The 57139-nt window shown below is 73.3% G+C and carries 46 protein-coding genes and 2 pseudogenes (2 of these 48 running past the window's edge); 23 read left to right on the top strand and 25 right to left on the bottom strand.

Annotation, left to right across the window (positions count from 1 at the left end):
* A protein-coding gene (locus tag ACGF8A_RS12540) for a glycoside hydrolase family 2 TIM barrel-domain containing protein (RefSeq protein WP_393107095.1) crosses the window boundary here: on the bottom strand, nucleotides 1–1281 show its 5' end (the start). Its footprint begins 1581 nt before the window's first position; 1281 of the gene's 2862 nt are visible here — the first part of the coding sequence; its start codon is at nucleotides 1279–1281; its stop codon lies off the left edge, out of view.
* Nucleotides 1282–1923: 642 nt separating this feature from the next.
* On the opposite strand from ACGF8A_RS12540, the gene ACGF8A_RS12545 reads away from it, so the two are divergent.
* The 6 genes from ACGF8A_RS12545 to ACGF8A_RS12570 all read left to right on the top strand — a co-directional run bounded on the left by ACGF8A_RS12545 (nucleotide 1924) and on the right by ACGF8A_RS12570 (nucleotide 9103).
* The gene (locus tag ACGF8A_RS12545; protein WP_393107097.1) at nucleotides 1924–3282 is read left to right on the top strand and encodes a radical SAM protein; all 1359 of its coding nucleotides are present in this window, start codon (nucleotides 1924–1926) and stop codon (nucleotides 3280–3282) included.
* Between the two features lie 189 nt (nucleotides 3283–3471).
* Nucleotides 3472–4968: a cellulose binding domain-containing protein gene (locus tag ACGF8A_RS12550; protein ID WP_393107099.1), complete on the top strand. Its 1497-nt coding sequence runs from the start codon at nucleotides 3472–3474 to the stop codon at nucleotides 4966–4968.
* A gap of 271 nt (nucleotides 4969–5239) precedes the next feature.
* Complete coding sequence (gene rsgA, locus ACGF8A_RS12555; RefSeq protein WP_393107101.1) at nucleotides 5240–6331, top strand: ribosome small subunit-dependent GTPase A; 1092 nt, start codon at nucleotides 5240–5242, stop codon at nucleotides 6329–6331.
* Nucleotides 6332–6501: 170 nt separating this feature from the next.
* A complete protein-coding gene (locus tag ACGF8A_RS12560) occupies nucleotides 6502–7896 on the top strand; it encodes a DNA-3-methyladenine glycosylase 2 family protein (RefSeq protein ID WP_393107224.1) in 1395 nt (464 codons plus the stop codon).
* Nucleotides 7893–8423 carry a methylated-DNA--[protein]-cysteine S-methyltransferase gene (locus tag ACGF8A_RS12565; RefSeq protein ID WP_393107103.1) on the top strand — a complete coding sequence of 177 codons (531 nt, stop codon included), beginning with the start codon at nucleotides 7893–7895 and terminating at the stop codon, nucleotides 8421–8423. The genes ACGF8A_RS12560 and ACGF8A_RS12565 overlap by 4 nt, the downstream gene beginning before the upstream one ends.
* 41 nt (nucleotides 8424–8464) lie before the next feature.
* Complete coding sequence (locus ACGF8A_RS12570) at nucleotides 8465–9103, top strand: LysE family translocator (protein ID WP_393107105.1); 639 nt, start codon at nucleotides 8465–8467, stop codon at nucleotides 9101–9103.
* 25 nt (nucleotides 9104–9128) lie between these two features.
* On the opposite strand, the gene ACGF8A_RS12575 is transcribed toward ACGF8A_RS12570, so the two are convergent.
* A complete protein-coding gene (locus ACGF8A_RS12575) occupies nucleotides 9129–9611 on the bottom strand; it encodes a DUF456 domain-containing protein (RefSeq protein ID WP_393107107.1) in 483 nt (160 codons plus the stop codon).
* 95 nt (nucleotides 9612–9706) lie between these two features.
* Nucleotides 9707–9889: pseudogene (locus tag ACGF8A_RS12580) on the bottom strand (helix-turn-helix transcriptional regulator); the annotation flags it as partial.
* 355 nt (nucleotides 9890–10244) lie between these two features.
* Here ACGF8A_RS12580 and ACGF8A_RS12585 point away from each other — a divergent pair.
* Nucleotides 10245–11600 carry a protein phosphatase 2C domain-containing protein gene (locus tag ACGF8A_RS12585; protein WP_393107109.1) on the top strand — a complete coding sequence of 452 codons (1356 nt, stop codon included), beginning with the start codon at nucleotides 10245–10247 and terminating at the stop codon, nucleotides 11598–11600.
* 178 nt (nucleotides 11601–11778) lie between these two features.
* Here the strand turns inward: ACGF8A_RS12585 and ACGF8A_RS12590 are convergent, their stop codons facing one another.
* Nucleotides 11779–13050 (bottom strand): helix-turn-helix domain-containing protein, encoded by a 1272-nt coding sequence (locus ACGF8A_RS12590; RefSeq protein WP_393107111.1) that lies wholly within the window; start codon nucleotides 13048–13050, stop codon nucleotides 11779–11781.
* Between the two features lie 216 nt (nucleotides 13051–13266).
* On the opposite strand from ACGF8A_RS12590, the gene ACGF8A_RS12595 reads away from it, so the two are divergent.
* Both ACGF8A_RS12595 and ACGF8A_RS12600 read left to right on the top strand, forming a co-directional pair.
* Nucleotides 13267–13884 (top strand): hypothetical protein, encoded by a 618-nt coding sequence (locus tag ACGF8A_RS12595; protein ID WP_393107113.1) that lies wholly within the window; start codon nucleotides 13267–13269, stop codon nucleotides 13882–13884.
* A 400-nt stretch (nucleotides 13885–14284) separates the two neighbouring features.
* The gene (locus ACGF8A_RS12600) at nucleotides 14285–14773 is read left to right on the top strand and encodes an ATP-binding protein (RefSeq protein ID WP_393107115.1); all 489 of its coding nucleotides are present in this window, start codon (nucleotides 14285–14287) and stop codon (nucleotides 14771–14773) included.
* 55 nt (nucleotides 14774–14828) lie between these two features.
* Here ACGF8A_RS12600 and ACGF8A_RS12605 read toward each other — a convergent pair whose 3' ends face one another.
* Both ACGF8A_RS12605 and ACGF8A_RS12610 read right to left on the bottom strand, forming a co-directional pair.
* A complete protein-coding gene (locus ACGF8A_RS12605; RefSeq protein ID WP_393107118.1) occupies nucleotides 14829–15890 on the bottom strand; it encodes a DUF2637 domain-containing protein in 1062 nt (353 codons plus the stop codon).
* A gap of 319 nt (nucleotides 15891–16209) precedes the next feature.
* Nucleotides 16210–17058: a (2Fe-2S)-binding protein gene (locus ACGF8A_RS12610; protein WP_393107120.1), complete on the bottom strand. Its 849-nt coding sequence runs from the start codon at nucleotides 17056–17058 to the stop codon at nucleotides 16210–16212.
* A 152-nt stretch (nucleotides 17059–17210) separates the two neighbouring features.
* Between ACGF8A_RS12610 and ACGF8A_RS12615 the strand changes: the two genes are divergently transcribed.
* Nucleotides 17211–17981, top strand: a complete 771-nt coding sequence (locus ACGF8A_RS12615; protein ID WP_393107123.1) for a GntR family transcriptional regulator — start codon at nucleotides 17211–17213, stop codon at nucleotides 17979–17981.
* Nucleotides 17982–18188: 207 nt separating this feature from the next.
* Here ACGF8A_RS12615 and ACGF8A_RS12620 read toward each other — a convergent pair whose 3' ends face one another.
* Nucleotides 18189–18956 (bottom strand): hypothetical protein, encoded by a 768-nt coding sequence (locus ACGF8A_RS12620; RefSeq protein WP_393107125.1) that lies wholly within the window; start codon nucleotides 18954–18956, stop codon nucleotides 18189–18191.
* A gap of 143 nt (nucleotides 18957–19099) precedes the next feature.
* Entirely contained in the window at nucleotides 19100–20773 is a 1674-nt protein-coding gene (locus tag ACGF8A_RS12625; RefSeq protein ID WP_393107127.1) for a PucR family transcriptional regulator, read from the bottom strand.
* Between the two features lie 370 nt (nucleotides 20774–21143).
* On the opposite strand from ACGF8A_RS12625, the gene ACGF8A_RS12630 reads away from it, so the two are divergent.
* From ACGF8A_RS12630 to ACGF8A_RS12650, 5 genes are all read left to right on the top strand, one after another.
* A complete protein-coding gene (locus ACGF8A_RS12630) occupies nucleotides 21144–22034 on the top strand; it encodes an FAD binding domain-containing protein (RefSeq protein ID WP_393107129.1) in 891 nt (296 codons plus the stop codon).
* Nucleotides 22034–22642, top strand: coding sequence for a (2Fe-2S)-binding protein (locus ACGF8A_RS12635; RefSeq protein WP_393107131.1), 609 nt, complete (start codon nucleotides 22034–22036; stop codon nucleotides 22640–22642). Before ACGF8A_RS12630 ends, ACGF8A_RS12635 begins: the two co-directional genes overlap by 1 nt.
* A gap of 1 nt (nucleotide 22643) precedes the next feature.
* A complete protein-coding gene (locus tag ACGF8A_RS12640; protein WP_393107133.1) occupies nucleotides 22644–25028 on the top strand; it encodes a xanthine dehydrogenase family protein molybdopterin-binding subunit in 2385 nt (794 codons plus the stop codon).
* A 205-nt stretch (nucleotides 25029–25233) separates the two neighbouring features.
* Nucleotides 25234–26691 carry an NCS2 family permease gene (locus ACGF8A_RS12645; protein WP_393107136.1) on the top strand — a complete coding sequence of 486 codons (1458 nt, stop codon included), beginning with the start codon at nucleotides 25234–25236 and terminating at the stop codon, nucleotides 26689–26691.
* A 45-nt stretch (nucleotides 26692–26736) separates the two neighbouring features.
* Nucleotides 26737–27891: an XdhC family protein gene (locus ACGF8A_RS12650; protein WP_393107138.1), complete on the top strand. Its 1155-nt coding sequence runs from the start codon at nucleotides 26737–26739 to the stop codon at nucleotides 27889–27891.
* A 64-nt stretch (nucleotides 27892–27955) separates the two neighbouring features.
* On the opposite strand, the gene ACGF8A_RS12655 is transcribed toward ACGF8A_RS12650, so the two are convergent.
* Complete coding sequence (locus tag ACGF8A_RS12655; RefSeq protein ID WP_393107140.1) at nucleotides 27956–28396, bottom strand: SRPBCC family protein; 441 nt, start codon at nucleotides 28394–28396, stop codon at nucleotides 27956–27958.
* A gap of 126 nt (nucleotides 28397–28522) precedes the next feature.
* Entirely contained in the window at nucleotides 28523–29365 is an 843-nt protein-coding gene (locus tag ACGF8A_RS12660) for a polysaccharide deacetylase family protein (protein ID WP_393107142.1), read from the bottom strand.
* A gap of 108 nt (nucleotides 29366–29473) precedes the next feature.
* Here ACGF8A_RS12660 and ACGF8A_RS12665 point away from each other — a divergent pair, with 108 nt between their 5' ends.
* Nucleotides 29474–30475 carry a glycosyltransferase family 2 protein gene (locus tag ACGF8A_RS12665; protein ID WP_393107144.1) on the top strand — a complete coding sequence of 334 codons (1002 nt, stop codon included), beginning with the start codon at nucleotides 29474–29476 and terminating at the stop codon, nucleotides 30473–30475.
* Nucleotides 30476–30487: 12 nt separating this feature from the next.
* Nucleotides 30488–31210: an HAD-IIIA family hydrolase gene (locus ACGF8A_RS12670; protein WP_393107146.1), complete on the top strand. Its 723-nt coding sequence runs from the start codon at nucleotides 30488–30490 to the stop codon at nucleotides 31208–31210.
* On the opposite strand, the gene ACGF8A_RS12675 is transcribed toward ACGF8A_RS12670, so the two are convergent.
* Nucleotides 31092–33158, bottom strand: coding sequence for a SpoIIE family protein phosphatase (locus ACGF8A_RS12675; protein WP_393107148.1), 2067 nt, complete (start codon nucleotides 33156–33158; stop codon nucleotides 31092–31094). The two genes, ACGF8A_RS12670 and ACGF8A_RS12675, sit on opposite strands and share 119 nt — an antisense overlap.
* 157 nt (nucleotides 33159–33315) lie before the next feature.
* On the opposite strand from ACGF8A_RS12675, the gene ACGF8A_RS12680 reads away from it, so the two are divergent.
* From ACGF8A_RS12680 to ACGF8A_RS12700, 5 genes and pseudogenes are all read left to right on the top strand, one after another.
* A complete protein-coding gene (locus ACGF8A_RS12680; protein WP_393107150.1) occupies nucleotides 33316–35895 on the top strand; it encodes a SpoIIE family protein phosphatase in 2580 nt (859 codons plus the stop codon).
* A 154-nt stretch (nucleotides 35896–36049) separates the two neighbouring features.
* Nucleotides 36050–36691: a DNA alkylation repair protein gene (locus ACGF8A_RS12685; RefSeq protein ID WP_393107226.1), complete on the top strand. Its 642-nt coding sequence runs from the start codon at nucleotides 36050–36052 to the stop codon at nucleotides 36689–36691.
* A gap of 107 nt (nucleotides 36692–36798) precedes the next feature.
* Nucleotides 36799–37798: pseudogene (locus ACGF8A_RS12690) on the top strand (molybdopterin-dependent oxidoreductase); the annotation flags it as partial.
* Between the two features lie 9 nt (nucleotides 37799–37807).
* Nucleotides 37808–38062, top strand: coding sequence for a fasciclin domain-containing protein (locus tag ACGF8A_RS12695; RefSeq protein ID WP_393107228.1), 255 nt, complete (start codon nucleotides 37808–37810; stop codon nucleotides 38060–38062).
* Entirely contained in the window at nucleotides 37974–38768 is a 795-nt protein-coding gene (locus ACGF8A_RS12700) for a DNA glycosylase AlkZ-like family protein (RefSeq protein WP_393107152.1), read from the top strand. The genes ACGF8A_RS12695 and ACGF8A_RS12700 overlap by 89 nt, the downstream gene beginning before the upstream one ends.
* A 188-nt stretch (nucleotides 38769–38956) precedes the next feature.
* Here ACGF8A_RS12700 and ACGF8A_RS12705 read toward each other — a convergent pair whose 3' ends face one another.
* The 3 genes from ACGF8A_RS12705 to ACGF8A_RS12715 all read right to left on the bottom strand — a co-directional run bounded on the left by ACGF8A_RS12705 (nucleotide 38957) and on the right by ACGF8A_RS12715 (nucleotide 43852).
* Nucleotides 38957–39748: a S1 family peptidase gene (locus ACGF8A_RS12705; RefSeq protein WP_393107154.1), complete on the bottom strand. Its 792-nt coding sequence runs from the start codon at nucleotides 39746–39748 to the stop codon at nucleotides 38957–38959.
* A 213-nt stretch (nucleotides 39749–39961) separates the two neighbouring features.
* Nucleotides 39962–42778 carry an AAA family ATPase gene (locus tag ACGF8A_RS12710; RefSeq protein WP_393107156.1) on the bottom strand — a complete coding sequence of 939 codons (2817 nt, stop codon included), beginning with the start codon at nucleotides 42776–42778 and terminating at the stop codon, nucleotides 39962–39964.
* A gap of 438 nt (nucleotides 42779–43216) precedes the next feature.
* A complete protein-coding gene (locus tag ACGF8A_RS12715) occupies nucleotides 43217–43852 on the bottom strand; it encodes a hypothetical protein (RefSeq protein ID WP_393107158.1) in 636 nt (211 codons plus the stop codon).
* 167 nt (nucleotides 43853–44019) lie between these two features.
* Between ACGF8A_RS12715 and gcl the strand changes: the two genes are divergently transcribed.
* The gene (gene gcl, locus ACGF8A_RS12720) at nucleotides 44020–45804 is read left to right on the top strand and encodes a glyoxylate carboligase (RefSeq protein WP_393107160.1); all 1785 of its coding nucleotides are present in this window, start codon (nucleotides 44020–44022) and stop codon (nucleotides 45802–45804) included.
* Nucleotides 45805–46040: 236 nt separating this feature from the next.
* On the opposite strand, the gene ACGF8A_RS12725 is transcribed toward gcl, so the two are convergent.
* From ACGF8A_RS12725 to ACGF8A_RS12775, 11 genes are all read right to left on the bottom strand, one after another.
* The gene (locus tag ACGF8A_RS12725; protein WP_393107162.1) at nucleotides 46041–46289 is read right to left on the bottom strand and encodes a hypothetical protein; all 249 of its coding nucleotides are present in this window, start codon (nucleotides 46287–46289) and stop codon (nucleotides 46041–46043) included.
* A gap of 415 nt (nucleotides 46290–46704) precedes the next feature.
* Nucleotides 46705–48162, bottom strand: coding sequence for a catalase (locus tag ACGF8A_RS12730; RefSeq protein ID WP_393107164.1), 1458 nt, complete (start codon nucleotides 48160–48162; stop codon nucleotides 46705–46707).
* A 191-nt stretch (nucleotides 48163–48353) separates the two neighbouring features.
* Nucleotides 48354–49244 (bottom strand): 2-hydroxy-3-oxopropionate reductase, encoded by an 891-nt coding sequence (locus ACGF8A_RS12735; protein ID WP_393107167.1) that lies wholly within the window; start codon nucleotides 49242–49244, stop codon nucleotides 48354–48356.
* 28 nt (nucleotides 49245–49272) lie between these two features.
* Nucleotides 49273–50094: a TIM barrel protein gene (locus ACGF8A_RS12740; RefSeq protein ID WP_393107169.1), complete on the bottom strand. Its 822-nt coding sequence runs from the start codon at nucleotides 50092–50094 to the stop codon at nucleotides 49273–49275.
* A 162-nt stretch (nucleotides 50095–50256) separates the two neighbouring features.
* Complete coding sequence (locus ACGF8A_RS12745) at nucleotides 50257–50997, bottom strand: hypothetical protein (protein ID WP_393107171.1); 741 nt, start codon at nucleotides 50995–50997, stop codon at nucleotides 50257–50259.
* Between the two features lie 34 nt (nucleotides 50998–51031).
* Nucleotides 51032–51496, bottom strand: a complete 465-nt coding sequence (locus tag ACGF8A_RS12750) for a hypothetical protein (RefSeq protein WP_393107173.1) — start codon at nucleotides 51494–51496, stop codon at nucleotides 51032–51034.
* 59 nt (nucleotides 51497–51555) lie between these two features.
* On the bottom strand, nucleotides 51556–52836 hold the full coding sequence (locus ACGF8A_RS12755) for an MCE family protein (protein ID WP_393107175.1): 1281 nt from the start codon (nucleotides 52834–52836) through the stop codon (nucleotides 51556–51558).
* Nucleotides 52833–54164: an MCE family protein gene (locus ACGF8A_RS12760; RefSeq protein WP_393107177.1), complete on the bottom strand. Its 1332-nt coding sequence runs from the start codon at nucleotides 54162–54164 to the stop codon at nucleotides 52833–52835. Before ACGF8A_RS12760 ends, ACGF8A_RS12755 begins: the two co-directional genes overlap by 4 nt.
* Nucleotides 54161–55276 carry an MCE family protein gene (locus ACGF8A_RS12765; protein WP_393107179.1) on the bottom strand — a complete coding sequence of 372 codons (1116 nt, stop codon included), beginning with the start codon at nucleotides 55274–55276 and terminating at the stop codon, nucleotides 54161–54163. The genes ACGF8A_RS12760 and ACGF8A_RS12765 overlap by 4 nt, the downstream gene beginning before the upstream one ends.
* Nucleotides 55273–56280, bottom strand: a complete 1008-nt coding sequence (locus ACGF8A_RS12770) for an MCE family protein (protein ID WP_393107181.1) — start codon at nucleotides 56278–56280, stop codon at nucleotides 55273–55275. The genes ACGF8A_RS12765 and ACGF8A_RS12770 overlap by 4 nt, the downstream gene beginning before the upstream one ends.
* A protein-coding gene (locus ACGF8A_RS12775; RefSeq protein ID WP_393107182.1) for an MCE family protein crosses the window boundary here: on the bottom strand, nucleotides 56277–57139 show its 3' portion. The gene runs 172 nt beyond the window's last position; only the last 863 of its 1035 coding nucleotides appear in the window; the start codon falls outside the window, past its right edge; its stop codon occupies nucleotides 56277–56279. Before ACGF8A_RS12775 ends, ACGF8A_RS12770 begins: the two co-directional genes overlap by 4 nt.

Below are 57139 nucleotides of genomic sequence, written 5' to 3' on the forward strand. Positions count from 1 at the left end.
CTGCGCCATCGCGGTCAGCCCGCGCCCCGTGCCGGCCTCGTTGCCGAGCGACCAGACGACGACCGACGGGTGGTTCTTGTCCCGCTCGACCATACGGGCGGCGCGGTCCAGCAGGGCCGGGGTCCAGCGGTCGTCGTCGACGGGGTTGTCCCGCCAGGACTGCGCGGTGAAACCGTGCGTCTCCAGGTCGCACTCGTCCATCACCCACAGGCCGTACTCGTCGCACAGGTCCAGCAGGGCGGGGTGGGGCGGATAGTGGGCGGTGCGGACCGCGTTGACGTTGTGCCGCTTCATCAGCAGCACGTCCGCCCGCACGGTCCCGGCGTCGAGGGCGCGGCCGCGCTCGGGGTGCCAGTCGTGCCGGTTGACGCCCTTGAACAGGACCGGCCTTCCGTTGACCTTGATCAGGCCGTCCTCGACGGTCACGGTGCGGAACCCGATGCGCAGGGCGACCCGCTCGCCCTCGGTGGCAAGCTCGCCGTCGTAGAGGCGCGGGATCTCCGCGGTCCAGGGCTCCACGGCGACCGTGACCGGCTCGCCGGTGGCGATGTCGACGGACAGCTCCGGGACGGTGACCCGGCCGGGCACGTCGGAGTCGACACGCAGGGTGCCCTCGCCGGTGACGTGGTCGTAGGAGGCGTGGACGAAGAAGTCCCGGACGCCGTTCAGGGGGCGGTGCAGCAGGGTGACGTCACGGAAGATGCCCGGCAGCCACCACTGGTCCTGGTCCTCCAGATAGGAACCCGCCGACCACTGGTGCACCCGGACGGCGAGCACGTTGCCGGCCGGTTTCAGCAGTCTCCCGACCTCGAACTCGTGCGGCAGCCGGGAGCCCTTGAACTCGCCCAGCTCCGTGCCGTTCAGCCAGATCCGCGCACAGGACTCGACGCCGTCGAAGCGGAGGACGGCGGCACCGGTGTCCGGCCAGCCGGCCGGGAGGTCGAAGTGGCGGAGATGGTCGCCGGTCGGATTGTCGGTGGGGACGCGCGGGGGGTCCACCGGGAAGGGGTAGCGGTGGTTGGTGTAGACGGGCCTCCCGTGCCCTTGGAGGACCCAGTGGCCGGGGACGGTGATCCCGGCCCAGCCCGTGGCGTCGTACCCGGGTTCGGCGAAGGAGTCGTCCTCGGCGTCGGCGGTGGGCGACAGACGGAAGCGCCATTCGCCGTTCAGGGACACGCGGGGCGCGTCGGAGGAGAACCGGGCACGGGGCGGGAGGCTTCCGCGACCCGGTGCGACGTCCTCGACGTAGCCGACGGCAGGTGTGGTGGTGCGCAGGGACATCGGTCTCCTAGGTCAGCCCTTGATGCCGGACTTCGAGTGGGGCACCTCCAGTTCCTTCCCCGGCACGATCGCGTCCCCGTGGCCGTCCACCCGACCGGATGACGCGACAGCACGCCGGGAGACTGCCGACGGCCGCATCCGCTCCGTCGTCAGGAGGGTGGAGAGGCCCGGCTGCGCGCGGGCGCCGTCCCGCCTCGCGCCGCCTGCGCCGGCCCCCTCGGGGCGCGCACCGACCGCGGGGCGCCTCGGTGGCACAGCCGGCCGTCCCGGACGAGGGTGGTGTGGCGCCGTTCCCGGGCGCTGTTGCCGACGCCGCGGTGGCCCGGCCCTCGGCCGGCCGGGAGGGCCTCGGCACCGGCGGCGCACGGCCAGGGGCTGCCGGCACGTTCGACCACGTGTCAACGCCGGGGACCAGCACATCACCCGCTCCCGGCACCCGGGCCGTGGGCCGGACCACGCGCGACGGCGACGGCAAACCTCACCAGGGGCGACAGCTGTGCCACCGGGAGGCGGCCGCCGGGCGGTGTCCGTTTCGTCCTTCATCCAGGCTTCCCGCCGGACCCGGCTGCACGGTCCCGGAGGCGGGGGGCATACCGTGAGGAGTCGAACACCGCAGCAGGCCGCCGCAGGGAGGAGTCACGGATGAGCAGCCGCACCGCGCTCGTCGAGGATCTGATGGAGCGCTTCCCGCACGTGCCGCGGGAAGCCGTCTTCAAGGAGGACCTGCTCCGGGGCGGTGTCGCCTTCGATCCCTCCGCGCTCAGCGACAACGAGGGCGGCGAGGTGAAGCCGAAGTCGTACTTCATCTTCTCCTTCGACCACGGCACCCTGCCCGAGCTCGGCGAGGCGGCGCTGCGCCGGCCGCCGGAGGAGATCATCCTCACCGGCGGCCCGTACGACCTGCGGCGCACCGTGGTGTCGGTGCGCGTGAACCCGGCCTCGCCCTACCGCGTCGCCGCCGGCGAGGACGGGCTGCTCGGCCTCTACCTCGACGGCCGGCGCATCGCCGACGTCGGTGTGCCGCCGATGCCGGAGTACTACCGGCACACACTGTCCAACGGGAAGTCCGTCATGGAGGTGGCCCCCACCATCCAGTGGGGCTACCTGATCTACCTCACCGTCTTCCGGGTCTGCCAGTACTTCGGCGCCAAGGAGGAGTGCCAGTACTGCGACATCAATCACAACTGGCGCCAGCACAAGGCGGCCGGCCGGCCGTACACCGGGGTGAAGGACGTCGAGGAGGTCCTGGAGGCCCTGGAGATCATCGACCGGTACGACACCGCCAAGGCGTCCACCGCCTACACGCTCACCGGCGGCGCCATCACCAAGACCGTCGCCGGACGGGACGAGGCCGACTTCTACGGCCGGTACGCCAAGGCCATCGAGGAGCGCTTCCCGGGCCGCTGGATCGGCAAGGTGGTGGCCCAGGCCCTGCCGCGCGACGACGTCCAGCGCTTCAAGGACCACGGCGTGCAGATCTACCACCCGAACTACGAGGTGTGGGACGAGTACCTCTTCAAGATGTACTGCCCGGGCAAGGAGCGCTACGTCGGCCGCGACGAGTGGCACAGGCGGATCCTGGACTCGGCGGAGATCTTCGGCGCCCGCAACGTCATCCCCAACTTCGTGGCGGGCGTGGAGATGGCGGAGCCCTTCGGCTTCACGACGGTCGACGAGGCCATCGCCTCGACCACCGAGGGCCTGCGGTTCTTCATGTCGCACGGCATCACGCCCCGGTTCACCACCTGGTGCCCCGAGCCCACCACCCCGCTCGGCAAGGCCAACCCGCAGGGCGCGCCGCTGGAGTACCACATCCGGCTGCTTCAGGCCTACCGCGCCACCATGGACGAGTTCGGTCTCACCTCCCCGCCCGGCTACGGCCCGCCCGGCCCCGGCCACGCGGTCTTCTCCGTCAGCTCCTTCATGGACAGCCTCCCGGCCACGGACGAACCACAGGAGCGGCGGACGGCGCCGGAGGCGTCCCCGACGGCGGCGCAGTAGGAAGGCACACGGCCCGCAGAACCCCCGAGGGCCCGGTCGCGCATCGTCCGCGACCGGGCCCTCGCGGCGTTCTGAATACCCCGCTTGTCAGTTGTGTCGAAACCGTGAAAGGCTCTTGCCCTGCCCGAGGTTTCCCCACAACTCCCCAGGTTCTCAAAGGGAGTTGACCTCGCCCGACGCAGGAGACCCATGCCCGACCTGCCGACCCCTCAGGACGCCACCGAGGCGGCGCTGTTCTCCGAGTACTGGGACACGGTGCTGTCCTACGCCGACCTGTGCACGGCCGGATCCGCGGCCGCGACGGCACTCGCCCGGGAGGCGTTCGCCCGCGGGATACGCGAGGCCCGCACCGCCGAGTCCGGACCGCACCGCAACACCGGCCGGCGCCCGCCCCGGCAGCCCGTGCTGCCCCGGACAGCCCTGCTGCTGACCGCCGTGCGCGGTACGGCGGCCGACTGGGAGACGCGGGGCCACGGCCACCGGCTCGACCCCGACCTGCGCCTGTGGCTCCACTCCGACCAGGCCGCCCGCCACACCGGCCCCCCGCTGCGCCGCCCGCTGGCGCTGCGCGCCCTGCGCGACATGCAGGGCCCCGACGCCGAACTGCTGTGGCTGGCCGAGGTGGAGGCTTTGCCGCTGCCCCTGGTCGCCCGCCGCCTCGGCCTCGACCCGAGCGGCGTCGGCGGCGAACTCACGGAGATGCGGGGCCTGTTCCGGGACCGCTGCCTGCGCAACCACCTCGACACGCCGATGGACCCGCAGTGCCGCAGCTACGCCCGGCTCCTCGACGCCGTCACCCGCTCGCCGGTCGCCGACACCCCCGACGACCTCTCCCGGCACCTCGCCCACTGCGTGCTCTGCGCGGAGGCAGCGGCCTGTCTGCGCCTGCACGGCGGCGGTCTTCCCGGCGCCCTCGCCGGCGGCGTCATCGGCTGGGGAGGCCTCGCCTACCTGGAGCGCCGCCGCAGGGCCGCCGAGGTACGCCTCGGCGCGGGCCGCCCCGACACCCTCGACCCCGACGACGTGGCCCCCGCCGGCGCCGGCGGGGCGCGGCTGCTGCGCGGCGGCCTGCTCGTCGCCGCCGTCCTCGTCTCCCTGCTCGCTCTCGCCGTCACCCTGATGCCGCAGGGCGGCACCGGCGACGGCTCCATGCCCCCGGCAGGCCCCGCCGACCGCCGGCCGGTGGCCGCACCCCGCCCGTCCCTGCCGGACGTCACCCTCGCCCCCTCCGCGCCGGCGTCACCGGCTCCCCAGCCGAGGGGCGAGGAGACCTCCGCCTCGCCGTCCGGGCGCGCCGGCGCCGACCCGGAACCCCAGGGCTCGGCCACCACCGCGGCCCGGACCCGGCCGGTGCCCGGCGCGAGCGCACGGCCCTCCTGCCATGTCACCTACGACCTGGCCGGCCAGTGGCCCGACGGCTTCCAGGCACACGTCACCGTCACCACCGAGCGCCCCCTGGACGACTGGCGGGTCGCCTGGACCTTCCGGGACGGCCAGCGGGTCGGCCAGATGTGGGACGCGAGCGCCGGCCAGGACGGCTCGCGCGTCACCGCCACCGCCGCCGCCTACAACAGGACCGTCGCGGCCGGCGGCAGCCTCGCCTTCGGCTTCCTCGCCTCCTGGCGCGGCACCAACTCACCGGCGTACGACTTCACGCTGAACGGCCGGGAGTGCACACGGGCCTGACCGGACGGCGGTGCGGAAAACGCGTTGACGGACTACCGAGGGGCCCGGTTAGAGTGAGGGCGCAACCGGCCGTGGCCCCCGTGCCGCCGCCGTCCCGCCGCGTATGTGGAGAGGAGGTGCCGACCCGATGACTGTCGCCGTGCCGGGCGCTGCCCGCCTTCAGAAGCTCATCAAGTCCACCTCCGTGGCCACCGGCTGACACACACTCCACACTTCGCGCCCGTCGTCCGACGCGCGCCCGCCGGGGCCACCCTTGTGAAGGGTCTCCCTGTTGTCCTCCACCTCTGTTTTCGCCGCGCTCGCTCCCTACGGCTGGGACGACGCGTGGGCGGACGAGTTCGCCCCGTACGACTCCGAGGGGCTGCTGCCCGGGCGCGTGGTCCGGGTCGACCGCGGCCAGTGCGACGTGGTCACCGCCGCCGGCACGCTGCGGGCCGACACCGCCTTCGTCACACCGCACGACCCGCTGCGGGTCGTGTGCACCGGCGACTGGGTCGCCGTCGAACCCGCGGGCAGCCCCCGCTACGTACGGACGTATCTGCCGCGCCGTACCGCCTTCGTGCGCTCCACCTCCTCCAAGCGGTCCGAGGGGCAGATCCTCGCCGCGAACGTCGACCACGCGATCGTCGCCGTGTCGCTGGCCGTCGAACTCGACCTAGGCCGCGTCGAACGCTTCCTCGCCCTCGCCTGGGAGTCGGGCGCGCAGCCGGTGGTCGTGCTGACCAAGGCCGACCTGGTGCCGGACGCGGTGACGCTGTCGCATCTCGTCCAGGACGTGGAGACGACGGCGCCTGGCGTGCCGGTGCTGGCGGTCAGCGCCGTCGGCGGGGACGGGCTGGACGTCCTCGCCGCCGTCGTCGCCGGGGGGACGTCCGTCCTGCTCGGGCAGTCCGGCGCGGGCAAGTCGACGCTCGCCAACGCGCTGCTCGGACAGGACGTGCTGGAGGTGCGGGCCACCCGGGACGTCGACGGCAAGGGGCGGCACACGACCACCACGCGCAACCTGCTGCCGCTGCCCGGCGGCGGTGTCCTGATCGACACGCCGGGGCTGCGCGGCGTGGGGCTCTGGGACGCCGGTACCGGGGTCGGGCAGGTGTTCGCGGAGATCGAGGAACTGGCGGCGGACTGCCGGTTCCACGACTGCGCCCATGAGTCCGAGCCGGGCTGCGCGGTGCTGGCCGCGATCGACTCGGGTGAACTGCCGGTGCGGCGGCTGGAGAGCTATCGCAAGCTGCTCCGCGAGAACCAGTGGATCGTGGCCAAGACCGACGCCCGGCTCCGGGCGGAGATCCGCAAGGACTGGAAGCGCAAGGGTGCCGAGGGGCGGGCCGCGATGGAGGCCAAGCGGGGGCACCGGCGGTAGGACGTGCCCGGGGCGGGCACGGGTGGGGCACCGGCCGGTGCCCCACCCGTGCCGCCGCGCCCACCCGTGCCCGCACCGCCCGTCCACGCGGAACTCGTCCCACGTCACACAGCAGGGTGTCCGTTTTCCGCCAGCCGCACCCCTCTCCAGGGCGCAGACTGGACAGCGTGATGGACGAGGACACCAGGTACGAGGCCGTGCGCGGCAGGGACGCCCGGTTCGACGGCGAGTTCTTCTTCGCGGTCCGGACCACCGGCATCTACTGCCGTCCCAGCTGCCCCGCCGTCACCCCCAAGCGGTCCAACGTGCGGTTCTTCGCGACGGCCGCCGCCGCGCAGACAGCGGGCTTCCGGGCCTGCCGGCGGTGCCGTCCGGACGCCGTGCCGGGGTCTGCCGAGTGGAACGTACGGGCCGATGTCGTGGGCCGAGCCATGCGGCTGATCGGCGACGGCGTCGTGGACCGGGAGGGCGTCGCAGGGCTCGCCACGCGGCTCGGGTACAGCGCCCGGCAGGTGCAGCGGCAGCTCACCACGGAGCTGGGCGCCGGGCCCGTCGCCCTCGCCCGGGCCCAGCGGGCACACACCGCGCGCGTGCTGATCCAGACCACCGGTCTGCCCATCACGCAGATCGCGTTCGCGGCCGGGTTCGCCAGCGTGCGGCAGTTCAACGACACCATGCGCGAGGTGTACGCCTCCACCCCGAGCGAACTGCGGGCCGCCGCGCCCAGGGGACGTACCGCCCGGCGGGCGGACACACCGGCCGCCGGGATCCCGCTGCGGCTCGCGCACCGCGGGCCGTATCACGCGGGCGCCGTCTTCGACCTGCTGGCGCGCGAGGCGGTTCCCCGCGTCGAGGAGGTGAGCGGCACGCACGGCCGGCGCACCTACCGGCGCACCCTCCGGCTGCCGTACGGCACCGGCATCGTCGCCGTCGACGAGCGCACCGGCGGCTCCGGCTCCGCCACCCACCCCGGCGGCTGGCTCGACGCCCGGATGCACCTCACCGACCAGCGGGACCTCACCACCGCCGTGCAGCGGCTGCGGCGGCTGCTCGACCTCGACGCCGATCCGTACGCCGTCGACGGGCGGCTCGGCGCCGATCCGAGGCTCGCGCCCCTGGTCGCCGCGCGGCCCGGGCTGCGGTCACCCGGCGCCGCGGACCCGGAGGAGCTCGCGATGCGGGCACTGGTGGGGCGCCCGGCGGCGGAGCGGCTGGTACGGCGGTACGGCAAGGCACTCGACGCGCCCTGCGGCACCCTCACCCACCTCTTCCCCGAACCGGCCGTCCTCGCCGGCGCCGAACCCGAGGGCGCCCTGGGCACGCTCAGCACGGCCCTCGCCGACGGCGCCGTACGCCTCGATCCGGGTGCCGACCGGGACGACGCGCAGGCCGCCCTGCTCGCCCTGCCCGGCCTCCACGCCACCACCGTCGCCGTCATCCGCACCCGCGCCCTGGGCGACCCCGACGTCGCCCCGCCCGGCGTGGACGTTCCCGTCAGCTGGCGCCCCTGGCGCTCGTACGCCGTACAGCACCTGCGCACCGCAGGGGAGTTGGAGTTCCCATGAGCACCACCGCACGCGGTCCCGTGACCGAGACCCACTGGACCACCGTCGGCAGCCCGCTCGGTGAGCTCCTGCTCACCGCCGACCCCGGCGGCACCCTCACCTCCCTCTCCGTGCCCGGACAGAGGGGCGGGCGGACCGTCCAGGACTGCTGGCGGCACGATCCCGCGCTGTTCCGCGAGGCGCAGGAGCAGCTCGCCGCCTACTTCGCCGGGGAGCTGACGCGGTTCCGGCTGCCGTGGCGCAGCGAGGGGACGCCGTTCCGGCAGCGGGTGTGGGACGCGATCGAGTCCCTGCCGTACGGCGCGACCACCACCTACGGTGAGATCGCCGCACGGATCGGCGCGCCACGCGCCGCCGTACGGGCCGTCGGTGGGGCGATCGGCGCCAACCCGCTGCTCGTCCTGCGCCCCTGTCACCGGATCATCGGCGCGGGCGGCTCGCTGACCGGCTACGCGGGCGGCCTGGACCGCAAGGTGCGGCTGCTCACGCTGGAGGGCGCGCTGCCGCCCGCGGGTGCCGCCGGTTAACCGTTTGAACCGCCTGCCGCCCACGTGGTTGCGTGGGCGGCATGGTGCCGACCGATCGACTCGCGGCCTTCGCCGCCATGTCGTTCCTGCTGATCGTGGTCCCGGGTCCGAGTGTGCTCTTCGTGGTGGGGCGGGCACTGGCGCTGGGGCGCCGGGCCGCGCTGACCACCGTCGTGGGCAACACCGTGGGGGCATACGCCGCCGTGGGCGCCGTGGCGTTCGGCGTGGGCGCCGTGGTGGAGCGGTCGGCCCTGGTCTTCATGGCGCTGAAGCTCGCGGGCGCCGCCTACCTGATCCACCTGGGCGTCCGCGCGATACGCCGCCGGCACGCGCTGCGGGCGGCGTATCGCCGGCCGGACCCCGGCCACGGCGGCCTGCGCACGCTGTGGGAGGGGTTCGCGGTCGGGGTGACCAACCCGAAGACGATCGTGTTCTTCGCCGCCGTGCTGCCCCAGTTCGTCGACCGCGAGCAAGGGCACGTCGTCGCGCAGATGCTGCTGCTCGGCCTGGTCTTCAACCTCATCGCCGTGGCCTGCGACAGCGTCTGGGGGCTGGCCGCGGCCGGTGCGCGCGACTGGTTCGCCCGCTCCCCGGGACGGCTCGCGGCCGTCGGCGGCGCCGGCGGCCTCACCATGATCGGCCTGGGCGTGACGGTCGCGGTGACCGGCCGCAAGGACTGAACGCCCCAAGGCCCCGGCGGGCCGGTCAGCCCCAGATCACGACGCCCAGCCAGGCGCCCATGATCAGCTGGCAGGTGAACAGCTCCGCCAGCACGCTGGAGCCGCCCGAGCGCATCGCCGTGCGCAGCGCTGCCCAGGCCTCGCCGTGGCGGCCGAGCCGGAGGCGTTCGCAGAGGTAGATGCCGGCCATGAAGCCGGGGACGGCGCCGACGACCGGGACGAGGACGAAGCCGGCGACCGAGCCGAGTCCGGCGTACACCGCCATGCGGGGCGACGCGCCGCTCTCCCGGAGTCTGCGGGGCGGCAGGGCCCAGCGCACCACCTGCGCCAGTAACAGCGCGACAGTGGCGCCGACCAGCAGGAACCAGGCGGCCGGCCGCGGGTCCTGCAGCGCCCACCACATCACCGCCGCCCACACCAGCCACGACCCCGGAACGCCGGGCACCAGCACTCCGCACAGGCCGGCCGCCATCAGCAGGCCGGCCAGCAGGGGCTGCCACACTCCCATCTGCCCAGCGTGCCGGAGCCCGCGGAAGCTCGCAGGTCGCACCTGCCGCGTGCGCGGCCGGGACGCCGGGAGCGGGACGTCGGCGCTCCCGCGCCGCCCAGCCCCGCGGGCGACCGGGCGGCGAGGCCGTGCCGTTCCAGGCTGCGCAGCGCGCGCTCGGTGTCGTGCTCGCCGAGGGCCGGCCGCCGGGCCGGCTCGGGCAGGTCGGCGGCACCCACCGCCACCGGCGCGCGGTACGCCGACTCCTGCGTCCCGTCCAGCCCGGTCGCCGCCGGCACCAGCCGTCGCCCCCTCCCGGAATGCGGGCCCCGGACTGTCGGTGGCGCAAACAGGCCACGGCGCAAAACCGCCAGGGCACATCATCGCCGTACCGCGCGCAACTCTGCCAAGGTGGGGCTCCCGGTGCCGGCGGGCACCGGGACTTTCACGTCGCCGGGCGGTTCTCCCGTGGGGGGTGGAGCCGTCCGGCGGCTTCCTCGGACATCCGTACGGCATTTCCTGCTGCGGCCTGCGTATCCCGCACCCGACACCCGTACGACTCCTCACCCGGAAGCGCCGCGTGACGCGGCGAGTCGCACCGCATTTTCCCGACGCCCCGTTCTCATCCGGCCCCCGCGGTGGACAATCGGGGGCATGAGCCAGCAGGGGGGAAGGCCCGCCGGTCACTCCGACGACTGGTGGGGGCAGCTGTACGACGACACCACCGAGGACACGGGCCCCACGCGCACGCCCGAGTCGCTCGACGACCGCTTCGCCTCGGCGTCCGGGGCGGTGACCGGACCGCCGGGCGCTCCCGGCGGCCTGCCGGCGCCGCGCGGCGCACGCGCCGCCGGCCCGGAGGCCACGCCCCGCGCCGACGGCACCGACCCCGCGTCCCGCGACGCCGGGACGGTCCCCTCCGTACCCACGCCACCGCCTCCCACGGGCCCCACCACCTCGGCCACCGGCGCCCCCGCCCCCACCTTCACGGAGCCGCCCCCGCCGCCCCCACCCGCCCCGCCCCGCCTGAACCCCGTCACCCTCACCCCCCTCCACCACGTGGGCTCCGGCCCGCCCACCTACGAACCCGAACCCACCGCCCTTCCGCCCGCCGACCCCGACGACCTCGGCGGCCTCGTCGCCGACACCGTCCTGGACGGCGCCCACCACGGCGCCTGCACCCTGCGCGCGGCCTCGGTGCGCGGGGACTCCGCGCGGTACCGGGGCGAACCGCGCCGCGACGCCCTGCTCACCGCGCGGTTCGGCAGCGGCGACACCGCGCTCGTGCTGGTCGCCATGGCCACCGGCGCCCGGGCCACCGCCGGGGCGCACCGCGCCGCGGCCGAGGTGTGCCAGTGGATCGGGCGGGCGGTGGGACGCAGCCAGGCACGGCTCGCCGAGGACATACGGGCCGGCCGGCGCGGCGACCTGAAGTCCGGCCTGCACCGGCTCACCGACCGCAGCCTCGGCAGACTCCGCGCCAGCGCCGCCGAACAGGGCCTGCGGCCCGACGAGTACGCCGCCACCCTGCGCTGTCTGCTCCTGCCCGCCGACCCCGGTTGCCGTACCCGCGTGTTCTTCGGCGTCGGGGCCGGTGGCCTGTTCCGGCTGCGTGACGGCGCGTGGCAGGACATCGAACCGCAGGCGGGCGAGGTCACCGGCGAACCGGTCCTCAGCTTCGGGTCACCGCCCGCCGAGACCCGCGCCGGCGACCGGCTCACCATGGACCTCGGCCTACCGACCCCGCCGAGCCCCTACGAACCGGCCCCCGAACCACCCCGCGAACCCTTCCGCTTCCGCGCCTCCGTCGCACGGCCGGGCGACACGCTCCTGATGTGCACCGGCGGCCTCGCGGAGCCGCTGCGCGGCGAACCGGAACTGCCCGCGCATCTGCGCGAGCGGTGGTCGTCCCAGCAGCCGCCGGGCCTCGCCGCCTTTCTCGCCGACACCCAGGTCCGGGTGAAGGGCTACGCCGACGACCGTACTGCGGCGGCCGTGTGGGAGGTGTGAGGGCGAACCCTGTGGATCGACCGGCTGAAGGAAGGTCCGCCCTGTCCGCCTCGAGGATCGCGCCGGACGGCGGCGCAGGCCGCGTGCTCCGGCCGCCCGCTCCGACCCCGGCAAGGCGCCCCGGCCCAGGAGGTGCTCGCGGATCACCCCGGCGTCGCGGGGTCCAGCACGCGTCCGCCTACTCGGCGTACGGAGTCCAGCGGCGTGCCGAGGTGTCGTACGCGTACCGGGGCAGGTCCTCGACGGCGGTCGTGCGGAACGGACGGCCGCCGTCGTCGATGCGGACCGTGCCGGTACGGCCCCGGGAGGACCAGTCCAGCTCCAGGTACCACGAGCAGTCGCACTTCCCGGTGCGGGCGTTGACCAGGAGGACCTCCGGGTCCTCGGCGGAGACGCGGTAGGGCATGCCCACCGCCGGCAGCGGGTCGCCCGCGTCGTTGCCGGGCATCGGGCGGGCGAGCGGCCGGCCGGCGTCCAGGTTGACCGCGAAGTGGCGAGGCGTCAGCGCGCCGCCGCAGCCCTGGTCCATGGCGTACGCCGTGCCGGGCGCCGGATCGCTGCGGCCCACCACACGGACGCGCAGTGCCTCCAGGACCACGGCCGTGGACGTCCTGCCCTGCACGGAGACGCGGATGTTCGTCTCCCGCCCGTGCACGGCGTCCTGCGCCGCCGCCCACGCACCGGCGTCCTGCGGAGCCGGGGGCGGCGGGACCCGGTCGGGCGGCCTGCGGATGACGTAGTCGTGCCCGCAGCCGAGCGCCCACGCATGGGAGTCGGCGGCCCAGGCCAGCGGGGCGGGAACGTCCGTCGGACGGGCGGACCTCGCCTCCTCGCCGCCCTCGCCGCCCTCGCCGCCCTCGTGATTTGGACGCAGGGCCACGAGAGCGGCGAGGACGACGGAGGCGAGACCGGCGGCGAGGGCCAGGCGGCGAGGGTGGTACCAGCGGCGGTGCCGTGCGCCGTCCAGGGGGAGCCCCGGTACGGGGGCGTGCTTCGTCCGCGCCGCCGTCGCGGAGGGCTCGGGCGGCGGGGGTGAGGGGACGTGGCGCTTGTCCGCCAGGGGCTTCTGTCCAGGGGCCGATCCCGGTCCGACGTCCGCCGCCGGGCGCTCCCGCGCCGCGGTCGCGCACGCCCCGGACTCTCCCCCTCGGCTCCGGTCCGCCTCCCGCACGGGGGCCGCCTGCCGTGCGGTGTGCCGCTGACGTGCCGCGCTCGCGAGGAGCCAGCGCCGGTGGAGGTCCAGGCGCTCCTGCGGGGTGGCGCCGCACAGGGCGGCGAAGCGTTCGACCGGGGCGAAGTCGAGCGGGACGGTGTCACCGGCGCAATAGCGGTGCAGCGTCGAGGTGTTCATGCCGAGGCGACGGGCCAGCGAACCGTAGCTGCGGTCGGTACGCGCCTTGAACCCCCGCAGCAGCGCCGCGAACTCCTCGACGTCGTCATGTGCCGGCACCGGACCCCCTCCCGGCCTGGGACGGCATCCCAGGCACCTACATACCTGCACGTCAGCCGTGCTGGGATGGTTCCACCGTGCTGGATGCCGCGTCGGCTGTTGCGGCTGCCGGCAGTGACCGCCGATGCTCGTGGTGTCGCTCCAGGCCTTGCCGGACCGGCCTCCCGGCGCCTGGCGACACCTTCCGTTCACACGACACCTTCACGGGGGAGTTCCATGCCCAACCGCATCCGAGCCGGCGCGCTCACCGCACTCGCCGTCGCCGGGCTCACCGCGCTCACGGCCCTCGCCGCACCGGCGGGGGCCACCGCGCCGGCCACCCGGCAGCCCGCGTTCCTCTCGGCGTCCGAACTGCCGCCGCACCCCTCGTCCTCCTGGACCGCCGGCAAGGTCACCGACGGGGTGCCGCAGGAGCTGGGCCTCTGCCTCGCCGACGTCTTCCCCGGGTACGACTCCCGCTACCGCGAGTTCCGCACCGACCTCGACACCGGTGCCCGCCAGCTCACCATCGTCACGGGCAGCGCCGTGAAGGCGAAGGCGCTGGCCGACCGGATGAACCGGGAGATCCGCAGCTGCCCGGAGCGCATCGAGGAGGACCCGGAGACCGGTGCCGCGCACCGTGACTACGGCACCGTGCCGGTCGAGGAGGGTGCCCGCGTGCACGGTCTGCACACCTGGACGTCCTGGGGTGCCACCGATGTCCGCCTGCTGTCGGTGGGCCGCGACGGCCGGACCGTCACCGTCGTGGACTGGTCGCAGCTCGGCGACTTCACCGACGCCCCGGTCCGCGACTTCAGGAAGACGACCGGCACCGCCGTCGGCAAGCTGTACTGACCGGACGCGCCCGGCGAGGAGCGGCCCCCTCTCCCACGGGGGTGGGGAGGGCGGCCGCCGTGCTGTGCGCCGACCGCACCGATCCGGCCAGTCTCGCGGGACGCGGCACGGCTCCCGTACGGCGGCCGGGGAGCGGAAGCCGAGAACCGGCGGTCCCACGCGCTCCCCTGCTACGGCCGGATCGGCAGCGCCGGGTCGGCGGTTGGGGCGATCCGGTGCGGCCCGTACCGCGCCGGGCGCGCGGGCGGCGGCCGGGTGGGGCGCCCGTGGCGGTCACGACCGTGGCCGAACACCCGGTCGTTGACAATTCCACATGACTGCCCCGGTGCCCATCGGGCAAGGATCCCCGTGAACGTGTTCGAGCAGGAGGGGAACCGACATCGGCACGCGGGCGGGGGACATGAACAGGCAGGCACGAGGGGGCGGTCCCACGGCGTACGGGGCCTTCTCGGCGGGAACGGTGGAGGACGAGGCCGGCGGCGCCACGGAGCAGGCACAGGCGCAGCACCTGAGACGCAGACTCGGGCGGGCGGACCTGAGGGCCGTCCCGGAGGCCCGCAGAGAGCTGCGCCGGCTGCTACGGGACTGGGGACGGCCCGGCAGGGCGGAGACAGCGGAACTGCTCACCAGCGAACTCGTCACCAACGCGATCGTCCACACGGACCAGGAAGCGGTCCTGACGGCCTCCGTCGGGCCGCACGGGCTGCGGGTGGAGGTACGGGACTACGTCTCCCGCAGGCCCCGGCCGCGGGTGGCGGACCCCGACGAGAACACGCACGGCAGGGGGCTGGTGCTGGTGGAGTCCCTCGCGGACGCGTGGGGCGTACGGCCGCACGAGGTGGGGAAGTCGGTGTGGTTCGAACTCGAGGCGGACGCGGACGCCGCCTGAACGGCACGGGGTGCGGCCCGCGTCGGACCGCACCCCCGTCCCGTGCCGTCCGGTCCTAGCCGAACTGCTGCTCCAGGTCCTTCAGCTTGCGCTCGAGGGAGTCGAGGCGGGGGAGGGCCATGGTGTCGTCCTCCGCGGTGAGGTCGACCGTGACCGGTTCGGTGCCCTTGCGGACGGGCTGGAGCGAGGGCCGGGTACGGACGGGCAGTTCCGGGGCGGCTATGGCAGGCTCCGTGGTGAGGCGCTCGGCGCTGCCCTGCTCCACGGCCGGCAGCTCCACCGGCCGGCCGCCGCCGCGCCCGGGGAAGCCGCGCCCGGGGAAGCCGCGCCCGTGACCCCGGCTGATCGCCTTGAGCTGCGCCCGCTCCAGCCGCTCCTGCTCACGCCTGCGCAGCCGCGCCTGCTCCTTCTGCCGCTTGTCCTCGCGCACCTCGTCGACGGCCTCGTCGAGGGTGCGGACACCTTCCAGAAGCATCAGCGACCACGCCTTGTACGTCTCACGCGGGGCCCGCATCCAGCGGACGATGCGGATCTGCGGCAGCGGTCGCGGGATCAGGCCCTGCTCGCGCAGCGCCGCCCGGCGGGTCTGCTTCAGGGCACGGTCGAACAGGACCGCCGCCGAGAGGGACATGCCCGCGAAGAAGTGGGGGGCGCCGTCGTGGCCGAGGCCGCGAGGGGCGTGCACCCAGTTGAACCAGGCCGCCGCGCCCGCGAAGGTCCACACGAGTATCCGGGAGCCGAGTGCCGCGTCACCGTGGCTGGCCTCCCGCACCGCGAGCACCGAGCAGAACATCGCCGCGCCGTCGAGGCCGAACGGCACCAGGTACTCCCAGCCGCCGGAGAGGCCGAGGTTCTGCTGGCCGAAGCCGACCAGGCCCTTGAAGGAGAGTGCCGCGGCGACGGCGGCACAGCAGAAGAGGAGTACATAGGAAGCGGTGCCGTATATGGCTTCCTTGCGCCTGCGGCGCTCCTCCATACGCTCCCACGAGTCGTCCGCGCTCGTGTCCTTCCCCGCGGAACGCTTGCCGCGCTGGAGTACCGCAACCGCCGTCAGCATGCCCGCGAGCAGTACGGCGCACGGTAGTAGCCAGTTCAGCGATATGTCGGTCAGTCTCATCTGGGGTCCCTTGCATTGGGATAGGGCGTAACGCCCGCCATGGTGGCCCAAACCCACCGGCCCTCAGGGGGTTTCGGGGCAAGAGGCCGCCATCGAAGTGCAAGGGGATGCCCGGGGCGGCGTTCTGCTCGAACTGCCGCTTGAGGGGCGGGAGTTGAGTTCGAATAAGACTACCCGTACGAGTGGTGCGGCGGAAAGTTGCGGTGACTCGTGAGGGAGTTGTGAAACCCCTGACCGCATGTGGTCACCCGGGACTGGTGGTGCCGGGTGGGTTTCGGTGCGGGTGCGGGCTGGATGATCTTACGGGATGTTCGGCGCCTCAAGCGGCGGTCGCGGCGAGCAGTTTGGTGACGCGGTCCGCGTCGCAGGTGCGCGGGCAGGTGGCGCAGGTGTCCTCGGGGCGGAGGGTGTAGAACATGCAGCAGCTCGCCCGGTCCCGGGTGGGCAGCGTCTCGCCGTTCGGGCCCTTCAGCTCGCGGAAGGCCGCCGAGCCGGCGTACGGCTTTGTCGCGCCCGGCAGCAGCAGCTCCAGTTCGTGGCGCGCGCGGTCCTGCTCGCCGAGGAGGTGCGCCACGTACCACAGGCCTTCGACGATCTCGTCCGTAGCCATGCCCCACAGCGCGCGGCCGCGGCGGCGCATCCGGGGGCCGAAGGCGGCGAGGACCGGTTCGAGGTGCTCGGCGACCGCCGCGCGCACCTCGGCCCGCAGCGCTTCCTCGTCCGGCACCACCGTGGCGCCGGGGAGGGCCGCCGCCGGGTCGCCGGGGAGGCAGGCGAAGCCGTGCGGGCGGACCAGGAGGTGGCCCATGTCCAGGCCGGGGGCGGTCCGGTCGTACGAGACATGCGTCACGGGGTAGCGGGGGACGCGGCGGCCGAGGAACCACGGCACGGTGATCAGCAGGCAGGCCGGCCAGGCGTAGCGGTGCAGTCCGAAGCTGGCGACGACGTCGGGGCGGGCCCGCACGCCGTAGTCGCGGACGACCTGGGCGTCGTCGTGCGCGAGGAAGTCGTCGAGGGCGGCGCTGCCTGCGGCGAGGGCGTCGCTGGTGATCCATCCGGGGCCGGCGGGGAAGGGCTGGGCCGGGCCCAGCTCGGTGATGCCGAGGCCGGGGACGGCCTCCCTGAGGCGGGCGTACGCGTCTGCTGTGGCCGAGGCGGGCGCGGGCATACGGGGACCACCCATTCGGAGACGTCAGGGGCCGTTTGAAGGTAAGGCTTACCTTAGCCGGAAGTGGTGGGGATTTGAACGGGGGGCTTCTGCGCCTAGGGTGCTTCTCGGTCGAGTGACCTCAAGTGCCGACACGTCCGGAGGAGAGGCCCGTGGAGCGAGGTGCGCAGCCCTCTGCCGGGGCGTGGTTCGCGGGCCTGGCGCTGCCCGAGGTGCGGGTGCCCGTGCAGCCCGGCGCCGCGGACGCGGAGCCGAGTGCCTCCGCGCGCGGTGAGCACACGCATGCCGAGCAGCCGGTCCGGCCTGTGGTGCGGCGGTCGTCGGTGCGGGGGCAGGTGCTGGGCGCGCTGCGTTCGGCCCTGGCGACCGGGGAGCTGCGGCCGGGGGAGGTGTACTCGGCGCCGGCGCTGGGGGAGCGGTTCGGGGTGTCCGCGACGCCTGTGCGCGAGGCCATGCAGCAGCTGGCGCTGGAGGGCGCGGTCGAGGTGGTGCCGAACCGGGGCTTCCGGGTGATCCAGCGGGATTCGCGTGAGCTGGCCGAACTCGCCGAGGTTCGGCGGCTGATCGAGGTGCCGGTGATTCTGCGGCTGGCCCGTGCGGTGCCCGGTGAGCGATGGGCGCAGTTGCGGCCGCTGGCGGAGGCCACGGTGCGGGCGGCTTCCTCCGGGTGCGGGGTTACGTATGCGGAGGCCGACCGGGCGTTTCACCGGGGTGTGCTGGGACTTGCCGGGAACGAGCAGCTGGTGCGGATCGCGGACGACGTGCACCGGCGGCGGGCGCAGTGGCCCTCCTCGGGCCCGGGAGGGCGCACGGAGTTGATGGCCGATGCCGCCGAGCATGCCGCGCTGGTGGATGCGCTCGTGTTGCGGGACCTCACGACCGTGCGGGTGGTTGTGGAGGAGCACTACGCCTGGGGGTGTTAGGCGCCGGCGCGTGCGGCGGGCCACGGCTGTCCTGTGGCGCCGGCGGGTGGCTGGTGGGGCGGGGCCGCGCCGGGGGGTCCGTCCCCGGAACGGCGCGGAACCGGTCTCTTGCCGACTCGCCCGTGTCGGCGCGCCGACCGCTGCGGGCGGACACCCCGGCACGGCCCCTTCCCGCCGTACGCGGGTGCGGCTTCGTGCGCCCTGGCCTCACGCCGTTGCCGCGTCCGGGGCCGGTGGGTTCAAGTGGGCTGCCAGCCAGGTGGGGACGCCGCCCAGGAGGCGGTAGAGGCGGCGGGCCTCCTCGCGTAGGCGGGAGGCCTCGGGTTCGGGCTCCGTGTCGGCCAGGGAGGCCAGGGCGGGCGCCGTGCCGACCAGGTAGCCCAGTTCCTCGCGGATGCGCAGGGACTCGGCGAAGCCGTGGCGGGCCTCGGCCAAGTCGCCTTCCCTGAGGGCCAGTCCGGCGAGGTGGCGCCAGGTGAACGACAGCAGGAGGGTGTTGGCGTGGGCCGTGGCGCCCGCGTGGGCGCGGCGGTAGGCGGCCTGGGCGGACTGGGGGGAGTGGGCGAGGTTCTCGGCGAGCAGGCCGCGGCGGAAGTCCAGCAGGGGGCGGCCGGGGGTGCCGGGGGGGATCAGGGCCGCCGCGCGGCCGAGTGCCGCCCGGGCCTCGTCGGCGCGGTCCCGGACCGTGTGCAGGGTGGCGGCGTAGGCGAGCTGGCCGCGTTCACAGGCGGCCGCGCCCCGTTCCTCGTCGGTGAGGGCCAGCGCCTCGGCCGTGCGCAGGGCGTCCTCCGCCTCCTGCCAGCCCTGCTCGGTGTAGAGACATCGCTCGACCAGCAGCGCGGCGCGTTGCAGCGCGGCCGCCGGCGTGGCGGGGGTCAGCAGGGCGGCCGCGTCGGCCCAGCAGGCCCGGGAGCGCAGCCTCCACACCGCGGTCTGGAGGGGATCGTCGTCCGAGGTCGTTCCAGTACCAGACATGGCGGTATGCGCCACGTTGCCCTCCCCGAGCACGCCATCGAGCTGTTGAGTGGTGGCCGCATTCCAACACCGATCCGGCTGCCCGGCCAAGAGGGTGGGTGAAGGATTTCACAAAGTCGGGGGAGACCTCGGCCCTTCAGGTTTCAGCTCATGCGCAGCGCGAGGAAGAAATCCAGCTTGTCCTCCAGGCGGGAGAGGTCGCGGCTCGTCAACTGCTCGATGCGGCCCACCCGGTAGCGCAGTGTGTTGACGTGCAGGTGGAGGCGGGAGGCGCAGCGGGTCCAGGAGCCGTCGCTTTCGAGGAACGCCTCCAGCGTCGGGATCAGCTCGGCGCGGTGACGGTGGTCGTAGTCGCGCAACGGGTCCAGGAGCCGGGCGGTGAAGGCGCGGCGTACGTCGTCGGGGACGAAGGGCAGCAGCAGGACGTGGGAGGCCAGCTCCTGGTGGCCGGCCGCGCAGACCCGGCCGGTGCGGGCGGCGGCCACCCGGCGGGCGTGCCGGGCCTCCTCCAGGGCGCCGCGCAGGCCCTCCGCGGAATGGACGGCCGCGCTGACACCGAGGGTGACCCGCCCGTCGCCGTCCAAACCGGCCGAGAGGGGGTCCCGTACGGAGGTGAGGAGGGCGTCCGCGAGTACGCCGGTCTCCGGGCCGTCGTGCTCCGCCGTGACCGCCGGGAGGGGGACCAGGGCGATCGCCTCGTCGCCCGTGTGGGCCACGGCGATGCGGTCGGAGGGCTCGGGGCCGGCGGCCGCCGGGTCGACCAGGATCTCCTCCAGCAGGGACTGGGCCACCGGGCCGGCCTCGATCGCGGAGTCCTCCCACTCGACGCGGGCCACGACCACCTGCCAGTGCGGTGCCGCGCCGAGGCCGGGCAGCAGGACCGGCGCCGCGACGCGCAGCCGGGCCGCGATCTCGGCGGGCGCGGCGCCCGTCTGGACGAGTTCCAGGACCTCCTGGGCCAGCCGGCGGCGGACCGTGCGGGCGGCGTCGCGGCGGTCGCGTTCGACCGCGATCAGCTGGGTGACCCCGTGCAGCAGGTCCAGGCGCTCCTCCGCCCAGTCACCGGCGTCCGCCTCCACGGCGAGCAGCCAGTCCGACAGGACCGTCTCGCGGACGTCCCGGGAGGCCTGGGGGGAGCGGCCGCTGCTGCGGATGGGGAAGACCGAGTACGTCGTGGAGCCGAGGATCAGGCGGTGCGGGCCGCGGCGGCCGGTACGGGCGGCCGCCAGGTGTTCGGCCGCCAGCTTCGCGCAGGCCTCGGGAGGCAGCACGGGGCCGCCGACCTTGGAGCCGGCGATGAGGCGGCCGGTGGGCGAGAGGACCCAGGCGCGCAGGTCCAGGTCGGAGCCGAGGAGGTCGAGCACGACGTCCGGGCCGCCGCCCGCCGGGCCCGAGGTCATCATCCGGCGATGCCGGTCGACCACGGCCGCGAGGTCCCCGGCCCGCTCGCCCGATACCTGCCGTACGACGTGTTCGGTGATCGTCGCGAAGGCCACCGACTCGTGCACGGCGAACAGCGGGAGCCGGTGCCGGGCGCACGCCTGGACCAGGTCCTCGGGCACATCGCCCAGCTCGGCCTCACCGGCGGCGAGGGCCGCCACGCCGGCCTGCACCAGGATCCGTACGAAGGGCTCGGAGTCGGCGGCGTTCCGGCGCCAGGCCAGACCCGTCAGCACCAGTTCGCCGCCCGCGAGGTAGCGGCTGGGGTCCCGCAGGTCGGTGGTCATCACGCCCCGCACGGTGCGGTCCAGCTCGTCCTCGCCGCCGAGCAGCCTGAGGCCCAGCGCGTCGGTGTCCAGCAGTGCGCGCAGCCGCATTCTCGTCGCCGCCGTTCCTTGTCTCGAAAACTACGATGGATCTTGACGGGCCGGGGGGTGGATGGCCCGAGCGGTGGGCGGTTGAGCGGTGCTCGCCGTCTCCCGTGCTGTGCCCCAGGTCACGCGGGCTGTGCCGGACGTTTCCCCAGGAAAACCAGGAGGTTACCGATGACCTCCGTTCATACGAATCTACAAGATGCCCGGCCTGGCCAGCCAACTCCTTCATGGTTTCGGTGACTGACCCCGTTGGAGCAAGGGGCTGTGTACTGACGTCAATCCGCGTTAACAGCACATGAACGAGCCGGGCCCGCCGCACACGGATTGGCTCAATCTGTACGCCCCACGAAGACGAAGAAGAAGAGAGCCGGTCATGGACTTCCTTCGCCCCGCCAGCTGGGAGGAGGCGCTCGCCGCGAAGGCCGAGCACCCCACCGCTGTGCCGATTGCGGGTGGCACCGATGTGATGGTCGAGATCAACTTCGACCACCGCCGGCCCGAGTACCTCATGGACCTCAACCGCATCGGCGATCTCTCCGAGTGGGAGGTCGGCGAGGACTCCGTGCGACTGGGTGCCTCCGTACCGTACTCCCGGATCATGGAGCACCTGCGTGCCGAGCTGCCGGGTCTGGCCCTCGCCTCACACACCGTGGCGTCCCCGCAGATCCGCAACCGCGGCGGCGTCGGCGGCAACCTCGGCACCGCCTCCCCGGCCGGCGACGCCCACCCAGCCCTCCTCGCCGCCGGCGCCGAGGTCGAGGCGGAGTCCGTACGGGGCTCGCGGCGCATCCCCATCGACGAGTTCTACACCGGCGTGAAGCGCAACGCCCTCGCCCCCGACGAGCTGATCCGCGCAGTGCACGTCAAGAAGGCGGACGGGCCCCAGCAGTACTCCAAGGTGGGCACGCGCAACGCCATGGTCATCGCCGTGTGCGCCTTCGGACTCGCGCTGCACCCCCGGGCGAGGACGGTCCGTACCGGAATCGGTTCGGCCGCCCCGACCCCCGTCCGCGCCAAGGCCGCCGAGGAGTTTCTGAACGCGGCGCTCGAAGAGGGCGGCTTCTGGGACAACGGAAAGATCATCACCCCGTCCGTCGCCAAGCAGTTCGCGGACCTGTGCTCCGCCGCCTGCAACCCGATCGACGACGTCCGGGGCACGGCGAGCTACCGCCGGCACGCGGTGGGCGTCATGGCCCGCCGGACGCTGACCTGGACCTGGGAGTCGTACCGCGGCACCGCCGCACGCACGGAGGGAGTCGCGTAATGCGCGTCAATTTCACGGTCAACGGCCGTCCGCAGGAAGCCGACGACGTCTGGGAGGGCGAGTCCCTGCTGTACGTGCTGCGCGAGCGGCTCGGCCTGCCGGGGTCCAAGAACGCCTGCGAGCAGGGTGAGTGCGGCTCCTGCACCGTCCGGCTGGACGGTGTGCCGGTGTGTTCGTGCCTGGTCGCCGCCGGGCAGGTCGAGGGCCGCGAGGTCGTCACCGTCGAGGGCCTCGCCGACTATGCCAAGCAGCGCTCCGAGAGCGGCTGCGCGACCGGCGCCTGCGGGACCTCCCTTCAGGACGCCCAGCCGGGGGTCCCCCCGGGCGAAGCCTGGGGGAGGCAGGCCAGGAGCACCGACTCGCAGACCGGCGAGGGCACCGAACTCTCCCCGGTCCAGCAGGCGTTCATCGACGCCGGCGCCGTGCAGTGCGGCTTCTGCACGCCTGGTCTGCTGGTCGCCGCCGACGAGATGCTGGAGAACAACCCGAACCCGTCCGACGCGGACATCCGCGAGGCGCTGTCGGGCAACCTGTGCCGCTGCACCGGCTACGAGAAGATCATGGACGCGGTCCGCCTGGCGGCCGCCCGCCAGTCCGAGGGGGTCTGACATGCCGGCCAACGGCGCTCCTACGAAGATCACACAGGGCTCGCAGACCAAGGGCGGCATCGGGGAGTCCACGCTCCGCCCGGACGGCACCCTCAAGGTCACCGGCGAGTTCGCGTACTCGTCCGACATGTGGCACGAGGACATGCTGTGGGGGCAGATCCTGCGGTCCACGGTCGCGCACGCCGAGATCGTCTCGATCGACACGTCCGAGGCGCTCGCGACGGCCGGTGTGTACGCCGTGCTGACGTACGACGACCTGCCCACCGAGGTGAAGAACTACGGCCTGGAGATCCAGGACACCCCGGTTCTCGCGCACGGCAAGGTACGGCACCACGGTGAGCCGGTCGCGATCGTCGCCGCCGACCACCCGGAGACGGCCCGCCGCGCCGCCGCGAAGATCAAGGTCGAGTACCGGGAGCTGCCCGTCATCACCGACGAGGCCTCGGCGACCGCGCCGGACGCGATCCTGATCCACGAGGGCCGCGACGACCACCACGCCGGCCATGTCCCGCACCCCAACATCGTGCACCGCCAGCCGATCGTCCGCGGCGACGCGGACGAGGCCGCCAAGAGGGCGGACGTGATCGTCAGGGGCGAGTACACCTTCGGTATGCAGGACCAGGCCTTCCTCGGCCCCGAGTCGGGCCTCGCCGTGCCGGAGGAGGACGGCGGCGTCCACCTCTACATCGCCACCCAGTGGCTCCACTCCGACCTGCGCCAGATCGCGCCGGTCCTCGGTCTGCCCGAGGACAAGGTGCGGATGACCCTGGCCGGCGTAGGCGGCGCGTTCGGCGGCCGCGAGGACCTGTCGATGCAGATCCACGCCTGCCTGCTGGCGCTGCGCACCGGCAAGCCGGTGAAGATCGTCTACAACCGGTTCGAGTCCTTCTTCGGGCACGTCCACCGCCACCCGGCGAAGCTCCACTACGAGCACGGCGCCACGAAGGACGGCAAGCTCACGCACATGAAGTGCCGGATCGTCCTGGACGGCGGCGCCTACGCCTCCGCCTCCCCGGCGGTCGTCGGCAACGCCTCCTCGCTGTCCGTCGGCCCGTACGTCATCGACGACGTCGACATCGAGGCCGTCGCCCTCTACACCAACAACCCGCCCTGCGGCGCCATGCGCGGCTTCGGCGCGGTCCAGGCGTGCTTCGCCTACGAGGCGCAGATGGACAAGCTGGCGAAGAAGCTCGGCATGGACCCGGTGGAGTTCCGGCAGCTCAACGCCATGGAGCAGGGCACCATCATGCCGACCGGCCAGCCGGTCGACTCTCCTGCCCCGGTCGCCGAACTGCTGCGCCGTGTCAAGGCGATGCCGATGCCGCCGGAGCGCCAGTGGGAGTCCAGCGAGGGCGCCGACGTGCGCCAGCTGCCCGGCGGTCTGTCCAACACCACGCACGGCGAGGGCGTCGTACGCGGTGTCGGCTACGCGGTCGGCATCAAGAACGTCGGCTTCTCCGAGGGCTTCGACGACTACTCCACCGCCAGGGTCCGCATGGAGGTCGTCGGCGGCGAGCCCGTCGCCACGGTCCACACGGCCATGGCGGAGGTCGGCCAGGGCGGTGTCACCGTCCACGCGCAGATCGCCCGCACCGAGCTCGGTGTCGCGCAGGTGACCATCCACCCCGCCGACACCCAGGTGGGCAGCGCCGGTTCGACGTCGGCCTCGCGGCAGACGTACGTCACCGGCGGTGCCGTGAAGAACGCCTGTGAGCTGGTCCGCGAGCAGGTGCTGGAGATCGGCCGGCGCAAGTTCGGCTCCTACCACCCCGCCTGGGCCACCGCCGAACTCCTGCTGGAGGGCGGCAAGGTCGTCACCGACGGCGGTGAGGTGCTGGCCGACCTGACGGACGTCCTGGAGGGCGAGACCGTCGAGGTCGAGGAGGAGTGGCGGCACCGGCCGACCGAGGCCTTCGACCTGCGCACCGGCCAGGGCAACGGCCACGTCCAGTACTCCTTCGCCGCGCACCGCGCCGTCGTCGAGGTCGACACCGAGCTCGGCCTGGTCAAGGTGATCGAGCTGGCCTGCGCCCAGGACGTCGGCAAGGCGCTGAACCCGCTGTCCGTCATCGGCCAGATCCAGGGCGGTACGACCCAGGGCCTGGGCGTGGCGGTCATGGAGGAGATCGTGGTCGACCCGAAGACCGCGAAGGTGCGCAACCCCTCCTTCACGGACTACCTGATCCCGACCATCCTCGACACGCCGACCATCCCGGTCGACGTCCTCGAACTCGCCGACGAGCACGCCCCGTACGGGCTGCGCGGCATCGGCGAGGCCCCCACCCTGTCCTCGACCCCGGCGGTCCTCGCGGCGATCCGCAACGCGACCGGCCTGGAGCTGAACAGGACGCCGGTCCGCCCCGAGCACCTGACCGGCACCGCGTAAGAGCTCTCCGGGCGGCGCAACGGAACGTCACACACTCCGCGCCGCCCGGAGCCCGAGTACCGCACCGCTCGCGGTCCTCGGAACCAACCGAATCGTTCGTCCCGGCCGTCCCCCGGGTCGTGCGGCCGAAGCACCTTCCCAAATCCCGCAGCCGCCACGGCGGTCTCCCCGCGGGTGCCCCTTTGAACCTTGGGAGTAGGCCCACATGACCCAGCAGTCACTGGAGCCGAAGACCGTCTCGGAGGACGCGGGCGCGGGTAGCCGCGTCCCGGCCGGACGCTCTTGGCTCGACCGGTACTTTCACATATCCCAGCGGGGATCCACGGTCGCGCGTGAGGTGCGCGGCGGCATCACCACCTTCATGGCGATGGCGTACATCCTCCTCCTCAACCCCCTGATCCTGTCCGGCGAGGACGCGGCGGGGGACACGCTCGGCCAGAAGGCCCTGATCACCGCGACCGCGTTCGCGGCGGCACTCACCACGCTGTTGATGGGTTTCGTCGGCAAGGTTCCCCTCGCGCTCGCCGCGGGCCTGTCCGTCTCCGGAGTCCTCGCCTCCCAGGTCGCTCCCCAGATGACCTGGGCCCAGGCGATGGGCATGTGCGTGATGTACGGCGTGGTCATCATGCTGCTGGTCGTCACCGGCCTGCGTGAGATGATCATGAACGCGATTCCGCTGCCCCTGAAACACGCGATCACCATGGGCATCGGCCTGTTCGTGGCCCTCATCGGCTTCTACAAGGCCGGTTTCGTGCACAACGGCGAGACCACCCCGGTGATCCTCGGCCCGGAGGGCGAGCTGGCCGGCTGGCCGGTGCTGCTCTTCGCCGTGACCCTCCTGGCCATCTTCATGCTCCAGGCGCGCGGCGTCCCCGGCGCCATCCTGATCGGCATCGCCGGCGGCACCCTCGTCGCCCTGGCCCTCAACGCGGCCGGCGTCATCAACCCCGGCCAGTGGGCCGGCGGCGCTCCCGAACTGAGCGGCGGCGCGGTCTCCATGCCCGACTTCTCGATCTTCGGCCACGTCGAGTTCGGCGGCTGGGACGAGGTCGGCGCGATGACCGTCGGCATGATCGTCTTCACCCTGGTGCTCGCCGGCTTCTTCGACGCGATGGCCACCATCATCGGTGTCGGCACCGAGGCGAAGCTGGCGGACGACAAGGGCCGGATGCCGGGCCTGTCCAAGGCGCTGTTCATCGACGGCGCGGGCGGCGCGATCGGCGGCGTCTCCGGCGCCTCCGGCCAGACCGTCTTCGTGGAGTCGGCGACCGGCGTCGGCGAGGGTGCCAGGACCGGCCTGTCGTCCGTGGTCGCCGGTCTGTTCTTCGCCGCCTGCCTGTTCTTCACGCCGCTGACGGCGATCGTGCCGGGCGAGGTCGCGGCCGCCGCCCTGGTGGTGATCGGCGCGATGATGATGATGAACGCCCGGCACGTGGACTGGTCCGACCGCGCCACCGCGATCCCGGTCTTCCTGACCGTCGTGATCATGCCCTTCACCTACTCGATCACCGCGGGTGTCGCCGCCGGCGTCGTCTCCTACGCCGCCATCAAGGCAGCCCAGGGCAAGGCCCGGGAGATCGGCGCCTTCATGTGGGTGCTGACGGTGATCTTCGTGGTGTTCTTCGCCCTCAATCCCATCGAGAGCTGGATGGGCGTCCACTAGGCGCCCGGCCCACGCCCCGCACACAACCGCTGAGGAGACCGACAGATGCTGGACATCGCCGACGAGTTGCACCGGTGGGTCGAGCAGGGACGCGACTTCGCCGTGGCCACCGTGGTGGCCGTGGGCGGCAGCGCCCCGCGCCAGCCCGGCGCCGCCCTCGCGGTGGACGCCGACGGGACGGCGATCGGCTCGGTCTCCGGCGGATGTGTGGAGGGCGCGGTGTACGAGCTGTGCCAACAGGCGCTGCGGGACGGGGAGCCGGTCCTGGAGCGCTTCGGCTTCAGCGACGAGGACGCCTTCGCGGTCGGCCTGACCTGTGGCGGCGTCATCGACATCCTGGTCACCCCGGTCCGGGCGGACGATCCCGTCCGGCCGGTGGTGGCGGCCGCGGTGGCCGCCGCGGCCCGCCGCGAGCCCGCCGCCGTGGCCCGGATCGTTTCCGGCCCGGCCGGGCTGACCGGCGGCCGCGCGCTGCTGGTACGCCCCGACGGGTCGTACGACGGCGGCCTCGGTGCCCATCCCGAGCTGGACCGCACTGTCGCGGCCGAGGCCGGCGCCTTCCTGGACGCGGGCCGCACGGGCACCCTGGAGATCGGTGAGCAGGGCTCCCGGTGCGGAGCACCGCTCACGGTGCTGGTCGAGTCGTCGGCCCCGGCCCCGCGCATGATCGTCTTCGGTGCGATCGACTTCGCCTCGGCACTCGTCCGCGTCGGCAAGTTCCTCGGCTACCACGTCACGGTCTGCGACGCCCGCCCCGTCTTCGCGACGCGCACCCGCTTCCCCGAGGCCGACGACATCGTCGTCGAGTGGCCCCACAAGTACCTGCAGAGCACCGGCGTCGACGGCCGCACGGTCCTGTGCGTGCTGACCCACGACGCCAAGTTCGACGTGCCCCTGCTCCAGCTCGCGCTGCGCCTGCCGGTGGCCTACGTCGGCGCCATGGGCTCGCGCCGCACGCACCTCGACCGCAACAGGCGGCTGCGCGAGGTCGGCGTCACCGACCTGGAGCTGGCCCGCCTGCGCTCGCCCATCGGTCTGGACCTCGGCGCCCGCACGCCCGAGGAGACGGCACTGTCCATCGCCGCCGAGATCGTCGCGGACCGGCGCGGCGGCAGCGGGGTCCCGCTGACCGGCGCGCACACCCCGATCCACCACGACGCCCCCGCGGCACCGGCGGGGCGGATCGGGTCGGTGGCCTGAGCCGGGCGTCCTGTCGCGTCCCCCCACGCAGTCCATGCCCCTCCGCGGGCCCCCGGGGCTCGGGTCACCGCCCCCGCAGCAAGCGGTTCGCCGCCCGCCCGAACACCAGGCGGGACGCCCGCTCCAGGGTGCCGTCGAAGGCGGCCGGCAGCAGGCGTACGCGCAGTTCCTCGCGCCAGACCACGTGCGCGCGCCCGCCCGGGCCGGGGCGGACCTCGATCTCCGCCCAGCCGCGCACGACCCGGCCGCGCTTCTCCAGGCGGCACCGGCCGGGGGTGTCGTCGTCCGGCGGCTGCCAGAGGGTGACCTCCATCCGGTCGTCGAAGGCGAGCGGCCCGACGCCCGAACGGGCCACGAACACCGTCCCCTCGTGCGTCGGCTCCGGGGTGAGCACGGTGACGCGGGTCAGCGGGACGACGTCACCGTGCCGGGGCCAGTCGGTGAGCCGGCGCCAGGCCTCGGCCGGGGCGAGCGGGGCCGTGCGTTCGAGGAGGAAGGTGGCCACGCGGGGATCCTAGGCGGCCCGCGCGCCCCGGGCCGTGAGGCCGCACGGACGGATGACGGCCATGTCCGGCGGGCCCGGGGCCTGTCTGACGAATGCCCCTGCCCCGCGTCGTCCGGCAGGCAGGCCCTAGCGGTAGACCTTGCCCGGTTCGGCCCTCCCGGGGGCCAGCAGCTGGGGGACGGTCACGAACACGTATCCGCGCCTCTTCAGCGCGTCGATGATGCCGGGCACGGCCGGCACGGTGCCGTCGTAGATGTCGTGCAGGAGGATGATGCCGTCCCGGTCGGTCTGGTCGAGGACACGCCGGCGGATCAGGGCCGGGTCGTCGGTCGTGTAGTCCTTGGCGGTGACGCTCCACAGGACCTCGGCGAGGCCGAGTTCGCGGCTGATTGCGTGCACGGTGTCGTCCGTGCGGCCCTGGGGCGGGCGCATGAGGGTGGGGCGGCGGCCGGTGAGGCGCTCGATCTCCTCGTTGGGGCGCCGTAGTTCCTCGCGTATCTCATCCGGCTCCAGCTGGGTGAGGATCCTGTGGTCCCAGGTGTGGCTGGCTGTCTCGTGGCCCTCGTCGGCCATCCGGCGGACCAGCTCGGGGTACTTCTCGATGTGCCGCTTGCCCAGCAGGAAGAAGGTCGCCGGGACCTGCTTGTCCTTCAGGATGTCGAGCAGGCGCGGGGAGTTCTCGCTGGGGCCCGCGTCGAAGGTGAGGGCCACGCACCTCGCTCGGCGGCAGTCGGCGGTGCCGAACGCGGCGGCGTTCGCGCCGGTCGCGCCCTCGGCGCGGACCGCGCTGGGGGCGGTGGTCTCCAGGGTCGTGCACCCCGACAGGACGGGCGGCAGGCAGAGAGCCGCCAGCAAAGTCGCGGCGGCACGGAACGAGGTGCCCCGTCTTCGCGTCTTCCCGGGCGGCCGGGACGGCCCGCTCGCGCAGGGCGCGCCGGGACTGCGGAGGATTCCAGGTCGAAGAGGCATGCCGAGACTATACACAGAATGTATACACAGAGTGCATAGTAGATCCTCCGGCCGTCCGGAGTGCCCCGGGAGGGTTTGAGGCCGCCGCATGCTGGCACCCGGCCACACATGACCACCGCCTACGCCGTGGTGATCCCCACGCTCGTCCACGACACACTGGCCGACTGCCTCGGCGCGCTGGCCGCCGCCACCGGCCCCCCGCCCCGCGAGATCGTCCTCGTCGACGACCGCCCGGACCCGGATCCGGGCAAGCTGGCGCATCCGCTGAGCGTCCTCGGAGATCTGCGCGACCGTACGACCGTGCTGCACGGCGGCGGGCGCGGACCGGCGGCCGCCCGCAACTCGGGCCTGCGCGCGGTCGCCTCACCGTGGGTCGCGTTCCTCGACGACGACGCCCAGGTCGGCCCGCACTGGTGCGAGCAGCTCACCCAGGACCTGGCCGCCGCCGGCCCCGACACCGCCGGGGTGCAGGGGGTGATCACGGTGCCGCTGCCCCGCCACCGCCGCCCCACCGACCGGGAGCGCGAGACGCTGGCGCGGGCGCGGGCCCGCTGGGGCACCGTCGACATGGCCTACCGCACCGACGCGCTCAAGCAGGCCCGCGGCTTCGACGAACGCTTCCCGCGCGCCCACCGGGAGGACGTCGACCTGGCCCTGCGGCTCCTCGACGCGGGCTGGGGCATCCGGCAGGGGCGGCGCACCACTCGGCACCCCGTGCCGCCCGCCGGCCGCTGGGCCTCGCTGGCCGCCCAGCGCGGGCACGCGGACGACGCGCTCATGCTGCGGCTGCACGGACCCGAGTGGTGGCACAAGGCGGTCGCGCCGCGCGGCCGTATCCGCGGCCACCTCGCCGTGACGGCGGCGGGCGCGGCGGCGTGCGCGCTCGCGGCGGCCGGGCGGCGGACGGCAGCCCTGACCGCCGCGTCGCTGTGGGCCGCCGGCACCGCCGAGTTCGCCTGGGCCCGCATCGCGCCCGGGCCGCGCACCCGGGACGAGGTGGCCACCCTCGTCGTGACCAGCGCGCTCATCCCACCGGCGGCCAGCTGGTACTGGCTGAGCGGTCTGTGGCGGCACCGGGGCGTCCCGGCGTGGCGGGTGGCGGCGCCGTAGCCGATCCGCGCGGTGCTCCTCGGCCCGGGCGGCACCGGGGCGTCCCCGCGTGGCGGGTGGCGGCTCCGTGAGCCGGTCCGCGCGGTGCTCCTCGAACGCGACGGCGTCCTCGTCGAGGACGTCCCCGGCAACGCCGGACCCGGCCGGGTCCGCCCCGCCGACGGTGCCCGCGAGGCGCTCGCACCGCTTCGCCTGCGCGGCATCCGCACCGGCTTCCTCACCTTCCGGCCCGGCATCGCCGACGGGCGGCTCCCCGAGGCCGGCGTACGGCGTGTCGACGTCCGCGCCGAGGAACTCCTCGGCCCCTTCGACGTCCGCGGGGTCTGCCCGCACGCCCCGGCGGACGGGTGCCACTGCCGCCCGCCCGAGCCGGGCCTGATCCTGTGGGCCGCCGGCCGCGTCAGCACGGCCCCGACGGACGGTGCCGTCATCGGCGACACCGGCGCCCACGTGGAGGCCGCCCGCCGGGCGGGTGCTCGCGGCATGCTCGTGGCGACCGCCCGCACCCCGCCGCGGGACACCGCCGGGCAGGCCGCCCCGGGCCTGCGTGAGACGGTGCGGTCGCTGGTCTTTGGCAGGACGTCTCTCCCCTCGGCCGCGCCGGTCCTCGGCAGGGCTACAGGGCGCGCGCGACGAGAAGGGCGACGTCGTCGTGGTCCTCGGGGTGCCGCAGGCCGTACAGCAGGAGGTCGCAGGTCTCCTCCAGGGGCCGGCGGGGTTCGTCGAGGAAGGTGAGCAGGGCGGCGAGGCGCTCGTCGATGGGGTGGTGGCGGGTCTCGACGAGGCCGTCGGTGTACAGGATCAGCAGGTCGCCGGGGGCCAGGTCGACCGTGGTCGCCTCGAACGGGATGCCACCGATGCCGAGCGGGGTGCCGGCGGGCAGGTCGAGCAGTTCGGGGCCCCGGCCCGGTCGCGCCAGCGCCGGCGGCATGTGTCCCGCATTCGCGATACGGCACTGCCCCGTGCGGGGGTCGTACACGGCGTACAGGCAGGTGACGATGTAGTGCTCCAGATCGCAGGTGATCTTGTCGAGATGCTGGAGCACCGCCTCGGGCTCGAGGTCGAGGTCCGCGTAGGCGCAGGTCGCCGTGCGCAGCCGGCCCATGGTGGCGGCGGCGTCGATGCCGTTGCCCATGACGTCGCCGACCACCAGGGCGGTCTTGTCGTCCGTCAGGCCGATCACGTCGTACCAGTCGCCGCCCACCTCGCTGGTGGACTGCGCGGGCTGGTAGCGGGAGGCCAGCTCCAGCCCCGTGTGGTGCGGCGCGTGGTCGGGCAGCAGGCTGCGCTGGAGGGTGAGGGCCGTGTTGCGCACGCTCTGGAACCAGCGGGCGTTGTCGATGGCCACGGCGGCCCGGCCGGCCAGCTCACCGGCCAGCACCACGTCGTCCTGGTCGAACGGCAGCGGGTTGCGGGTGCGTTTGAGGTCGAGGGCGCCGAGCACCTCGCCGTGCGCGATCAGCGGCACGGCCAGATACGAGTGGACGCCGGCCTGCGCGAGCAACGCGCCGGCTTCGTCGTCCCGGGCGATCCGCGGCAGATCGCGCGCGCCGACATGCCGTACCAGCACCGGCCGGCCGGTGTGCACGCACAGGGTCACCAGCCGGTCCCCCTCGTACGAGGCGAGGTCCCCGGGAGTGTCCGCGGCACGCAGCGCCACGGTCGGATGGGCCGCCTTCAGGGCGAGGGCGCGGAACAGCTCCGGCCCGTTGTCCGGCGCCCGGGTACGGCGGCAGGCCAGCGCCGAGTCCAGGACGTCCACGGCGACCACGTCGGCCAGCTCGGAGGCCGCGATGTCGGCCAGTTCGTGCGCGGTGCGCTCCACCTCCAGCGTTGTGCCGACCCGGGTGGAGGCGTCGGCGATGAGCGCCAGCCGCCGCCGGGCCCGGTCGGCCTCGGCGGCCGCGCGGTGCCGCTCGGTGACGTCCACGACCGAGGTGGCCGCGCCCAGGACCCGCCCGCCGGGGTCCTCCAGCCGGTAGAACGACAGCGACCAGGCGTGCTCGTGCTCGGGGTCGGACGGCGGGCGGCCCACGTGGTACTGGTCGAGCAGCGGCGTCCCGGTGGCGAGCACCTGGTGCAGGCAGGCCTCGATGGTGTCGATGTCCGGCAGGTGCAGCCGCTCCCTGAGATGAAGGCCGATGTGCTCCTCGGCGGGCACTCCGTCGATCCGCTCCAGTGCCGGGTTGACCAGCAGATACCGCAGGTCGGGGTCGAGGAGGGCGAGACCGATCGGGGACTGGTTGATCAGCCGTTCGCACAGCGCCAGATCGGTCTCGACCCGCTGGAGCAGGTTGTGGTCGGCGGCCAGGCCCAGGGCGTAGACCTCCCCGAGGTCGTCCAGCAGCCGCATGTTGCGGAACTCCGTCAGCCGGCTGCTGCCGTCCTTGTGCCGGATGGGGAACGCCCCCGCCCAGCTCCGGCCCGTCTTCAGCACCTCCGCGAACAGCTTCGCCACGGCAGGCAGATGCTCGGGGTGGACGAACAGCCGCGACGCGTACGTGCCGAGAGCCTCCTCGGCGGTGTAGCCGAAGAGCTCCTGCGCCTGCGGGGTCCAGAAGACGATCCGCCCGTCGGCGTCGACCACCACCGCGGCCACACTCAGCACGTCCAGCAGGCCGGTCGGCCTGGGCGGCTCCGGGCCGTACTCGTCCTCGTCGGGCTGGAAGGACTCGGCTGTCATCCCTGATCCTCCTCCACCGCGCGGCGGAAGTGACGACGTGCCCTTCCATGCTGCCCCCCGCCCCCTGCCTTGCCCAGTCCGAGGCTCCCGGCACCCGCCGGGACCGTGCACATCGGACGGACTAGCAGGAACATGGTCGTGTAAAGGATGGGGACCCATGGACTCTGCGCGACACGGTTCCGAACCGCCGCCGCCCCCCGGCACGCGCGACCTCCTCGACGCTTCCACGGACGCGGCGGCGGTGGTCTGCGGTACCGGCGAGGTGATCGGCTGGACGCGCGCGGCGGAGCAACTCCTCGGGCTCCCCGCACGGGACGTCGTCGGCTTCTCCGCCGCCCGGCTGCCGGCGGGGCCCGTGGATCCGGTCCGCGTGAGCGGCGTCGCCGAACGCTGCCGCGCCGGAATGGGGTGGAGCGGCCACGTCCCGCTGCGGCACCGCGACGGCCACCGGATCGACGCCGACCTGCGGGTCTCCGCCTGCTTCCGGATCGGCTCGCGGGAGTGCTTCCTGGTGTCGGCGCGGGAACAGCGCCAGCGCTGGACCGTCGGGCAGAGCGTGGTCGACGGCTTCCTGACCCGCTCGCCGGTCGGCATGGCGGTGATGGACCTGGACCTGCGCTACGTCTGGATGAACGACACCCTGGAACGCTTCGGCGGCGTCCCCCGGGAGCAGCGGCTCGGCCGCCGGCTGAGCGAGCTGCTGCCCGGGCTCCAGGCGGAGACCCTCGAAGGCCTGATGCGCAAGGTGCTGCTCACCGGTGTCCCCGTCACCGACTACGAGTACGTCGGCTGGAGCTGGGCAGACCCGCACCGCCAGCACGCCTACTCGACGTCCTTCTTCCCGCTGACGGACGACGACGACCTCGTCATCGGCGTCTGCTACATGGTCCTGGACGTCACCGAGCGGTGGAACGCCCGGCAGTTGCTGTCGCTCGTCAACGACGCCGGCACCAGCATCGGCCGGACCCTGGACGTGATGCGTACGGCGCAGGAACTCGCCGACTTCGCCGTCCCCCGCTTCGCGGACTTCGTCGTCGTCGACCTCCTGGAACCCGTCCTCAGCACCGAGGGGCACGGAGCGTGGCTGACCGACGCGGGCCCGGCGTCCGCCAGGCCGGTGATGCGCCGCGCCGGCATGGCCTCGGTGCGCCCGGGCTGCCCCGAGGCCGTGGCGCGGGTCGGGGACCGGGTGGACTTCCTCCCGCCACCGCACGACGTGAACCTCCTCATCGACGGCGAGCCGATCCTCATCCCGGTGCTCGACCCCTCCGACGCCCTCTGGGTCGCCGAGCAGCCCGCGCGCGTGGAGTCCATCCGTCACTTCGGGCTGCACTCCCTGATCTCCGTGCCGATGCGGGCGCGCAACACGGCCCTGGGCCTCACCACGTTCCTGCGCTCGCTCAATCCCACCCCGTTCCAGCCCGACGACGTGCTGCTGGCCCGGGAAGTGGTCGCGCGGGCGGCGCTGTGCGTCGACAACGCCCGCCGCTACACCCGGGAGCACACGGCGGCGATCACCCTGCAACGCAGCCTGCTGCCGCAGGCCCTGATGGGCGGTACGGCGCTGGAGGTGGCCTCCTACTATCTGCCGGCCGACCCGAGCGGCGGGGTCGGGGGCGACTGGTTCGACGTGATCCCGCTGTCCGGGGCCCGCGTCGGCCTCGTCGTCGGCGACGTCGTCGGGCACGGCATCACCGCCGCGGCGGCGATGGGCCGGCTGCGCACCGCCGTGCAGACCCTCGCCGACATGGATCTGCCGCCGGCCGACCTGCTGGCCCACCTCGACGACCTGGTGCTGCGGCTGAGCGAGGAGAAGACCGACGAGAGCACGACCGCCTTCCTCGGGGCGACCTGTCTGTACGCCGTCTACGACCCGGTGAGCAGGCGGTGCACGATGGCCCGCGCCGGGCATCCGCCCCCGGTCGTCGTCGCGCCCGGCGGCCAGGTCTCCTTCCCCGAGCCCCCGGCAGGGCCACCGCTCGGGCTGGGCGGCCTGGGCTTCGAGTCCACCGAGATCGAACTCGCCGAGAACAGTCTCCTCGGGCTCTTCACCGACGGCCTCGTCTCGGGAGCCGACCGCGACATGGAACTCGGCATGTCCCGGCTCGGCGAGGTCCTGGCCCGGCATCCCACCGACCCGGACGCGGAGGGCGCGGGGCCCGCCGGGGGCGGGGCGGGTGCGGGGGTGGCGGGCTCGGACGGCGGCGAGGCGGGCGCAAGCCTTGCGGGTCGTCGTGCCGCGCACACCTGCCGGGACCCGGCCCCCGACCTCGCGGCGCTGTGCGCTTCCGTGGTGCAACGGCTCATACCCGTGCCCCAGCCCGACGACATCGCGCTGCTCCTGACGCGCACCCACGCCCTGGGCGCCGAAGACGTCGTCTCCTGGGACGTACCGGCGGACCCCGCGGCGGTCGCCGACGCCCGGGCCAGGGCGACCCTCCAGGTCGAGGACTGGGGCCTCACGGAGCTTGCCATGACCACGGAGCTGATCGTGAGCGAACTGGTCACCAACGCGGTCCGCTACGCCGAGCCGCCCATCCACCTGCGCCTGCTCCGCGACTCCCGGCTCACCTGCGAGGTCGCCGACGCCAGCAGTACCGCACCGCGCCTGCGGCACGCCCGCAGCACGGACGAGGGCGGCCGGGGCCTGTTCCTGGTGGCCCAGCTCGCCCACCGCTGGGGCGCCCGCCACACCCACGGCGGGAAGATCATCTGGGCGGAACAGGAGATCCCGTAACGCCGTCGAGCGCCGGACGCAGCCCGGCCCGCGGCCGAGCGTGGCTGGGGCATCCGGGCCTCACTCACCCTCCGGCGTCACCGTCAGCCGTAGGCTGGCCTCCGTGCCCGAAGGACAGGAGGCGGAAGTGGCCGGGACGACGGTGGCGCAGGTCATGGCAGAGCTGGCCGCGCTCGAGGACCCGAAGATGCGCGCGGTGAACGAGAAGCACGGCGACGACCACGGCGTGCACCTCGGCAGGTTGCGCGCGCTCGCGAAGCAGCTCAGGACGCAGCAGGATCTCGCGCGCGAGCTCTGGCGGACGGACGACACGGCGGCGAGGCTCCTGGCGATCCTGATCTGCCGTCCGAGGGCGTTCGAACGGGACGAACTGGACACCATGGTGCGCGAGACCCGCGCCCCCAAGGTGCACGACTGGCTCGTGAACTACGTGGTGAAGAAGAGCCCGCACTCCGAGGAACTGCGCCGCGCCTGGTTCACGGACCCGGATCCGGTGGTCGCGAGTGCCGGCTGGGCGCTGACCACCGAGCGGGTGGCGAAGAAGCCCGAGGGCCTGGACCTCGACGGGCTGCTCGACGTCATCGAGGCGGAGATGAAGGTCGCCCCGGATCGTCTGCAGTGGGCGATGAACCACTGTCTGGCGCAGATCGGGATCCAGCACGCCGGGTACCGCGCCCGCGCGATCGACATCGGCGAGCGCCTGGCAGTGCTCAAGGACTACCCGACACCCCCGAACTGCACCTCTCCGTTCGCGCCCGTCTGGATCGCGGAGATGGTGCGCCGCCAGGAGACATAGCCGCGGCTCCGGTCCGCGGACGGCGAGGCCCCGCCGCGGACCGTCCGGGCTCCCTTGATCCGTAGCCACGCGCGGTACGGACGGGTCCGCGGGAGAAAGTCGACTCGATGGGGTCAAGGACCAGTCCGCCCGGCGTCGCGGAGCGGATTCTCCACGTGAGCGACGAAGCGAAGGAGCCCCGTGATCCGGGGCGTCGGCAGCGGCCGGGACTGGGCGCGTTCAGCGGTGTGCTGGCGTATCTCGCCGCGCTCGCCGCGCTCGCCGTCGCCGAACTCGCGGCGGCGGGGGTGCGGTCGCAGGCAAGCCCGGTGGTTGCCGTCGGCGGCGCCGCCGTCGACGGCACGCCGGCAGCCGTGAAGGACTGGGCGATCCGCAGCTTCGGCACCGACGACAAGCCGGTGCTGAAGAGCGGCATCCTGGTCGTACTGACGGTCTTCGCCCTCGCTCTCGGGCTGCTCGCCGTCCGCCACCGCAGGGCCGGCGCGATCGGGGTGCTGGCCTTCGGGGCCGTCGGAGCGGCCGCGGCGGCCGGCCGGCCCGACTTCGGCGGTCCGACCGACACCCTGCCCTCCTTGCTGGGCGCCGTCGTGCGCGCCGCGCTCCCGCACGCCCTGGCAGGCCGGCTGCCCTCCCCCCGTCCCCGTACCGGACAGGCCGCAGGCGGACGAGGGGTGGGACCGGCGCGGCTTCGTGATCGCGGCGGCCGCCGCTGCCGCCGCCTCGGTGGGGGCGGGGCTCGTGGGCCGCACGCTCAACGCTTCCACCGGTCGGCAGGCGGTCGCCGCACGCAGGTACGTCGTCCTTCCGGCACCCGGCTCACCCGCTCCCGCCGTGCCGCGCGGTGTGCGGGCCGGGGTGGACGGCGTCGGCCCCTTCTTCACCCCGAGCAGGCAGTTCTGCCGGGTGGACACCGCCGCCTGGCGTCTGCGCATCCACGGCGAGGGAGTCACCGATGAGAGGACCCTGACCTTCGACGACCTGCTGCGGCGTGAGCTGATCGAGCGGGACATCCCCCTGACCTGTGTGTCCAACCAGGTCGGCGGCCCGTACGTCGGCAACGCCCGCTGGATCGGTGTCCGGCTGGCAGGCCTGCTCACCGAGTCCGGGAACATCACGGTGTTCGCGCCCACCGACGACGCGTTCGCCAAGATCCCGAAGGCCGACCTGGACAAGGTCCTCGCCGACAAGGACCAGCTGACGAAGATCCTGACCTACCACGTCGTGGGCCAGAAGCTGATGCCCTCTGCACACCGCCGACGACTCCCTCACCCTGCGGCCGCTGGTGCGGCCCGCCCGCGACCGCGAGCTCCGGATCTTCCGCACCGGCCTCGCCGGCGTCGACCTGGAGCGGCTCGCCTGCCTCGCCCGTGAACTGGTCGAGGCCGGGCCGCGCACCATGCGGCAGTTGCGCGAGGCCCTGGGTGCCGAGTGGCCGGACGCCGATCCGCAGGCCCTCGCCGTCGCCGCCCGCTGCACGCTCCCGCTGGTCCAGGTCACCCCGCGCGGAGTATGGGGCAGGAGCGCCCAGGTCTCCCTCACCACCGCCGAGCACTGGCTGGGCCGACCCGCCGAGCCGGCCGCCACCGCCGAGAGCGCCGTGCTGCGCTACCTCGGCGCCTTCGGTCCCGCCTGCGTGAAGGACATGCAGACCCGGTCAGGCCTGACCCGGATGCGCCCGGTGTTCGACGGGCTCCGCCCGCGGCGGTCACCTTCCGGGACGAGCGCGGCACCGAGCTCTTCGACCTCCCGGACGCCCCCCGCCCCGACCCTGACACCCCCGCCCCGCTTCCTGCCCGAGTTCGACAATCTGCTGCTGTCGCACGCCGACCGCACCCGCGTGGTGCCGCCCGCGCAGCACGGCCGCACCTGGCAGGTGAACACCTTCCACTGCCCGCTCCTGGTCGACGGCTTCCTGGCCGGCGTCTGGCGGCTGCTCGACGGCGCCCTGGTCGTCGAGCCGTTCGGCGGCCTCACCCGGGCCCAGCGCGACGAGGTGACCGAGGAGGGCCGGCGCGTGCTCCAGGTGCTGCACCAGGGGGCGTCGTACGACATCCGCTGCGGAACCGTCCTGCCGTAGTCCGGTCCGGCGCGTGGAGAGGGGGGGGGGGGGGGGGGGGGGGGGGGGGGGGGGGGGGGGGGGGGGGGGGGGGGGGGGGGCGGGGCGGGGGGGGGGGGGGGGGGTGTGGGGGGGGGGCGCGGCCCGCCCCCCCCCCCCCCCCCCCCCTGGCTTGACTACCTGAGGGATACTCAGGAGATCGTGAGGTGTTACGAGTTGACCTGCGCGCTCACCAGGCTGGAGAAGGTCGTCAGCCGGGTGTAGACGCCCGGGTATCCGGCCTGCGCGCAGCCCTCGCCCCAGGAGGTGATCCCCGCGAGGACGCCCCCGATGAGCAGCGGACCGCCGCTGTCGCCCTGGCAGGTGTCCATGCCGCCGGAGGTGTATCCGGCGCACACCATGTCGCCCGCCACGAAGTCGGAGCCGTAGGAGCCGCGGCAGCGGGAGTCGGACACGGTCGGGACGGTCGCCGTCCGCAGCTGGTCGGAGGAGCTGCCGCTCTGGGAGGTGGTGCCCCAGCCGAGGACGCGGGCCGTGGTGCCGGCCGCGTACACCGAGGTCTGCGAGGAGGAGACGTACTTCGCCGCGGTGTACGGCATGGACGTCGACAGCGTCAGGACGGCCACGTCGTCGCCGTTGGTGACGTCCGAGTAGCTGGGGTGGATCCAGATCTTGCTGACCCGGCTCACCGTGCCGTTGGTGCCGTCGAGGTAGGTACGGCCGCCGACCACGCGGACACTGCCGGTGCTCTCGCCGACCACGCAGTGGGCGGCGGTCACGACCTTCGTCGGCGAGACCAGTGTGCCGCCGCAGAACTGGTCCTGCGAGGCGTCCGTGATCTGCATCATGAACGGGTACGCGGTCGTGGTGGTGGTCGTACCGCCGACAATGGGCTGCGGAGCGGCGACGGCGGCGGGCGAGGCGACGAGCGCGGTGGCGGCGGCAGCAGCGACCGCCGCGACGAGGGCGGCGGCCCTTCTCGCACGGGTGAGCCCGGACATGAGTCTCCTCAAGGGGGTTGCCGGTGGGGGGTCGCACGGGTGGGGGGTGGAGCACGAGGGGCTCGGGACCGACCCCCCTGTGCCCGGCGAGCGGCACGTGGATAAACTACGGCCGGATGCCCACCCACCCCAATGAGGGAACCCCCTAGGGGAGTTGGGGCAGGGAAAACCCTCGGTTCGGTGTTCCCCGCCCGGTGCGGACGTCGCGTACGGCTACCTGACGTGCCGCCCCGCAGCCAGCCGGACGATGTCGACCCGGGAACGGATCCCCAGCTTCCGGTAGACCCGGGTGAGCGTCGCCTCGACCGTCTTGACGCTGATGAACAGCCGCCCGGCTATCTCCCGGTTGGTCGCGCCCTCCATCACCAGCGCCGCCACCTGACGCTCCATCGAGGCGAGCCCCTCCAGCGCGGCCGGCGCCGGAGCCGGTGCCGGCCGCCGGTCCGGCGAAGCACCCGCCGCCACCGCCGCGTCGACCTGTCGCAGCCAGGGCAGCGCCCGGCACCGGCGGAACAGCCGGGCCGCCTCGTCGTAAGCCGTCGGACCCGGCCCCCGGCCGGCCCGCAGCAGCGCCAGCTCGAAAGCGGCACGCGCCTCTTCGAGCCCGTAGCCCAGCTTGCTCAGCCGGTCCTGCACCGACGTCAACTGGCCGATCGCCGCCTCGTGTTCGCCGCGCGCGGCTCGCACCAGCGCCTCCGCCCGGTCGAGCACCGCCAGCACGCTCTCCCGCCCGAGCCGCAGCGCCTGCTCGCGTGTCACGTCGATGACGTCCTGCGCCTCCGTGAGCTCCCCGATCCGCACGAGCGCCTCCGCGAGGTCCCCGTGCCAGCGCCCGCGCGCCGGGTCGGTGACGCCGAGCCCGTGCTCCAGCTCGCGCACCCGGCGCAGCGACCGGACGGTGCCCGGCGCGTCCCCGGCGACCAGCTGGACGTATCCGAGGGCGGCCAGCGCGCGGGAGACATAGATCTGGTCGCCGTCCTCCTCGGCGTGCTGCACCGCCTCCTGCGCCAGTGCCAGCGCCTGGTCCGCGCTGCCGCCGGAGGCCTCGGCGAGCGAGGTGAGCATCGCCGACGCCACCTCGCCCATGCCGGAGTCCCGGGCCAGCCGCAGGCTCTCCCGCGCCAGATCGAGCGCGCGTCCGCAGTGCCCGGAGCGCAGTTCGGTCTCGGCCAGCAGCCGCAGGAAGTGCACCTCGCTCTCGACCATGCCGCGCCGCCGCACCTCGCGCAGCAGTGCCGTGACCGTGGTGCGGGCCTGGGGCAGCTGGTCGCTCATCAGCAGCCAGCGGAACCGGGTGGAGCCCGCCCCGTTGTGGTGACACGCCACCTGCGCGTCCTGCGGCTCCTTCAGCGCACGCTTGATGGTCGCCGGCGCGTCCGGGTGACCCATCAGGGTCTCGGCCTGCGCCTGGAAGGCGAGCGCCAGCAGTTCGGTGCGCCGGTCCCCGGCCCGGGCCGCCAGGTCCGCGGCGTGCGCGGCCTCCTCGCGGCCCTCGGCGAAGTCGCCCTCGACGACCAGCGCCCGCCAGGCCAGCTGGTAGTGGACCAGGGCCAGCAGCCGCGGGTCGTCGCCCGCGTCGGCGAGCGCCTGCGGGAAGACGGCGTCCACCTCCCCGAGGGCCTGTCCGGCCGCCTCGATCACCACCATCCAGGCCCGCACCCGCTCGGCCGCGGACGTGACCCGGGTGAGCACCTCGCGCGCGATGTCCCGGGCGAGGTCCACCTCGCCGGCGGTGATCGCGTCCTCGGCGGCCTGCAACCGGCGCTCGTCCGGCCCCGGTACGCTGTCCGCCGGCGCGTGGCGCGCCGCGAGCAGCCCGAGCGAGGCGGCCACCGAGGGCGCGCCGCGGTCCCGGGCCAGCATGGCGGCACCGGCGAGCCGCGCCGCCACCTCCGGATCGGTTCCGGTCGTCGACAGTGCCAGATGCCGGGCCCGCTCTATCGGATCGGAGGCCGCCGTGGAGAGCGCCGCGTGCGCGGCCCGCCGCTGGTGCGCGGGCGCCTCGGCGTACAGCGCCGCCGAGACCAGCGGATGCGCGAAGCGTACGGCGGGTCCCTCCGGCTCCGTGGCCAGCAGCCCGAGTTCGGCCGCGCGGGCGGTCTCGGCCTCGGCGTTCTCCCGGCCCGCCGCGTGCAGCAGGGACAGCGTGGGCCGGGCGCCCGCACTGGCCACGAGAAGGGTGTGGCGGGCGTCCGCGGAGAGCATCTCCAGCCGGCTGAGGACGAGCGCCCGCAGGGAGGTCGGCACCGGCAGCGGCTCGCCCGGGCGCGGCGGGGTCGGGTTCTCGGCGAGGGCGCGGCCCAGCTCCAGGGCGAAGAGCGGATTGCCGCCGCTGGTGCGGTGGATGTCCCGGACCGTGGAACGCGGCAGACCGCTGTAGCCGCGGTGGTCGAGCAGCGCGGAGACCTGGGCGCGGGAGAGCGGGCCGAGCCGGACGGCGAGGGTGTCCGGGGGAGAGGTGCGCAGATGGCGGTCGTACTCCTGGCCCTCGGTCCGTACCGCGCACAGCATCGTGACGGGGCTGTCGCCGAGGCGGCGGGCGGCGAAGCCCAGCAGCTCCGAGCTGGCCGGGTCCAGCCACTGCACGTCGTCCGCGACGACCAGGACCGGCCCTTCGGCGGCGAGCGCCCGCAGCGCGGACAGCACGGCGAGGCGCAGCGCGAGGCCGTCGCGCTGGAGGGTGGACTCCCCGCGGCCGGTGAGCGCCGACTCCAGCGCCGTGGCTTGCGCGGCGGGCAGCTTGCCCGAGACCTCGTCCAGCACCAGGCCGAGCAGGTCGGCCAGGGCCAGGAAGGGCAGATGCGATTCGGACTCCGTCGCCGAGCAGCGCAACACGGTCCGTGCTGCCTCGGCGTTAGTCGCGGCCAATGCCCGCAGCACGGTGGACTTTCCTATTCCGGCGGGCCCGTGGAGCAGCACGCTGCCGCCGCGGCCGAGCTGCGCACGCGCCGCCGTGAACAGTTCCTCCTGGCCGATGACCAGGTCGGGGCGGCTTCTGGCAGGCTCCTTGAAGTCCCGTCGCACGGTCACCGCTCCCTCCGCGTGTCGTGTTCGGGCCAAATTCTAGGCAAGAACTCCTTGAAATCCGGAGCGCCGAGATGGTGAGGGAAATAACAACAGGGGTGCATGGGCAAATTCAGACGACCGTCAGGTGAATGGTCTGCCCGTACCGAAGGCCGCCCATGCCTGGGCGCGGCGGTGTCCGCGACCGGCATCGCAGGTCCACCCTCGTCATGCGGCACCCACCCCGGGGACATCCGCTGACGCGGCCCGCGCGGCGGCCTTCGCCAGGAGATCGCGCCGCGATCGAAGCGCCGGGCGCGGCACCGGAGTCGTCCTGGCCGACGTCGGGAGCGGCCGGAGCGCGCTGGAGACCGCCGCCCTCGGAGAGGCCGGCGGCCCGGCCGTCGCGCCGCCGGGTGGCCACAGCCTCTGACGGCTGCTCCGGGGGCCCGCGCCCCCGCCGTCTCAGTCCAGGATGGCGTGCAGGGTGTCGGCGGGCTGGTTCACCGGGCGCGGGGTGCCGGTGGGGTCGTCGACGGCGAACAGCGGGACGCCGAGGGTGTCGGCGCGGACGCGGGCTTCGGGGACGTATCCGGCCAGCGAGAAGTACACGCAGCGTACGGACTCCGACATCGCCGTCAGCCACAGGCACTCCACGTCCCGCACCGTGGCCGGGTGCCCGGACGGATCGACCTGGGCGAGCAGGCCGCGGGCCGAGAGCCCGATCCCGGACGGTGGCCGCTGGTCGGCGCGGCGCAGGTCGCGGTGGCCGAGGCGATGCAGGTAGAGGGCGGCGGCCGTGACCGCGTCGCGGGCGGTGCGCAGGGCGACCGGTGGCCGGGGACCGGCCACGGGCAGGCGCAGCACCGTTCCGCAGGGGCAGCCCAGCTCCGGGCGGGGCCACTGGTTGCGCCGGCCGCAGGGCGCGCAGGGTACGTCGACCCACTCCTCGTCCCAGCTGCGGTGGGTCACGGCCTGCGGCGCGGCGTGCGGGTCCAGCGGTGGGCCGGCGGGGGCACCGCAGGCGCAGGGGTAGGACGGCGCGGTGTAGAGGTGCTCGCGCCGGCAGGCCGGGCAGCGCACCGGCAGGCTCTCGGGCATGGCCACATCGTGCTCCTCGCTCCCCCTGCCTGTCCGTGCCTTGACGGCATTTGGCACCGACCCTTACATTGCTTCCAGATCGTAGAAGTTACTTTCCGCTATACGGAAGTGCTCACCGGCGGGGCGCGACGGGAGTACGCATCCGACAGCCGAAGCAGGAGTACTCAATGGCTCGTATGACCGCTGCCCGCGCGGCAGTCGAGATCCTCAAGCGCGAGGGCGTCTCGGACGCCTTCGGTGTGCCGGGCGCGGCGATCAACCCGTTCTACGCGGCACTCAAGGCGTCCGGCGGCATCAGCCACACCCTCGCCCGCCACGTCGAGGGCGCCTCGCACATGGCGGAGGGCTACACCCGCACCCACCCCGGCAACATCGGCGTGTGCATCGGCACCTCCGGACCGGCCGGCACCGACATGATCACCGGCCTGTACTCCGCGACGGGCGACTCCATCCCGATCCTGTGCATCACCGGCCAGGCGCCGACCGCGGTGATCCACAAGGAGGACTTCCAGGCCGTCGACATCGCCTCCATCGCCAAGCCGGTGACCAAGATGGCGGTCACCGTGCTGGAGGCCGCGCAGGTTCCCGGTGTCTTCCAGCAGGCGTTCCACCTCATGCGCTCCGGCCGTCCGGGCCCGGTCCTGATCGACCTGCCGATCGACGTCCAGCTCACCGAGATCGAGTTCGACCCGGAGACGTACGAGCCCCTGCCGGTCTACAAGCCGGCCGCCACCCGGGCCCAGATCGAGAAGGCGATCGGGCTGCTGAACGCCTCCGAGCGCCCGCTGATCGTGGCCGGCGGCGGCATCATCAACGCCGACGCAGCCGAACTGCTCGTCGAGTTCGCCGAGCTGACGGGCACTCCGGTCGTGCCGACCCTGATGGGCTGGGGCACCATCCCCGACGACCACGAGCTGAACGCCGGCATGGTCGGCCTGCAGACGTCGCACCGCTACGGCAACGCGACCTTCCTGGAGTCCGACTTCGTCCTCGGCATCGGCAACCGCTGGGCCAACCGCCACACCGGCAAGATCGACGTCTACACCGCGGGCCGCAAGTTCGTGCACGTCGACGTCGAGCCGACCCAGATCGGCAGGATCTTCGCCCCGGACTACGGCATCGCCTCCGACGCCAAGGCCGCGCTGGAGCTGTTCACCGACGTGGCCCGGGAGCTGAAGGCGGCCGGCAAGCTGCCCGACCGCACCGACTGGGCCGCCGCCGCGCAGGAGAAGAAGGCGACCCTCCAGCGGCGTACCCACTTCGACAACATCCCGATCAAGCCGCAGCGCGTCTACGAGGAGATGAACAAGGCCTTCGGTCCTCAGACGCGGTACGTCACCACCATCGGCCTGTCCCAGATCGCCGGCGCCCAGATGCTGCACGTCTACCGCCCGCGCCACTGGATCAACTGCGGCCAGGCGGGCCCCCTCGGCTGGACCGTCCCGGCCGCGCTGGGCGTCGCCAAGGCCGACCCCGAGGCGTCCGTGGTCGCGCTCTCCGGCGACTACGACTTCCAGTTCATGATCGAGGAACTGGCGGTCGGCGCACAGCACCGCATCCCGTACGTCCACGTCCTGGTGAACAACTCCTACCTGGGCCTGATCCGGCAGGCGCAGCGGGCGTTCGAGATCGACTTCCAGGTCAACCTGGAGTTCGAGAACCTCAACTCGCCCGAACTCGGCGTCTACGGCGTCGACCACGTCAAGGTCGCCGAAGGCCTCGGCTGCAAGGCCATCCGGGTGACCGACCCCAGCGAGCTGGGCGCGGCCTTCGAGCAGGCCAAGAAGCTCGCCGCCGAGTACCGGGTGCCGGTCGTCGTCGAGGCGATCCTGGAGCGCATCACCAACATCTCCATGTCCGGCACCAACGACATCAGCAACGTCGTGGAGTTCGAGGAGCTCGCGACGGAGCCCGGCCACGCGCCGACGTCGATCAGGACACTGAAGGTCTGACCCGGCACACGATTCGTCGAGGGCGGCTCACCCGAGGGGTGGGCCGCCCTGTGGCGTCGTCGTCGCTCATCACAACCCGTCCCCGTCACCCGGGGCCCGCCGCCCCCGTGCCGGCGGGCCCCGGTGTGTGAGGGGTATGTGCCCGCGCCGGGGCGCATCCGAAGCATGCGGGCCGCGGATTCAGAGGTTGATGTGAGGAAGCCGTACCCGGCGTACGCCCACCGGCGTACGCGGGGTCATCCCGCGCCGGGCTGCTCGTGGTGCTCCGACAGTCCGGGCCAGTCCTCAGGACCGCCGCCATGCCACTCGATGAAGTCGGTGTCCTCCACGTCGGTGACGTAGAGGTCGGCGAGCCGCAGGATCTCGCTGACGTCGTCCAGGTGCGTGGCCACGCCCAGTGTCTCGTCGCCCTCGGTGACCCGCCGCGAGCCGTCCAGGGCCGGCGGATGCACCACCACGTGCGGGTGCTCCGGTGGATGTCCCATGCCTTCAGGGTGCTGCGGCCGGAGAGGTTTCGCACCCTCGTGCCCGCGGCCGCGGCGCGGAGGGGCCCTGACACGCGGGAGCGCCGGGTACGGGACCGTCCGTACCCGGCGCTGCTCGGCCGGTGCGTGCTGGCCGTCCGGCGGTGCGAGGCTGGGCGCGACAGGACGTTCGCGCCGCCGGACGGAGTCTGTGAGGCTGGGACCGCGGCGGCCGGCGACGGCACCGGTTCCTTCCCTCAGGTCGAAGAAGGAGCTCCGGGACCTTCACCACCGCACTGGCTCGCGGGCCGCCGCGGTCCTCGCCTTGCCCGCCCGGCCACCGGTCGACCACCCCTCATCCGGGTCGCCGGTGGCCTGGCGGGCTGTGCGTCCGGAGTCCTGACCTCCCGTCGGGGTCCGGACGCAGCCCTTGGGTTCAGTCCTCGCGCAGGGCGCGGACCGCCTCCTGGACGCGCTTGCCGTACTCGGGGTCGGCGGCGTGGAAATGGGCCAGGTTCTTCTCGATCACGTCGTCGCGGGAGACCTGCGCGAGGCTGCCGGCGATGTTGGCGACCAGCCGGGACTTCTCCTCGGCGGACATCAGGCGGTACAGCTCGCCCGCCTGGAGGAAGTCGTCGTCCTTGGTGTGCAGGGGTGCCGCGTGGGTGCCGGTGTGGCCGGACACCGCCAGCGGGGCCGACAGGGGGCGGCCGGTCTCGACCGGGCCGTCGTAGGAGTTCGGCTCGTAGTTCTTGGCGTGCCGGCCCTGGGCGTTGCTCGCCATGAAGCCGTCGCGGCCGTAGTTCCGCGCGGTGGTCGCCTTCGGGGCGTTGACCGCGAGCAGCGTGTGGTTGACGCCCAGGCGGTATCGGTGCGCGTCCGCGTAGGCGAACAGGCGGCCCTGGAGCATCTTGTCTGGGGAGGGGCCGATGCCGGGCACGAAGTTGTTCGGGGAGAACGCGGCCTGCTCGACCTCGGCGAAGACGTTGTCCGGGTTGCGGTCCAGGACCAGGCGGCCCACGCGCTGCAGCGGGTGGTCCTTGTGCGGCCAGACCTTGGTCAGGTCGAAGGGGTTGAAGCGGTAGTCCGCCGCCTCGGCGGCCGGCATGACCTGGACATAGAGGGTCCACGACGGGTTGACGCCCCGCTCGATGGCCTGGAGCAGGTCCGTCTGGTGCGAGTTGCCGTCCTTGCCCGCGATTTCGGCGGCCTGCTCGGTGCTCAGGCAGCGGATGCCCTGGTTCGTCTTGAAGTGGTACTTGACGAAGAAGGCCTCGCCGTCGGCGTTGGTCCACTGGTAGGTGTGCGAGCCGTAGCCGTTCATGTGGCGGTACGACGCCGGGATGCCGCGGTCGCCCATCAGCCAGGTCACCTGGTGCGTGGCCTCGGGGGCGTGCGCCCAGAAGTCCCAGACGTTGTCCGGCTCCTGGCGGCCGGTGAACGGGTCCCGCTTCTGTGAGTGGATGAAGTCGGGGAACTTGACCGGGTCCTTGATGAAGAAGACGGGCGTGTTGTTCCCGACGAGGTCGTAGTTGCCCTCTTCGGTGTAGAACTTCACGGCGAAGCCGCGCGGGTCGCGCACCGCGTCCGCGCCGCCCAGCGAGTCCGCCACGGTCGAGAAGCGCACGAACGTCTCGGTGCGCTTGCCGACGGCGCTCAGGAAGTCGGCGTGGGTGAAGCCGGTGACGTCGTCGGTCACCTCGAAGTAGCCGTACGCGCCCGAGCCGCGGGCGTGCACCACGCGCTCCGGGATGCGCTCGCGGTTGAAGCGCGCGAGCTTCTCCAGCAGGTGCTGGTCCTGGAGCAGGAGCGGGCCGCCGACGCCGGCGGAGGCGGAGTTCTGGTTGTCGGCGACCGGGGCGCCGGACTCGGTGGTGAGCACGCGCTTCGACATGGTGACCTTCCGTACGAGGGGCAGCGGAAAAAGAATTCCACTTCGTGGAGCATCTGCTTCGTGGAGCCTAGGTTCGGGGCGATCGCGACGTCAACAGTTTGTTGAAGTCGAGGGGGGTTCCGGGCGGCACCACCGCCTGGGCGCGACAGGACAGGTGTCGGCGGCGGCGCCGCCCGGAGGTCTCGAAAGGGTCAGACCTGGGCGCCGGACAGGCGCTCCACGGCCCGCAGCAGGGCCGAGTGGTCCAGACCCCCGTCGCCCTGCGTGCGCAGGGAGGCCACCAGCTGGGCGACCACGGCGCCGACCGGCAGCGCCGCGCCGACGTTGCGGGCCGCGTCGGTGACGATGCCCATGTCCTTGTGGTGCAGGTCGATCCGGAAGCCCGGCTTGAAGTCCCGGTTCAGGAAGTTGTCCCTCTTCCGGGTCAGCACGGTCGAGCCCGCGAGCCCGCCGTTGAGGACGTCGAGGGCGGCCTTGAGGTCCACGCCGGACTTCTCCAGGAAGACCACGGCCTCCGCGCACGCCTGGATGTTCACGGCGACGATCAGCTGGTTGGCGGCCTTCACGGTCTGGCCTGAGCCGTGCGGACCGCACAGCACGATCGTCCTGCCCAGCGCGTCGAAGATCGGCTTCGCCTGGTCGAAGTCGGCCTGCTCGCCGCCCACCATGATGGACAGCACGGCCTCGATGGCGCCGGCCTCACCGCCGGAGACGGGCGCGTCCAGCACCCGGATGCCCTTGTCGCGGGCGGCGGCGGCCAGGTCGACGGAGGTCTGCGGGGTGATCGAGGACATGTCGATCAGCAGGGTGCCCGGCTTCGCGTTCCCGAGAATGCCGTCGGGGCCGTACGCGATGGCCTCGACCTGCGGCGACGCGGGCACCATCGTGATGACCACGTCGGCGTCCCGCACGGCCTCGGCGATCGAGCCGGCGACGGTGCCGCCGGCGGCGGCCAGCCGGTCCAGCTTCTCCTGCTCCAGCGTGAAGCCGGTGACGTCGTAACCCGCCTTGATCAGGTTCTCCGACATGGGGGAGCCCATGATGCCGAGGCCGATCCAGGCGATCTTGGGAAGGGTGCTCATGGTTGGGGGTACCTCTCAGTACAGGGGATCAGCGGGACAGCCAGTCGAAGGCCTCGGTGCTCGGGCGGTCGCCCGGCTTGTACTCCAGGCCGACCCAGCCGTCGTAACCGGCCTTGCGGAGCTGGTCGAGGAGCTCCTCCAGCGGCAGCGTTCCCGTGCCCGGCGCGCCACGGCCCGGGTTGTCGGCGATCTGCACGTGGCCGGTCTTCTCGGCGTACGCGGCGATCACCTGCGGCAGGTCCTCGCCGTTCATCGACAGGTGGTAGAGGTCCATCAGGAACCGGGCGTTGCCGAGGCCGGAGGCCTGGTTGACCTTGTCGACGATGCCGATCGCGGCCGGCGCCGACACCAGCGGGTACAGCGGCGACTCGGGCTTGTTGAGGGCCTCGATCAGCAGGATCGCGCCGATCCGGTCGGCGGCGCGGGCCGCCAGGACCAGGTTCTCCAGCGCGAGCGCGTCCTGCTCGGCCGGGTCGACGCCCTCGACGCGGTTGCCGTACAGCGCGTTGAGCGCCGTGCAGCCGAGGGAGGCGGCGAAGTCGGCGGCCACGCCGATGTTCGCGCGGAACCGCTCCGACTCCTCGCCGGGGATGGACAGGGCGCCGCGGTCCGGGCCCGGCAGCTGTCCGGCGTAGAAGTTCAGGCCGGTGAGCTGGACGCCCGCCTCCTCGATCGCCTGCTTCAGGGCGTCGAGCCCGGACCGCTCGGGGGTGGGGGAGTCGACCCAGGGCCACCACAGCTCGACCGCGGTGAAGCCGGCCGCGGCGGCCGCGGCCGGGCGCTCCAGAAGCGGGAGTTCCGTGAAGAGGATCGACAGGTTGACGTTGAAGCGCTGGTCTGCGAATCCCATCGGGGGTCGGCGCTCCCTTCCTGCTGTGCGCTTATTCCGTATTGCGGAAGTTGGTTTCTGCTTAACGGAAGAGTGCCCGTGGGGGGTGAGCGCTGTCAAGACCGGCCCGCAAAAAAAGCGCCCCCGGCGCGCGTGGCGCGGGGGCGCTGGGGAGGCGGAGGTTCACAGCGCGTCGACGGCGCTCACCTTCCAGCCCCCGGACGTGCGGGTCATCGTCATCCGCACCCGGTTCAGGTCCACGCGGGAGCCGGTGACCTGGGTACTGCGGGTGACCTGGTTGACGAAGAGCAGGACCACGGCCTCGTCCGCCGAGGCCGACACCACGGAGGCGGCCGGCAAGCCGCCGCCGGCCGGCCGCGCCACCGTCGCCCGCACCACACCGTCGTACTTCTTCGCCGTGGGCCCCACCACGGTCCGCGTGGTCCTGCCGTACTCGTCGCGGAACGACCCGGTGAGATGGGCGCGCGCCGCGGCGAAGTCCCGGTCCAGGTGGCGGTGGTCGTACGACAGCACGACGGGTGCCGCCTTCCGCGCGGCCGCCAGCGCCTCGACGCGTGCCCGCTCGTCCCGGGCCCCCTCCCGGTACCGCTGTCCCAGTACGACGACGGCGACCGAGCCCACCAGGAGCAGGACGGACAGGACCGCGGCCCACAGCCCCCGCCGGGACCGCCGTGCGGCCGTCTCCCGCGGGCCGTCCTGCGCGAAGTCCTCCGGCGACGGCTCCGGCGGGTCGTCCCAGCCGTCCGGCGGCTCGACGACCACGGTGCGCCCGGCGACCGGTGCCCTCACCGCGGCGGAAGCAGGGTGCCGCTCCGCGCGTTTGGCCGCGGCGCGGGCCGCCGCCGTCATCGTGCGCCGGGCCGGGGAACCGGAGACGCGTCCTCGGGTGCCGGGTTTCGCCACGGTCTTCCTCCTCACTGGATCGGGCGGGATCGGTTCAGCCCACGAACTCGACGGCGGAGGTCAGCCAGCGGCCGCCCTCGTGGACCAGGTCGAGTTGCAGCCGGTACGTCCGTGCCTCGCCGTGGGGCGCCGCGGTGTTGGTCACCTTGCTGTCGGCGACCACCAGCACGCGGGCCGAGCGCTCGTCGGAGCGGACGATGCCCGCGTCCAGGACCTGGCCCTCGGACACGGACTTGTTCCGCGCGACGAGCTCGGTCAGCTCCTCGGTCTGCGCGGCGAACTCCTTCTTGAAGTCACCGGTCGCGCCCTTGAGCACGTTGGCGCTGTCCCGGTCGTAGCGCCGGTGGTCGAGCGAGGTGAAGTTGAGCGCCGACCGGCGGGCCGCCGTGAGGATGTCCTGGCGGCGCTGCTCCGCCTCCCGCTGCTCGTACACCCGGCTGCTCAGCCACAGCGCCGACGCGGTGCACAGGAGGGTCGCCACGACCAGCCCCACCGACATCGCTGCGGAGCGTCCGGCTCGGGCGGACAAGCCACGGGCCGCCCGGACCACCCTCCCTCTCATGCCATCGGTCCGACGAGCAGCCATTGCCACGACTCCTTTCCGAATACGGTCTGCAGGCCGCCCGTCGAGCCGATCTCGACGGGCGTTCCGTCCGGGCCGGTGAGACCACCGGTCCCCGGGTCGTACGGCGCCACGTACGCCGTCCGGTCGGCGCCGCCGGTGCCGGCCGCCGCGCCGGGGGCGTTCTGCGCGCCGCGCACCGAGGTCGCGCTGCCGCGCGGGGCCGCGCAGCGCGCGCCGGTGTTCGCCTCGCGTGTGCTGGTGTCGGCCGGGTCGCGCCGGGCGGTGCCGCCGTACCCCTCGGTGCAGGGCGGCGGGTCGTCGGCGTTCACGACCAGGCCGAAGTGGGTGGTGCCGTCGCCGGGGACGACCGTGTGGCTGCCCGCGACCACCACCGGGAAGGTGACCAGCGCCTGCTCCACGCCGGGCAGCCGGGCGAGCGTGACCTGTCCGCCGCTGATCAGGTTGGCCAGCAGCACCGACAGCCGCGGCTCGACCGACTTCAGCAGCGAGTTGATCTCCACCGCCGCCGGCGTCGCGTTGCCGATGAGCTTGCGCAGGTCACCGTCGCTGGACTTCAACTCCTCGGTCAGCAGCGCCAGATCGCGCGCGAAGGACTTGATCGACGAGCCCTGGTCGGCCTGCGTCTTCAGCACCTTCCGGGAGTCCTCGATCAGCGCGATCGTCTCGGGCAGCGACCCGGACGCCGACTCGACGAGCGCGTTGCCCGAATCGACCAGCCTGCCCAGGTGCGGGCCGGTACCGGCGAAGGCCTTGCCCAACTCGTCGACGGTGACCCGCAGATCGTCCTTGCCGACCGAGTTCACCAGCCGGTCGAGGCCGAGCACGAGGTCCGTCGTGGGCAGCGGCACACGCGTGCTGCCGCGCGGGATCGTGCTGCCGTCCAGCAGGTACGGCCCGTCGGACGCGCGCGGCTGGAGGTCGACGTACTGCTCGCCCACCGCCGAACGGTTCGCCACCACGGCGAGCGTGTCCGCCGGGATGCGCGGTGCCCCGTCCTTGATGTCCAGCGCGACGGAGACCCCGCCGCCGCCGGTCAGCCGCAACTCCCCGACCCGGCCCACCGGCACCCCGCGATAGGTGACCTCGGCGCCGGTGAAGATGCCCCCGGACGCCGCGAAGTCGGCCCGCACGGTGTAGCCGCGGCCGAGGACACCGTCCACCAGGCCCGTGTACTCGGCACCGACGTACGACACACCGACGGCGGTGATGGCGGCGAAGGCGACCAGCTGGGCCTTGACCGTACGGGTGATCACGGCTGTATCCCCTTCAGCAGCAGTTCGGCGAGGGCGAGGTCGATCCCCGGCGCCAGGCCCCGGCCGGTGCCGCGAGCGCCGGTGCCAGGTGCGCCGCTGCCCTGTGCGCCGCTGCCCTGTGCGCCGGTCCCGTGAGCGGCCGTGCACACCGGCGGGCACAGCAGGTCTGCGGGCGGAGGCGAGGGGGCGGGCGGCGCGTCGGGCAGTCCGGGGCCGGGCGTCGGCACGCCCGGCAGGCCGGGCACGTCGGGAAGTTCCGGGACGTCAGGAAGAGCGGGCGGGTCCGGAAGATCCGGAGTGTCGGGAGCGCCGCCCCCGTCGCCGCCGCCCGGCTCCTCCGCCAGGTTCCCGTACAGGCTCGCCAGATCGAGATCGGCCGTGACACTCAGGTTCACGTAGTCGCCCTTGATCGCGTCCACCGCGTTCCGCGGGAAGGGGTAGGTGGTCAGCAGTTCCAGGGCGTTGGGCAGGTCGGCGCCCGCCTTGTTCAGCTGCTTCAGGATCGGGCGCAGCCGCTTCAGATTGGCGACCGTGTCGTCCCGCGAGGCCCTGACCACTTCGGTGCCGGTGGTGCCGAGCCTCGACAGGGCGGTGAGCATCCTCGTCAGGTCGCGCCGCTGATCGGCGAGTACCTTGAGTGCCGGCGGCATCGTGTCGACGGCCGTGGCGATCGTCCGTTTCTCCTTCCCCAGCCGCCCCGCGAGCCGGTCGACGGCCTCGATCGCGCGGACGATGTCCCGGCGCTGGTCGTCGAGGCCGCCCAGGAAGGTGTCCAGCTCCTTGAGCAGGGACCTGACCCGGTTCTCCCGTCCCTCCAGGGCCTTGTTGAGTTCCACGGTGATCGTCTTGAGCTGGGCCACTCCACCGCCGTTGAGGAGCGCGGACAGGGCGGACAGCACCTCCTCGATCTCCGGGTTGCGGCCGCTGCGGCCGAGCGGGACACGGTCGCCGTCGCGCAGCCGCCCCACGGGCGCCGTGCCGGGCGGGGCGGCCAGGGCGACGTACTTCTCGCCCAGGACGCTGGTCTGCCTCAGCTCGGCGACCGCGTTGGCGGGCAGCTTCACCGAGTCGGCGACCCGCAGTCGTACGCGCGCGTGCCAGCCGTCCAGCTCCACCTTCTCCACGGAGCCCACGGTGACCTCGTCGACCTTCACGGCCGACTGCGGGACCAGGTCGAGGACGTCGCGGAACTCGACGGTGACGCGGTACGCGCGGTCGCCCGAGGCGGCCCCGCCGGGAAGTTCGACGTCGTACCAGCCGTTGAACTCGCAGCCGGACAGCAGCAGCGAGGCCACCGCCACCCACGCACACCTGCGCGCCCCGCTCATGCGCCGCCCTCCAGGATGCCGCCCAGCGTCCGGTCGGCCGTGCCCGGCACGGCGGGCGCGGCCGGCACCTCGGGCAGGGAGCCGAACAGCTTCTCCAGTTCCGCGCAGTCGGCCCGCTCGCCGGTGGTCCTCAGCACGGAGCACAGCAGTGCGGCCGGGTCCTGCGGGTGCTGCGGGTTGTTGCGGGTGTCGAGGGTTCCGGAGGAGGCGTTGTAGGCGTTCTGGAGGTTCGACAGTCCCGTGGGGGCGACCTCCAGCAGCTCCTCCAGGGCCGCCCGCTGGGCGACGAGGACCTTGGTCACCTTGCTGAGGCCCTTCACGTTCGACGTCAGTGACCGCTTGTTCTCCTTCACGAACGCGGACACGTCACCGAGCGCGGCGGCGAGGTTGCGCAGGGCCGCCGCGAGGTCGTCGCGCTCCCCGGCGAGCTGCTCGGCCACCTGGGCGAGGCTGGTGTTGAACGACCGCACACTCCTGTCGTCCGCCGCCAGCGCCGCCGTGAACACCTGGAGGTTGCGCACGGTGCCGAACAGGTCCCCGCGTCCGTCGGACAGCGTGGTCACGGCCTCGGAGAGGTCCCTCACCGTCCGGTGGATGTTCTCGCCCTGGCCGTCGAGGTTCTCCGCGCTCACCCCGAGCAGCCGGGACAGGGAGCCGTCCCTGTTGGCGCCGTCGGGGCCGAGCGCCTCCGCCGTGGTGTGCAGACTGTCGAAGATCCGGTCCAGCTCGACCGGCACGGCCGTGCGCGACCGGGGAATGACGGCGCCGTCCCGCAGGACCGGGCCCTTGCGGTACACCGGCAGCAGCTGCACGTAACGGTCACTGACCACCGAGGAGTTGATGATGGCGGCCTGTGCGCCGGCCGGCACCCGGCGTGCCTCGTCGTACTCCAGCTCCACCCGTACCCGGCCGCCTTGCGGCGTGACGGCCCGCACCTCGCCGATCCGGACCCCGAGGACCCGGACGTCGGAGCCGGGATAGATCCCGACCGTGCGCGCGAAGTAGGCGGTGACCCGCACCTTCCCGGGGCGCGGCCACAGGACGAGGGCGAGTCCGGCGACCAGGGCCAGTACGACGAGCAGCGCCAGTCGTTTCCGCAACGCGGGTCTCATCGTGCGCCTCCCGTGCTCGGCACCACCGGGGCGGCGACCAGGTTCTGGACGTAGGAGTCGAACCAGCGGCCGTTGCCCAGGGTGTTGGTGAAGACCCGGACGTAGGGCGCGAGGAGTTTGACGCTGCGGTCCAGGCTCGACTGGTTGCGTTCGAGCATCTTCACCACCTGGTTCAGGCCCTTCAGCGCCGGTCCGATCTCCTTGTCGTTGTCCTCGACCAGGCCGGAGAGTTCGACGCCGAGCGCGGCGGAGGTCGTCAGCAGCTTGTGGATGGCCTCGCGCCGCTTGCTGATCTCCTTGAACAGCTTGTCGCCGTCCTCCACGAGGGCGGTGAAGTCCGAGGAACGCTCGGCCAGTACGCCGGTGACGCCGTTCGCGTGGTCGAGGAGTTCACGCAGCGCCTTGTCGCGCGAGGCGACGGTCCGGGAGATCTTCGACAGGCCCTCGACGGACGCCCGGACCTCGGCGGGGGAGTCCTCGAAGGTGGTGGAGATGGTGTCCAGGGCCGTCGCCAGCCGTTCGGTGTCGACCTCCTCCGTGGTGGTCGTCAGATCGCTGAACGCCTGCACGACGTCGTACGCCGGGACGGTCCGCGTCAGCGGGATCTCACTGCCGGGCGCCAGCTGTCCGGCACCTTCGGGGTGCAGGGCGAGGTACTTGGCGCCGAGGATCGTCTTCACCCGGATCGAGGCGCCGGTCGCGGTGCCGAACTCCGGGTCGCCCTTGATCTTGAAGGTCACCTTGACGTGGTCGCCGTCCAGGTCGACCTGCTGGACCTTGCCGGTCTTGACCCCGGCGATCCGCACCTCGTCCCCGGGCTTGAGCCCGCCCGCCTCCGCGAAGGCGGCGCTGTACGTCTCCCCGTCGCCGATCACCGGCAGGGAGTCGGCGTGGAACGCGGCGACGGTGAGCAGCGCGAGGGTGGTGAGGCCGACGGCGCCGATCGTGACGGGGTTGCGCTCACGGAAGGGCCGGATCCGCAGCCGCGGCAGCCGGATCGTCATCCCGCGCACCTCGCCCTCGCCACGTGCATCTCGGGCGTGATCACCTCGCGTGTCCTCGGCAGCACGATCCGGCCGTCGAAGTCGCAGAGGTAGAAGTTGAACCACGAGCCGTAGGACGCCGTCCCGGTCAGCTCGTTCAGCTTGTTCGGCAGCCGCTTCAGGACGCCCTCCACGGTCTTCTCGTTCCTGTTCAGCGTTCCGGTGAGCTCGGTCAGCTCGGCGATGTCGTCCTTCAGCGGCGGACGGGCGTCCGCGAGCAGGCCCGACGTGGCCTCCGTGAGGTCGCCGATGCTCACCAGCGACTCCCCGATCGGCTTGCGGTCGGCGGACAGCCCCGAGATCACCCGGCGCAGCTGCCTGAGCAGCCCGGAGAAGCGGGCGCCGCGCCGGTCGAGCGTCGCCAGCACGGTGTTGAGGTTGTCGATGACGGAGCCGATCAACTGGTCCCGGCCGGCGAGGGTGGTGGTGAGCGAGGCCGTGTGCGCCAGCAGGCTGTCGACCGTTCCGCCCTCGCCCTGGAGGGTCTTGATGATCTCGGTGGCGAGCTGGTTGACGTCCTTGGGGCTGAGCGCGGCGAACAGCGGCTTGAAGCCGTTCAGCAGCGCGTTGAGGTCCAGCGCGGGCTGGGTGCGCGCCGGCGGGATGGTGCCGCCGGGCCGCAGCCGGGTGCCGTCGCCCGCGCCCTCGGTCAGGGCCACGTACCGCTGCCCGACGAGGTTGCGGTAGCGGATCACCGCCCCGGTGCTGGTGAGCAGCGGGCGGTCCTCGGTGACGGTGAAGGTGACCTCCGCCCGTGTCCGGTCCTTGATGCGGATGCCCTCGACCTCGCCGACCCGTACCCCGGCCACCCGGATGTCGT

Origin of the sequence: Streptomyces sp. NPDC047706 (assembly GCF_043204795.1) — a bacterium.
Taxonomy (GTDB): Bacteria; Actinomycetota; Actinomycetes; order Streptomycetales; family Streptomycetaceae; genus Streptomyces.

Bases quoted from the DNA above. Each gene is read 5' to 3' on its own strand.
- ACGF8A_RS12545 (WP_393107097.1), top strand. From the start codon at position 1,924: ATGAGCAGCCGCACCGCGCTCGTCGAGGATCTGATGGAGCGCTTCCCG.
- ACGF8A_RS12550 (WP_393107099.1), top strand. From the start codon at position 3,472: ATGCCCGACCTGCCGACCCCTCAGGACGCCACCGAGGCGGCGCTGTTC.
- ACGF8A_RS12560 (WP_393107224.1), top strand. From the start codon at position 6,502: ATGGACGAGGACACCAGGTACGAGGCCGTGCGCGGCAGGGACGCCCGG.
- ACGF8A_RS12565 (WP_393107103.1), top strand. From the start codon at position 7,893: ATGAGCACCACCGCACGCGGTCCCGTGACCGAGACCCACTGGACCACC.
- ACGF8A_RS12570 (WP_393107105.1), top strand. From the start codon at position 8,465: ATGGTGCCGACCGATCGACTCGCGGCCTTCGCCGCCATGTCGTTCCTG.
- ACGF8A_RS12575 (WP_393107107.1), bottom strand. From the start codon at position 9,611: ATGGGAGTGTGGCAGCCCCTGCTGGCCGGCCTGCTGATGGCGGCCGGC.
- ACGF8A_RS12585 (WP_393107109.1), top strand. From the start codon at position 10,245: ATGAGCCAGCAGGGGGGAAGGCCCGCCGGTCACTCCGACGACTGGTGG.
- ACGF8A_RS12595 (WP_393107113.1), top strand. From the start codon at position 13,267: ATGCCCAACCGCATCCGAGCCGGCGCGCTCACCGCACTCGCCGTCGCC.
- ACGF8A_RS12600 (WP_393107115.1), top strand. From the start codon at position 14,285: ATGAACAGGCAGGCACGAGGGGGCGGTCCCACGGCGTACGGGGCCTTC.
- ACGF8A_RS12605 (WP_393107118.1), bottom strand. From the start codon at position 15,890: ATGAGACTGACCGACATATCGCTGAACTGGCTACTACCGTGCGCCGTA.
- ACGF8A_RS12610 (WP_393107120.1), bottom strand. From the start codon at position 17,058: ATGCCCGCGCCCGCCTCGGCCACAGCAGACGCGTACGCCCGCCTCAGG.
- ACGF8A_RS12620 (WP_393107125.1), bottom strand. From the start codon at position 18,956: ATGTCTGGTACTGGAACGACCTCGGACGACGATCCCCTCCAGACCGCG.
- ACGF8A_RS12625 (WP_393107127.1), bottom strand. From the start codon at position 20,773: ATGCGGCTGCGCGCACTGCTGGACACCGACGCGCTGGGCCTCAGGCTG.
- ACGF8A_RS12630 (WP_393107129.1), top strand. From the start codon at position 21,144: ATGGACTTCCTTCGCCCCGCCAGCTGGGAGGAGGCGCTCGCCGCGAAG.
- ACGF8A_RS12635 (WP_393107131.1), top strand. From the start codon at position 22,034: ATGCGCGTCAATTTCACGGTCAACGGCCGTCCGCAGGAAGCCGACGAC.
- ACGF8A_RS12640 (WP_393107133.1), top strand. From the start codon at position 22,644: ATGCCGGCCAACGGCGCTCCTACGAAGATCACACAGGGCTCGCAGACC.
- ACGF8A_RS12645 (WP_393107136.1), top strand. From the start codon at position 25,234: ATGACCCAGCAGTCACTGGAGCCGAAGACCGTCTCGGAGGACGCGGGC.
- ACGF8A_RS12650 (WP_393107138.1), top strand. From the start codon at position 26,737: ATGCTGGACATCGCCGACGAGTTGCACCGGTGGGTCGAGCAGGGACGC.
- ACGF8A_RS12660 (WP_393107142.1), bottom strand. From the start codon at position 29,365: ATGCCTCTTCGACCTGGAATCCTCCGCAGTCCCGGCGCGCCCTGCGCG.
- ACGF8A_RS12665 (WP_393107144.1), top strand. From the start codon at position 29,474: ATGACCACCGCCTACGCCGTGGTGATCCCCACGCTCGTCCACGACACA.
- ACGF8A_RS12675 (WP_393107148.1), bottom strand. From the start codon at position 33,158: ATGACAGCCGAGTCCTTCCAGCCCGACGAGGACGAGTACGGCCCGGAG.
- ACGF8A_RS12680 (WP_393107150.1), top strand. From the start codon at position 33,316: ATGGACTCTGCGCGACACGGTTCCGAACCGCCGCCGCCCCCCGGCACG.
- ACGF8A_RS12685 (WP_393107226.1), top strand. From the start codon at position 36,050: ATGGCAGAGCTGGCCGCGCTCGAGGACCCGAAGATGCGCGCGGTGAAC.
- ACGF8A_RS12705 (WP_393107154.1), bottom strand. From the start codon at position 39,748: ATGTCCGGGCTCACCCGTGCGAGAAGGGCCGCCGCCCTCGTCGCGGCG.
- ACGF8A_RS12715 (WP_393107158.1), bottom strand. From the start codon at position 43,852: ATGCCCGAGAGCCTGCCGGTGCGCTGCCCGGCCTGCCGGCGCGAGCAC.
- gcl (WP_393107160.1), top strand. From the start codon at position 44,020: ATGGCTCGTATGACCGCTGCCCGCGCGGCAGTCGAGATCCTCAAGCGC.
- ACGF8A_RS12725 (WP_393107162.1), bottom strand. From the start codon at position 46,289: ATGGGACATCCACCGGAGCACCCGCACGTGGTGGTGCATCCGCCGGCC.
- ACGF8A_RS12730 (WP_393107164.1), bottom strand. From the start codon at position 48,162: ATGTCGAAGCGCGTGCTCACCACCGAGTCCGGCGCCCCGGTCGCCGAC.
- ACGF8A_RS12735 (WP_393107167.1), bottom strand. From the start codon at position 49,244: ATGAGCACCCTTCCCAAGATCGCCTGGATCGGCCTCGGCATCATGGGC.
- ACGF8A_RS12740 (WP_393107169.1), bottom strand. From the start codon at position 50,094: ATGGGATTCGCAGACCAGCGCTTCAACGTCAACCTGTCGATCCTCTTC.
- ACGF8A_RS12750 (WP_393107173.1), bottom strand. From the start codon at position 51,496: ATGTCGGTGGGGCTGGTCGTGGCGACCCTCCTGTGCACCGCGTCGGCG.
- ACGF8A_RS12760 (WP_393107177.1), bottom strand. From the start codon at position 54,164: ATGAGCGGGGCGCGCAGGTGTGCGTGGGTGGCGGTGGCCTCGCTGCTG.
- ACGF8A_RS12765 (WP_393107179.1), bottom strand. From the start codon at position 55,276: ATGAGACCCGCGTTGCGGAAACGACTGGCGCTGCTCGTCGTACTGGCC.
- ACGF8A_RS12770 (WP_393107181.1), bottom strand. From the start codon at position 56,280: ATGACGATCCGGCTGCCGCGGCTGCGGATCCGGCCCTTCCGTGAGCGC.